The organism is Arthrobacter rhizosphaerae (genome assembly GCF_023062595.1).
In the GTDB taxonomy this organism is placed as follows: Bacteria; Actinomycetota; Actinomycetes; order Actinomycetales; family Micrococcaceae; genus Arthrobacter; species Arthrobacter rhizosphaerae.
The window spans coordinates 1-57671 of sequence record NZ_JALLAN010000011.1; the positions used below are offsets into that span (position 1 = coordinate 1).

44 protein-coding genes, 4 tRNA genes and 1 pseudogene are annotated in these 57671 nt (G+C 62.4%); 26 read left to right on the forward strand and 23 right to left on the reverse strand.

What is annotated here, in order from left to right; translation table 11 throughout:
- The first annotated feature begins 425 nt into the window (after nt 1-425).
- The 5 genes from tmk to MU551_RS14980 all read left to right on the forward strand — a co-directional run bounded on the left by tmk (nt 426) and on the right by MU551_RS14980 (nt 5761).
- Nucleotides 426-1082: a dTMP kinase gene (gene tmk, locus MU551_RS14960; RefSeq protein WP_247045953.1), complete on the forward strand. Its 657-nt coding sequence runs from the start codon at nt 426-428 to the stop codon at nt 1080-1082.
- Nucleotides 1079-2221, forward strand: a complete 1143-nt coding sequence (locus MU551_RS14965; RefSeq protein ID WP_247045955.1) for a DNA polymerase III subunit delta' — start codon at nt 1079-1081, stop codon at nt 2219-2221. The genes tmk and MU551_RS14965 overlap by 4 nt, the downstream gene beginning before the upstream one ends.
- Nucleotides 2222-2315: 94 nt before the next feature.
- A complete protein-coding gene (locus MU551_RS14970; RefSeq protein WP_247045957.1) occupies nt 2316-3887 on the forward strand; it encodes an alpha/beta hydrolase in 1572 nt (523 codons plus the stop codon).
- 249 nt (nt 3888-4136) lie between these two features.
- Nucleotides 4137-4209 (forward strand) — tRNA-Thr (locus MU551_RS14975).
- Between the two features lie 703 nt (nt 4210-4912).
- Nucleotides 4913-5761, forward strand: a complete 849-nt coding sequence (locus MU551_RS14980; RefSeq protein WP_247045959.1) for a class I SAM-dependent methyltransferase — start codon at nt 4913-4915, stop codon at nt 5759-5761.
- Between the two features lie 14 nt (nt 5762-5775).
- On the opposite strand, the gene MU551_RS14985 is transcribed toward MU551_RS14980, so the two are convergent.
- Nucleotides 5776-6339 (reverse strand): YceI family protein, encoded by a 564-nt coding sequence (locus tag MU551_RS14985; RefSeq protein ID WP_247045962.1) that lies wholly within the window; start codon nt 6337-6339, stop codon nt 5776-5778.
- 249 nt (nt 6340-6588) lie between these two features.
- Here MU551_RS14985 and cysE point away from each other — a divergent pair, with 249 nt between their 5' ends.
- From cysE to MU551_RS15005, 4 genes are all read left to right on the forward strand, one after another.
- Nucleotides 6589-7164 carry a serine O-acetyltransferase gene (cysE, locus tag MU551_RS14990; RefSeq protein ID WP_247045964.1) on the forward strand — a complete coding sequence of 192 codons (576 nt, stop codon included), beginning with the start codon at nt 6589-6591 and terminating at the stop codon, nt 7162-7164.
- Between the two features lie 30 nt (nt 7165-7194).
- Complete coding sequence (locus MU551_RS14995; protein ID WP_281507215.1) at nt 7195-7941, forward strand: SOS response-associated peptidase; 747 nt, start codon at nt 7195-7197, stop codon at nt 7939-7941.
- Nucleotides 7942-8353: 412 nt separating this feature from the next.
- Nucleotides 8354-9418 (forward strand): hypothetical protein, encoded by a 1065-nt coding sequence (locus MU551_RS15000; protein WP_247045966.1) that lies wholly within the window; start codon nt 8354-8356, stop codon nt 9416-9418.
- 39 nt (nt 9419-9457) lie between these two features.
- Nucleotides 9458-9709, forward strand: a complete 252-nt coding sequence (locus MU551_RS15005; protein ID WP_308198311.1) for a hypothetical protein — start codon at nt 9458-9460, stop codon at nt 9707-9709.
- A gap of 126 nt (nt 9710-9835) precedes the next feature.
- Here the strand turns inward: MU551_RS15005 and MU551_RS15010 are convergent, their stop codons facing one another.
- The 7 genes from MU551_RS15010 to MU551_RS15040 all read right to left on the reverse strand — a co-directional run bounded on the left by MU551_RS15010 (nt 9836) and on the right by MU551_RS15040 (nt 16373).
- Nucleotides 9836-10681 carry an aldo/keto reductase gene (locus MU551_RS15010; RefSeq protein ID WP_247045968.1) on the reverse strand — a complete coding sequence of 282 codons (846 nt, stop codon included), beginning with the start codon at nt 10679-10681 and terminating at the stop codon, nt 9836-9838.
- A gap of 116 nt (nt 10682-10797) precedes the next feature.
- Nucleotides 10798-11253 carry a hypothetical protein gene (locus MU551_RS15015; RefSeq protein ID WP_247045970.1) on the reverse strand — a complete coding sequence of 152 codons (456 nt, stop codon included), beginning with the start codon at nt 11251-11253 and terminating at the stop codon, nt 10798-10800.
- Nucleotides 11254-11261: 8 nt separating this feature from the next.
- Nucleotides 11262-11891 (reverse strand): bacterial proteasome activator family protein, encoded by a 630-nt coding sequence (locus MU551_RS15020; RefSeq protein ID WP_247045972.1) that lies wholly within the window; start codon nt 11889-11891, stop codon nt 11262-11264.
- A gap of 87 nt (nt 11892-11978) precedes the next feature.
- Complete coding sequence (locus MU551_RS15025) at nt 11979-12170, reverse strand: YbdD/YjiX family protein (protein WP_247045974.1); 192 nt, start codon at nt 12168-12170, stop codon at nt 11979-11981.
- On the reverse strand, nt 12170-14467 hold the full coding sequence (locus MU551_RS15030; protein WP_308198312.1) for a carbon starvation CstA family protein: 2298 nt from the start codon (nt 14465-14467) through the stop codon (nt 12170-12172). Before MU551_RS15030 ends, MU551_RS15025 begins: the two co-directional genes overlap by 1 nt.
- Before the next feature lie 164 nt (nt 14468-14631).
- A complete protein-coding gene (locus tag MU551_RS15035) occupies nt 14632-15261 on the reverse strand; it encodes a PadR family transcriptional regulator (protein ID WP_247045976.1) in 630 nt (209 codons plus the stop codon).
- A gap of 128 nt (nt 15262-15389) precedes the next feature.
- Nucleotides 15390-16373 carry an NAD(P)H-quinone oxidoreductase gene (locus MU551_RS15040; RefSeq protein WP_247045978.1) on the reverse strand — a complete coding sequence of 328 codons (984 nt, stop codon included), beginning with the start codon at nt 16371-16373 and terminating at the stop codon, nt 15390-15392.
- A gap of 145 nt (nt 16374-16518) precedes the next feature.
- Here MU551_RS15040 and MU551_RS15045 point away from each other — a divergent pair.
- The 3 genes from MU551_RS15045 (at nt 16519) to MU551_RS15055 (ending at nt 22465) form a co-directional block, all read left to right on the forward strand.
- Nucleotides 16519-16606 (forward strand) — tRNA-Ser (locus tag MU551_RS15045).
- Between the two features lie 178 nt (nt 16607-16784).
- Nucleotides 16785-17588 (forward strand): VOC family protein, encoded by an 804-nt coding sequence (locus tag MU551_RS15050; RefSeq protein WP_247045980.1) that lies wholly within the window; start codon nt 16785-16787, stop codon nt 17586-17588.
- A gap of 317 nt (nt 17589-17905) precedes the next feature.
- Nucleotides 17906-22465: an ExeM/NucH family extracellular endonuclease gene (locus MU551_RS15055; protein ID WP_247045982.1), complete on the forward strand. Its 4560-nt coding sequence runs from the start codon at nt 17906-17908 to the stop codon at nt 22463-22465.
- Nucleotides 22466-22557: 92 nt separating this feature from the next.
- On the opposite strand, the gene MU551_RS15060 is transcribed toward MU551_RS15055, so the two are convergent.
- Nucleotides 22558-24549 (reverse strand): FAD/NAD(P)-binding protein, encoded by a 1992-nt coding sequence (locus MU551_RS15060; protein ID WP_247045984.1) that lies wholly within the window; start codon nt 24547-24549, stop codon nt 22558-22560.
- A 74-nt stretch (nt 24550-24623) separates the two neighbouring features.
- Here MU551_RS15060 and MU551_RS15065 point away from each other — a divergent pair, with 74 nt between their 5' ends.
- The 4 genes from MU551_RS15065 (at nt 24624) to MU551_RS15080 (ending at nt 29071) form a co-directional block, all read left to right on the forward strand.
- Nucleotides 24624-26870 (forward strand): prolyl oligopeptidase family serine peptidase, encoded by a 2247-nt coding sequence (locus MU551_RS15065; RefSeq protein WP_247045987.1) that lies wholly within the window; start codon nt 24624-24626, stop codon nt 26868-26870.
- Nucleotides 26871-26938: 68 nt separating this feature from the next.
- Complete coding sequence (locus MU551_RS15070) at nt 26939-27367, forward strand: GNAT family N-acetyltransferase (protein WP_247045989.1); 429 nt, start codon at nt 26939-26941, stop codon at nt 27365-27367.
- Between the two features lie 99 nt (nt 27368-27466).
- Nucleotides 27467-27554, forward strand: a tRNA-Ser gene (locus MU551_RS15075).
- An 86-nt stretch (nt 27555-27640) separates the two neighbouring features.
- A complete protein-coding gene (locus MU551_RS15080) occupies nt 27641-29071 on the forward strand; it encodes an MFS transporter (protein ID WP_247045991.1) in 1431 nt (476 codons plus the stop codon).
- 58 nt (nt 29072-29129) lie between these two features.
- Here the strand turns inward: MU551_RS15080 and MU551_RS15085 are convergent, their stop codons facing one another.
- Entirely contained in the window at nt 29130-31361 is a 2232-nt protein-coding gene (locus MU551_RS15085) for a RecQ family ATP-dependent DNA helicase (protein ID WP_247045993.1), read from the reverse strand.
- Nucleotides 31362-31484: 123 nt separating this feature from the next.
- Between MU551_RS15085 and MU551_RS15090 the strand changes: the two genes are divergently transcribed.
- Nucleotides 31485-32903 (forward strand): phosphomannomutase/phosphoglucomutase, encoded by a 1419-nt coding sequence (locus MU551_RS15090; RefSeq protein ID WP_247045995.1) that lies wholly within the window; start codon nt 31485-31487, stop codon nt 32901-32903.
- Nucleotides 32904-32916: 13 nt separating this feature from the next.
- Nucleotides 32917-33468: a hypothetical protein gene (locus MU551_RS15095; protein WP_247045997.1), complete on the forward strand. Its 552-nt coding sequence runs from the start codon at nt 32917-32919 to the stop codon at nt 33466-33468.
- Between the two features lie 38 nt (nt 33469-33506).
- On the opposite strand, the gene MU551_RS15100 is transcribed toward MU551_RS15095, so the two are convergent.
- The 3 genes from MU551_RS15100 to MU551_RS15110 form a co-directional block, all read right to left on the reverse strand.
- Nucleotides 33507-34790, reverse strand: coding sequence for an SAM-dependent methyltransferase (locus MU551_RS15100; RefSeq protein WP_247045999.1), 1284 nt, complete (start codon nt 34788-34790; stop codon nt 33507-33509).
- A gap of 114 nt (nt 34791-34904) precedes the next feature.
- Nucleotides 34905-35711 carry an alpha/beta fold hydrolase gene (locus tag MU551_RS15105; protein ID WP_247046000.1) on the reverse strand — a complete coding sequence of 269 codons (807 nt, stop codon included), beginning with the start codon at nt 35709-35711 and terminating at the stop codon, nt 34905-34907.
- Nucleotides 35708-36232 carry a PadR family transcriptional regulator gene (locus MU551_RS15110; RefSeq protein WP_247046002.1) on the reverse strand — a complete coding sequence of 175 codons (525 nt, stop codon included), beginning with the start codon at nt 36230-36232 and terminating at the stop codon, nt 35708-35710. The genes MU551_RS15105 and MU551_RS15110 overlap by 4 nt, the downstream gene beginning before the upstream one ends.
- Before the next feature lie 137 nt (nt 36233-36369).
- On the opposite strand from MU551_RS15110, the gene MU551_RS15115 reads away from it, so the two are divergent.
- A complete protein-coding gene (locus MU551_RS15115) occupies nt 36370-36864 on the forward strand; it encodes a hypothetical protein (protein WP_247046004.1) in 495 nt (164 codons plus the stop codon).
- A 110-nt stretch (nt 36865-36974) separates the two neighbouring features.
- Here MU551_RS15115 and MU551_RS15120 read toward each other — a convergent pair whose 3' ends face one another.
- Nucleotides 36975-38801 carry a phosphoenolpyruvate carboxykinase (GTP) gene (locus MU551_RS15120; protein WP_247046006.1) on the reverse strand — a complete coding sequence of 609 codons (1827 nt, stop codon included), beginning with the start codon at nt 38799-38801 and terminating at the stop codon, nt 36975-36977.
- A gap of 279 nt (nt 38802-39080) precedes the next feature.
- Here MU551_RS15120 and MU551_RS15125 point away from each other — a divergent pair.
- Both MU551_RS15125 and MU551_RS15130 read left to right on the forward strand, forming a co-directional pair.
- Nucleotides 39081-39154, forward strand: a tRNA-Arg gene (locus tag MU551_RS15125).
- Nucleotides 39155-39561: 407 nt separating this feature from the next.
- Nucleotides 39562-41022 (forward strand): dihydrolipoyl dehydrogenase family protein, encoded by a 1461-nt coding sequence (locus tag MU551_RS15130; RefSeq protein ID WP_247046008.1) that lies wholly within the window; start codon nt 39562-39564, stop codon nt 41020-41022.
- Between the two features lie 10 nt (nt 41023-41032).
- Here the strand turns inward: MU551_RS15130 and MU551_RS15135 are convergent, their stop codons facing one another.
- From MU551_RS15135 to MU551_RS15150, 4 genes are all read right to left on the reverse strand, one after another.
- Entirely contained in the window at nt 41033-41716 is a 684-nt protein-coding gene (locus MU551_RS15135) for an ArsR/SmtB family transcription factor (RefSeq protein ID WP_247046010.1), read from the reverse strand.
- Complete coding sequence (locus MU551_RS15140) at nt 41713-42087, reverse strand: hypothetical protein (protein ID WP_247046013.1); 375 nt, start codon at nt 42085-42087, stop codon at nt 41713-41715. The genes MU551_RS15135 and MU551_RS15140 overlap by 4 nt, the downstream gene beginning before the upstream one ends.
- Nucleotides 42087-42533: an OsmC family protein gene (locus MU551_RS15145; protein ID WP_247046014.1), complete on the reverse strand. Its 447-nt coding sequence runs from the start codon at nt 42531-42533 to the stop codon at nt 42087-42089. Before MU551_RS15145 ends, MU551_RS15140 begins: the two co-directional genes overlap by 1 nt.
- 76 nt (nt 42534-42609) lie before the next feature.
- Nucleotides 42610-43011, reverse strand: a complete 402-nt coding sequence (locus MU551_RS15150; protein WP_247046016.1) for a hypothetical protein — start codon at nt 43009-43011, stop codon at nt 42610-42612.
- A gap of 131 nt (nt 43012-43142) precedes the next feature.
- On the opposite strand from MU551_RS15150, the gene MU551_RS15155 reads away from it, so the two are divergent.
- Both MU551_RS15155 and MU551_RS15160 read left to right on the forward strand, forming a co-directional pair.
- Nucleotides 43143-43364 carry a hypothetical protein gene (locus MU551_RS15155; protein ID WP_247046018.1) on the forward strand — a complete coding sequence of 74 codons (222 nt, stop codon included), beginning with the start codon at nt 43143-43145 and terminating at the stop codon, nt 43362-43364.
- Nucleotides 43295-43525: pseudogene (locus MU551_RS15160) on the forward strand (recombinase family protein); the annotation flags it as partial. The gene MU551_RS15155 and the pseudogene MU551_RS15160, both read left to right, overlap by 70 nt.
- Nucleotides 43526-43818: 293 nt before the next feature.
- On the opposite strand, the gene MU551_RS15165 reads toward MU551_RS15160, so the two are convergent.
- From MU551_RS15165 to MU551_RS15185, 5 genes are all read right to left on the reverse strand, one after another.
- Nucleotides 43819-44172 (reverse strand): hypothetical protein, encoded by a 354-nt coding sequence (locus MU551_RS15165; RefSeq protein ID WP_247046020.1) that lies wholly within the window; start codon nt 44170-44172, stop codon nt 43819-43821.
- 98 nt (nt 44173-44270) lie between these two features.
- Nucleotides 44271-50972: an RHS repeat-associated core domain-containing protein gene (locus MU551_RS15170; protein ID WP_247046022.1), complete on the reverse strand. Its 6702-nt coding sequence runs from the start codon at nt 50970-50972 to the stop codon at nt 44271-44273.
- Nucleotides 50969-51796, reverse strand: coding sequence for an LPXTG cell wall anchor domain-containing protein (locus MU551_RS15175; protein WP_247046024.1), 828 nt, complete (start codon nt 51794-51796; stop codon nt 50969-50971). Before MU551_RS15175 ends, MU551_RS15170 begins: the two co-directional genes overlap by 4 nt.
- Nucleotides 51797-52068: 272 nt before the next feature.
- Nucleotides 52069-52449: a hypothetical protein gene (locus tag MU551_RS15180; protein WP_247046026.1), complete on the reverse strand. Its 381-nt coding sequence runs from the start codon at nt 52447-52449 to the stop codon at nt 52069-52071.
- A 444-nt stretch (nt 52450-52893) separates the two neighbouring features.
- Nucleotides 52894-53700: a hypothetical protein gene (locus MU551_RS15185; protein ID WP_247046028.1), complete on the reverse strand. Its 807-nt coding sequence runs from the start codon at nt 53698-53700 to the stop codon at nt 52894-52896.
- Between the two features lie 168 nt (nt 53701-53868).
- On the opposite strand from MU551_RS15185, the gene MU551_RS15190 reads away from it, so the two are divergent.
- The 3 genes from MU551_RS15190 to MU551_RS15200 are packed head-to-tail and all read left to right on the forward strand — an operon-like array spanning nt 53869 to nt 57160.
- Nucleotides 53869-54513, forward strand: a complete 645-nt coding sequence (locus MU551_RS15190) for a sugar ABC transporter ATP-binding protein (protein WP_247046030.1) — start codon at nt 53869-53871, stop codon at nt 54511-54513.
- The gene (locus tag MU551_RS15195; RefSeq protein ID WP_247046032.1) at nt 54510-56546 is read left to right on the forward strand and encodes a YhgE/Pip family protein; all 2037 of its coding nucleotides are present in this window, start codon (nt 54510-54512) and stop codon (nt 56544-56546) included. Before MU551_RS15190 ends, MU551_RS15195 begins: the two co-directional genes overlap by 4 nt.
- Nucleotides 56543-57160, forward strand: coding sequence for a TetR/AcrR family transcriptional regulator (locus MU551_RS15200; RefSeq protein ID WP_247046034.1), 618 nt, complete (start codon nt 56543-56545; stop codon nt 57158-57160). The genes MU551_RS15195 and MU551_RS15200 overlap by 4 nt, the downstream gene beginning before the upstream one ends.
- Nucleotides 57161-57671: the final 511 nt, after the last annotated feature.

Genomic DNA, 57671 nt, shown 5'->3' on the forward strand with positions numbered 1-57671 from the left:
GCCAAGCCGGTCCCGGTGACAACACCCCCCGGATCATTCATGACTGGGGGCAGAAACCATGCCGGGACCGACCGGCCAACACCCCTTATCCTGCAACAGGACCGGGGCTACGAAAAAGGTAACGGGGGGCGGGATGAGCAGGCACCGTTTGCTGCAATTGCGCTACAAGGCGCTGTGGCGTGCACCTGGGTGCCAACCGCCCTAACAGGCAGCCCTGACATGTCCGGACACCCCGCCCCGGCTTGCTTGACCCCGTTATCCCAGGCTTGTTAGACCGGGGCACGTGATCCGTATTCCCTTAGACCGGATGCATATCCGTTGATATAGATTTCATAGCACCCTACCCATAATCTGACAAGAGTCCACGCGGTTCGCCTCTCTTGTCGGAGGCGGATTATGTCGCGGGATATCGGTAGGCTAGTGAAGTGACTACCCAGAGCCCCGGACTGTTCATTGCCTTTGAGGGCGGCGACGGCGCCGGCAAGTCAACCCAGGCGGCTGAGCTTGCCCGCACACTGGAGGCAAGGGGCATGACCGTCTTACGCACCCGTGAACCAGGCGGAACACCGATTGGCGAAAAACTGCGCTCCCTGGTGCTTGATCACGGGCACGGCCACATTGACGCCCATACTGAAGCCCTCATTTTTGCAGCCTCCCGCGCGGCTCATGCCAGCCAAGTCATTCGGCCTGCCCTGGGGCGGGGCGAAACAGTTCTCACCGACCGGTACATCGACTCCTCGGTGGCGTACCAGGGTGCAGGGCGGTCCCTTGGTGCTGACGCTGTCCGCAGCATTAATGAATGGGCCACCTCCGGTCTGCTGCCGGACCTGACCGTACTGCTCGACGTCGATCCCGCCGTCGGGCGTCAACGCCGTACCGCGGAGGACGCGGCGGAAGACCGGCTGGAATCCGAAGCTGACGACTTTCACGCGCGCATCCGGGAAGCATTCCTGAATCTCGCCGCTGCCCGCCCCGAACGCTACCTGGTCCTTCCCGCGCATCTGCCTGTCACAGAACTGGCGGCCAGGATCCTGGCCAGCGTGGACGCCCTGCTGGCAGCCTCACCGCGGAGTCCGGCATGAGTGTCTGGGATGACCTGCGGGGCCAGAGTGCGGTGGTCGACCAACTGCGCCAGGCCGCCGAGGGTGACGGCCTGACTCACGCATGGCTTTTCACCGGACCGCCCGGGTCCGGCCGCTCCAACGCCGCGAAGGCGTTCGCAGCCGCCCTGAACTGCGACCAGGAAGATGTCACCAAGCGTGGCTGCGGCACGTGCGCAGCCTGCCGGACAATCCTGGGCGAGACACACTCGGACGTAACTTTCGTCCGCACCGACAAAGTCACCATCACCATCCAGGAGTCGCGCGAACTGGTGGCCAAGGCCGGCAACAGGCCCTCCTCCGCCCGGTGGCGGGTCATCGTCGTCGAAGATGCAGACCGCATGGCGGAACGCACCACCAATGTCCTTCTGAAGGCGATCGAGGAGCCCACGCCCCGCACCATTTGGATGCTGTGTGCCCCCTCCCCCGCCGATGTACTGGTCACTATCCGCTCCCGTTGCCGCCCGGTGGCGTTGCGCCTCCCGCCTGCGGCGGATGTCGCAGCCCTGCTGGTGAAGCGCGACGGCGTCGAGCCGGCACTCGCCGAAAGAGCAGCCCGGGCGGCCCAGAGCCATGTGGGAATCGCGAGGCGGCTTGCCCGGGATCCACAGGCAAGGGAGCGGCGGCTGGAGACCGTTCGCTTCCCCCTGGGCCTGCGTGGAATAACTGCTGCAATCCTTATGGCCGAGAAACTTGTCAAGATCGCCACGGAGGAAGCCAACAGCTCCAACGAGGAACGCGACGCTGCGGAAAAAGCCGCCCTCCTGGCGACGCTCGGCGCACCCGAAACCGGAACCCTGCCCCCGGCAATGAGAAGCCAGGTCAAGCAGCTTGAGGACGACCAAAAGCGGCGTGCCAAGCGGTCCATTACTGATTCCCTTGACCGGACGCTCACTGATCTGCTGTCCTTCTACCGGGACGTGCTCATTATCCAGATGGGGAACGCCGTGGAACTGGTGAACGTTGAGTTGAGGAGTGAGCTGGAGGAATTCGCGGCCCGCTCCAGCGCCGAAGCAACCCTCACGAGGATGGAAGCCATCAACAAGGCCCGCAATCGTATAACCACCACGAACGCAGCGCCTCTCCTGGCAGTCGAGTCCATGGCCGCCAGCCTCATCTGATTCAGCCAGCCGTCCGCCCACAGCGGAGCGTACACTGAGCCTTCCCGTTCGGCACGGCCGATTCGGGCAGGCCGATATTTTGAAGGAGAACCGCATGAAGCCTGCACGACGCCTGCCCGCACCACCCAGATCGGTGGTGACCGGAGCGCGGACTGCCGGCGCGATGGCGCTGGTTCTTCTGCTGGCATCGTGCAGCTTTCTTGGACAGCCCAAGGATTCGAAGCCCGAAGACGCAACCGGGCAGGCAGACCCCTCCATCACCGATGCTGCCCCCGCGGAACTGCGTTCGTACTACGGGCAAAGCGTCTCGTGGACGTCATGCGAGGAGCAGTTCCAGTGCGCCAAGGTGAAGGTGCCCTTGGACTACGACAAGCCGGAAGGCGACAGCATTGAGATCGCGGCCTTGCGACTGCCCGCCAAGGGCAACAAGAAGGGCAGCCTTCTGGTGAACCCGGGCGGCCCTGGAGCTTCAGGCTACGACTTCGTCAAGAATGCCGGCCCCACCCACATCTCTGACCGCGTCCGGTCCAACTATGACCTTGTCGGCTTTGATCCCCGCGGAGTGAAACGCTCCGCTCCTGTCACCTGCCTGACTGACCAGGAACGTGACGCCGCCGCGCAGGAAAACTACAACTACGATCTCGACGCCGACCTGCAGGCCTACCTCGAGAGCACCAAGGCAAGCATTGCAAAATGCGTTGAAAAAACAGGACCCGTCCTGGCCCATGTCGACACCATCAGCGCAGTCAAGGACATGGATATCCTCCGGGCTGTGGTTAATGACGCCAAGCTCAATTACCTCGGATACTCGTACGGCACCCTGCTAGGGTCCACCTATGCCTCCCTTTTCCCGGACAACGTTGGCCGCCTGGTGCTCGACGGCGCCCTTGACCCGTCTCTGAGCAGTGCGGAAATTACCCGCGGACAGGCACGCGCTTTCGAGAAGGCCATCCGCGCTTACGTTACAAGCTGTCTTCAACAACAGGACTGCCCTGTCACTGGAACGGTGGATAGCGCCGTGCAGCAGATTCGTGATCTCATCCAAAGCGTTGCCGCCAATCCCCGGCCTGCAAAGGACGGGCGAATGGTCACGGGCGCGACTTTTGTGAGCGGCTTTATCGTGACCTTCTACGATGACGGAAACTGGCCACTGCTGACAAAAGCACTGGATGATGCCTTGAAGGGCGACGCCTCGACCATGCAGCAACTCGCGGATTTCAGTGCTGACAGAGGTCCCGATGGCACTTATTCCTCGAACAGCGGCTTTGCCTTCACAGCCATCAACTGCCTTGACTACCCGATGGTCACAGACACCGAGGGCATGCGCGCGGAGGAAGAGTTACTGAAACAGGATTCACCTACCTTGGGCTACTTCTTCGCCTACGGCGGCACAAGCTGTAAGGACTGGCCGTACAAGAACGTTCGCACGCCCGCACCGGTGGAATACTCGGGTTCCGCGCCCATCGTCGTCATCGGCACCACCGGTGACCCTGCCACACCGGTGGAATGGGCCGAAGCCCTGCGCAAGCAACTCGGAAATGCCTCACTGGTGACGTGGAAGGGCGAAGGCCACACGGCCTACGGACGATCCAACAGCTGCGTCGAGGATGCCGTGGACCTCTACCTCATCGACGGCAAATCCCCGGTGGACAACACCGTCTGCTAAAAGTTCCAAAACCCCCGTCACGTTCCGCCCTGCAGATGCTCTTACTAGTTAGACGGCCTTCAAACCGTCTGTAATGGGAGCTGTTTTGCGGCTGGGGCGGCCTAAACATGGGGGGCCGCTTTAATCGTGGAAGGTCCGGAGCCAGGTAATCAGGCTCCGGGCCTGCTTCATTTTGACCCGGAACGTTGAACTCGATTACAGTTGTTTCTTGCATGATCCGGCCGGTTCCACCGGTGGAGTTCGTGCGGTGCTTCCTTAGCTCAGTCGGTAGAGCGTTTCACTCGTAATGAAAAGGTCATCAGTTCGATTCTGATAGGAAGCTCGGGAAAAACCCCGTATTGTCGTTAATTTCGACGATAGTACGGGGTTTTTTGCTGGTTAAGCGGGACCGCTGGGTGGCTCTCAGAGCGCAGGCAAAAGGTCTGAGCTTCCGTCGTATTCAATGGTGACGTCGCTTGAAGTGTCTATCTCCGCCGGTGTTCTGATCACATAGGTTCGTGGCGCCAGGTCTGCGGTGCAATTTGGACCGCCCCTTGTGCTGACACCGATTTTCATCCTGTGCTTGTCTACAACCTCAATCGAAGAGGGGAAGGAAGGGCAGCTTGAACTTCCGGCAAGAACTATGGCGATCCTGTTCCCGTTGTTGAGCCACCCCGCCGAGGGAAACGGATACGCCTGATGCTGGGATGGTTGGCTGGGTGACGAGATAACGGCATCACGTGGGAGCCCGCCCTCGTGCTCGCTTTCTGCTATCGAACCCGGTGATGGCGAGCATGCCGCCAGTGAAACCAGAATCCCCAATATCGCCAGCCTGGCAAGCATCCCCATGTACTGAACCTAGCGGTCCTCCGGAAAAGGGGCCACTTATCGCCCGGATTTCGTCCAGGCGTTGGCGGATTCGCGTGCTCAAGTTGGCGGACACCTTTACATCCCTGCGACTCCTCGCCCACAATGAGTCGCATCAGCCTCCACTGGGCCAGCAGCGCGCTGTCACTCAATACATGCCACATCAAAGGGGCGATGACATGGATGACAACACAGATCTTCAAGAGGCGGACCGGGCGTTAAAGCAAAAGCACCGGGCCATGTGGGCCCAGGGCGATTACCCGGCCCTGGCCAGTGAACTGATTCCGGATCTCGGCGCCATCCTCGTCGATACCTGCGGAATCAAACCGGGTCAACGAGTCCTGGACGTTGCCGCGGGAGCAGGCAACGCGGCTATCCCCGCCGCCATGATGGGCGCCAGGGTGGTGGCCAGCGACCTTACTCCGGAAATGTTCGACGCCGGACGCCACCTGGCTGCCGATCGCGGCGTTGAGCTGGAATGGAAGGAAGGCGACGCCGAGTCCCTGCCCTTCCCCGATAGCGAGTTCGACGTGGTGATGTCGTGTCTGGGGGTAATGTTCGCACCACACCATCAGGCCGGCGCTGACGAGCTGGTCCGGGTATGCAAGCCTGGTGGGACCATCGGACTGTTGAGCTGGACGCCCGAGGGATTCATCGGGAAGATGTTCGCAACCATGAAGCCGTTCTCTCCCCCGCCCCCGCCCGGCGCCCAACCGCCGCCACTTTGGGGCAGCGAAGACCACGTGCGGGATCTCTTCGGCGACAGAATCACGGACGTTCAGACCGGCAAACAGACCGTGACCATCCGGAGCTTCCACAGGCCGGAGGACTTCCTTCACTACTTCAAGTCCCACTACGGACCCACAATTTCCGTCTACAAGTTCCTCGGCGAAGACGAAGCGAAGGTCAACGCATTGGACAAGGCCCTCACGGAACTGGCCGAGGCTTTCAGCGATACGCACGGCGATTCGCCGTCGCAAATGGAATGGGAGTATCTGCTGCTCACCGCTAAGAAAACCCGTACCTGAGGCTCAGGCGGGAGCTATGCCGCCGGTTCCTCGACCTTCACGGCGGAGATCTCGAACTCCAGGGTGATTTTGTCCGAGATCAGGACTCCGCCTGAGTCCAGCGCCGCGTTCCAGGTCAGGCCGAAGTCCTGCCGGTCAATCCGGCGTGACCCTTCAAAGCCTGCGCGCAGATTGCCCATGGGGTCGCGCTCCACTCCCATGAAGTCCAGCGGGATCGCGATGTCCTTGGTCACGCCGCGGATGGTGACGTCACCGCCCACGATGAAGTGGCCGTCGTCGACCTGGTCCACGCGGTTGCTGGAGAACGTGATCTCCGGAAACTGCGGCGCATCAAAAAATTCGTTGGTGCGCAGGTGCTGGTCCCGATCCGCATTGCGTGTGTCGATGCTGCCCACCTGAATGGTCATGCGTGCAGAGGAACGCTCAGGGTTTTCGCCGTCGACATTGATGACGCCCTCAAAATCGTTGAACGCCCCACGGACTTTGGTGACCATTGCGTGGCGGGTGGAAAACCCGATGCGGGTGTGCGTGGGGTCAAAGCGCCACGTGCCCGAAAAGGTCGATGAGATCTCAGCCATTGGAATGCCTCCTGTGCAGGCGTGCCGGCACAGGAACTGTGCTGTGGAAAGGTGTAGCAACAGTAACAGACCGGCGAACACACTCCTGTTGGACGAAGGCTTGTACGACGGCACTGCCGCCAAAAGTTACGCCCGGGAGTCGCTGCAAGGGGCCCAACACCGGCACCTGACTAAAGCCCGGAAATATCCTGCGACCCGGACGGGTTGGACCGTTTGAGTGCGCCACGGCCTCAAACGGAATCGAGACACATGAAGTTGTTTTCACTGCTCAGGGAGGATCTGCTGGCGGCCCGTTCCCAGGACCCCGCTGCAACCAGCACGGCAGAAGTGGCCCTGCTTTATTCAGGCGTGCATGCCTTGTGGATGTACCGGCTGACGCATGTCCTTTGGCAGAGGCCCGGGACAAAGGGAATTGCGCGGCTGCTTTCGCAGGTTACACGTACTTTCACGGGCATCGGGATACATCCAGGCGCCTCCATCGGGCATCGTCTCTTCATTGACCATGGGACTGGCGTGGTGGTGGGTGAGACAGCAGTCATCGGTGACGACGTCGTCATCTATCAGGGTGTGACTCTCGGCGGGAAGGCAACAAACGAAAAGATGCGGCACCCATCTATTGGCAACAGGGTCATGCTGGGTTCAGGTGCAAAAGTGCTCGGCCCGGTGACAATCGGAAGCGATTCGGCAGTTGGCGCCAATGCTGTTGTTGTTACCGACATACCCGGGGGTGCGATCGCTGTGGGTATTCCGGCTCACTGGCGATTTCGTGGTGCAAAAGAAGCCGTTCCCCGGGACGTCTTCATTGATCCGGTGCTGCTGACGTGATCGGGTGCCGCCTGGTCCGAGCGTTTCAATATGACTACCCACGGCTTTGGGTTCATAAGGCAGAATGAATCCATGTGCGGCCGCTACGTGATGTCCCGAGCCACCGGCGATCTCCTCGGATATTTCGATGCCGAGGAGGCTGAAGGGCGGGCAGGCCCGCCCAGCTGGAACGTGGCGCCGACCAATGACGTTCCCATCATCACTGAGAAACCAACCGAGGACGCACCCAGGCGCCGTCTGCTCATTGCCAAGTGGGGTCTGGTGCCCTCATGGGCCAAGGACACGAAGATCGGCTCGAAGCTCATCAATGCCAGAAGCGAAACCATCTTGGATAAGCCTGCGTTCAGGAAAGCAGCTATCAAACGCAGAGCCCTGATTCCCGCCGAAGGTTACTACGAGTGGGAAAAGACGGAGGACGGGAAGAAGATCCCGAATTACCTGTACTCCGAGGAAGATGAACTCCTGGCCTTCGCGGGACTCTACGAATTCTGGCCCGATCCTTCCTTGCCCGAGGACGACCCCCACCGCTGGCTTCTTACCTTCACGGTCCTCACCACCACCGCTCAGGATTCCCTGGGCCACGTCCATGACAGGTCGCCCGTGATCGTTCCTCGGGAGAAGTTTGCCGACTGGCTCAACCCGGAATTGAGTGACAAGGAAGACGTGCAGCAATTGCTGGATTCCATGCCTGAGCCGGTCCTCACTCCGCGGATTGTGAGCGACCGGGTGAACAGCGTGCGCAACAATGGTCCGGAGCTTATCGAGCCTGCCGAATAAGACCTGCCTGGGCTGAACTGACCATTGGCCCTCACATGCCCGCGCAACCGGTCTACGGCGATGGCTGCGGGACCTCGCAATTGATCTGAGGGTTCGCGCCGAGATAATTCAACGGCCCGGCTACGATAGTCACCGCGATGGTTCCTGCTTCTGCGCAGGTTGCGGGTGAGCCCGCGAAATACCCCCGCTGAGCACACGCTGCCACCCCTATTGCCAACCACAGTACGAGCAAGATCCCGACAATACGCATGTTGTCCTCCAATCCCGGACGGTACCGTCACTTCGAATTATCCTCCCGAATGGAAAAAAGCCGTAGGGAATACCGCGAACTCCGGTGCGACGAGCGGGGTGGATCAGTCCCTTTCATCCGCTACATCGGAACCTGAGGCCGGAATGAACCTATGATGCTCGCATGGGAGAGATGCAGCTGATGGACCGGCGGCTGGCCGAGATAGCCCAAGAACTTTATGGCCTGCCTCTGGAGGAGTTTGTGGCTGCGCGCACGGCTTCTGCCAAGTCTGCTGCAGAAGAGGACCGGGAGTTGGCAGCGGCTGTCCGAGGCCTTCCCAAGCCCTCGTCAGCGGCCTGGGCTGTAAATATGTTCGCTCGGCACGATCCGGATTCTGTCCGCCAGCTCAGCGAATTGGGTCAGTCCATGCGCGCCGCCCAGGACAATCTTGACGCAGCCGCCATGCGCGAATTGGGCCAGGAACGCCGGCGTTTGCTGTCCGAAGTAATGGAAATCGTGCACAGCGTCGCCAAACAACGGGGCAGGAAAATCAGCGGTGCGGTTGCCACGGAAGTTGAAGGGACTCTGCGGGCAGCCACGGCTGACAGCGGAGCCGCCGCTGCAGTCCGAAGCGGCCAATTGCTGAAGGTTCTGTCATCCGACGGCGTCGATCAGGTGGACCTCGACGGCGCAGTTGCCGTTCCACAGATGCTTGCCGATGCACTCCAAAATGAGACACGAAAGGAGGGCACCGACCGACGTCGGCGGGAACCTGAAAAGACAACCGACGCAGGACAACGATCGGATAAGCCAAGCATCAAGGATCGCGCTCAGGAAAGCGGCAGGGAAAGCCAGAAAGGAAACGCTAAGCGGGCAGCTGGACAAACGGATAAACCTCGTCTGCAGGCCGTTGAGCCGATGCGGCGGCCAGCCTTGCCTTCCGCCCTTGAGAAAGCCCTCGCCTCCCTCGCCGAAGCCGAGGCTGTGACGCGGGCGGCAGATAAGGACGCCGCCGCAACGGAAAACCGCCTGGAGGAGCTAGAGGCGGAAGTGGGCAGGCTGGCCGAACGGTCACGGAAGCTCAGGGAGGAGCTAAAAAACCTCGATCGCGAGCTGGATAGGGTCCGCAAGGAACGTGAAACGGCAGCGATCGAAGCCCAGCAGGCCAGCCGGGCAGCGGACAAGGGACGGCGGACAGAGGAGTTGGCACGCCAGCGGGTACTACGGCTCCGCAACACGCAGAACTGAAATCTCTAAATTGTCGGAGCCCCGCTTCACACTGGATTCATGAACAGGAAACAGATCAACAGCATCGGACTCAACGGCGCGGAACTGCCGGTTGCCGCAAACGCTGGCGACGCCACGGGCGGGCAGGAATTCCATGTCACCTTCTATAATTCCGATCACGGCCGCGTCAGCACCGAGATTTTCGACGACGCCGCCAGTGCCGAGCGCTTCGCGAACCGGATGATCTGCGACGAGGACGATTGGGCAATCGTCGATGCCGTCCCGCTGCAGCAGAACCGGATTGCCGCGTAACAATACGCCGCTAGGGCGACTTGATCACGGCATGAAAGCAGCATGACAAAGGTCCCGTGCAGCTACGCACGGGACCCTCTCGAGTCAGATGGACTCAGGTCACTACAGGTCCCAGGACGCCAAAAATTAAGCGAAGTCCGAGACTGCCGGATCCGGGCCGATCCGTCCGCCGCCTTCAGCCGTCCGGTCCAGGGTGTTGATGGCCTGGATATCCTCGGGGTCGAGCGTCACATCCAAGGCTGCATAATTCTCCTGGATACGGGATTCGGTGACGGACTTCGGAATGACAACGTTTCCAAGTGCCAGATGCCAGGCGATGACAACCTGTGCGGGACTGGCCTCGTGCTTCTCAGCAATCGCGGTGATCACCGGGTGCTCCAGAAGCTCCCCGCCCTGACCCAACGGAGACCATGCCTGGGTCAGGACGCCCAACGAGTTATTAAAGGCGCGCAGCTCGGCCTGGTTGAAGAACGGATGTAGCTCGATCTGATTGATCACGGGCACAACCCCGGTCTCATCGATCAGCCGCTGCAGCCCCTCTGTGGTGAAGTTCGAGACGCCGATGGACTTAACCCGCCCGCGCTTCTGCAGTTCGATGAGCGCTTTCCATGTGTCGACGTACTTATCCTGCTTGGGCTGCTCCCAGTGGATCAGGTACAGATCCAGTGAGTCCAAGCCAAGGCTTTCCAAGGAGTCCTCGAAGGCCTTCAACGTTGATTCATAGCCCTGATCGGAGTTCCACAGCTTGGTGGTGACAAAAATATCCTCAGGCGTGAGACCCGAACGCTCAATCGCCCTTCCCACACCTGCCTCGTTGCCGTAGATCTTCGCGGTATCAATGTGGCGGAAGCCGGCTTCAAACGCCTGAACCACTACCTTCTCAGCTACATCGTCTTCAACCTGCCAGACCCCGTAGCCGAGCTGGGGAATGGTGTTGCCGTCGTGAAAGGTCAGTACGGGTGAAGTAGTCATGCGTTTCATCCTGCCAATAAGCAGGAGGACCCGGCCAGCGCACGCGCCGGGATCAGCTACCCGCGTAACCGGGAATAAGCACCCGTCCGGGTTATGACTGGGGTAATGCCTCCGGGTTATGACTCCGGAAGAGAATCCATCAAACGGTGCTCGGCGTCGGCAATCTGCTCAAACACGGCTTCCGCCCGTCGGCGTACGGAGGCCGCTCCGACGGGCACTGGCCCGACGGCGAGGCGCAGCATGGCGGCAGCCTCCGCGGTGGTGGCCAGCGAGTTGCCCGCCTTGGACAGTGAACGGTGGACACCCGCCAGGGCACCGGGAATATCAAGACCATCGCTTGGTGAGCGCCGCTGGGCTTCAACGCAGACCAGCCTGACGCGCGGTGACAGAGCAGCGAGTTCATTGGCGATGTCCACGAGTTCTTCGTACAGCTGCGGGTCTTCCACGCCTTCCAGAACCTGGTGGTAACGATCCAGGCCACGGTGGAAACGGTCGTGGGCGCGACGCCATAGACCCGTGCCGAGTTCAGCGTCGTCTTTCCGCCCTTGCCGCGCGGAGGTGAAAAAGCCCAAACGAAGCCCTAAAGGTACTGACCGGGACCGTGGTCCGGGTCCTCCGGCCTGCCGGGGACGGGAGCGCCCTGCCCCGGACGGGCCGCGGGTGCACGTTGGGGCTGGCCATTGTCGCCTATGACAACCCCTGGGGCGATGACAGTACCTGGCGGCAGCTGACGCAATTGCATCTGGGCCATGGAATGCTCACGGGCAGCATGCTGGGCGGCAATCGCCGTCTGGATCCCGTGGAAGAGCCCCTCAAGCCAGCCGACCAGCTGCGCCTGGGCAATGCGAAGTTCGGCGTCAGAGGGAGTGGCATCGTCCGAGAACGGAAGATTGATCCGCTGCAGTTCGTCAACGAGTTCCGGGGCCAGCCCGTCCTCGAGTTCCTTGATGGAGCGTTCATGGATTGCAGCGAGCCGGCCGCGCGCGGCGTCGTCCAGGGGAGCGGACTTCACTTCATCCAGGAGTTGTTTGATCATGGTGCCGATTCGCATAACTTTGGCCGGCTCATCCACCAGATCCTGGACGGCGTTCCTCGGTTTGGAATCCGGCCCGGCTGCCGCTACCTCCACGGAGGGCTGACTGCCGTCATCGATGGGTGTCCCCTCAACCGGGGTCTCTTCAACTGACTGAGTGTCTGCGGGATCGCTCATGGGTTCATACTCTCATGACCGGCGGATACGTTACGCCTGTCCGGTGAGGGATGAACGACCGGGGTTGTTCATCCCTCACCGGTTACTTCAACAGCATCGTCCTTGCGGATTGTTGTCCTGACGGTCGGTCCTGTCGCGCCAGAAATCCCGCTCGCTCAGTATCGGGCCGTCATGGCCGGACGCCACGTGATGCTCCAGGTATTTCCGGTAGGCGTCGGCACCGACCAGGGCGCCAAGATACTGGGCGAAGCCGCGGAACCCGGCTTTGACTCCGTTCATCAGTGATGCCCGGATTTCTCAAGCCGCTTGTCCGCAGGAAGGTTGTTCCATTCCGCCATCAGCGCCCGTTCCGAAGGAGTTGGAATCAGGCCAGCCGGTGCGTAGACCCGGGATGCGCTCGCCTGGTCCTCATGGTCCTTGTTGCGAGTGCCCGAGGCTGCGTTCCTGAAGGCCTTCACAGTGGCCAGCACTGCGGTGACAATGACGACGATGCTCAACGTCACGAAAATCACCGACAACCAACCCTGCACCGTGGTGTTTCGGACAACGGCTTCCATCGCTGTCACTGTCTTGGCCGTACCGAATGAGGTCTTGCCGTCCTCCAATGCCTTCGAGAACGCGGCGTTATTCGCGAAGTAGCCCACCGCGGGGACCGGGGAGAAGATCTTGTGGAAGCTCGCCGTAATGGTGACCACGGCAGCGAATGCCAGCGGTGCCGCCACAATCCAGATGTACTTGAAGGACCCGCGCTTGGCGGCAATAGCCATGCACACCGCCAAGGCAATGGCGGCCAGCAATTGGTTTGCGATTCCGAACAGAGGGAACAGGGTATTGATGCCGCCGAGCGGATCGGTGACCCCCATCAGGAGAACCGCGCCCCATGCCCCGACCATCACCGCTGTGCACAGCCATGCCCCGGGACGCCATGACGCTTCCTTGAACTTGGGAACAAAGTTTCCGATGGAATCCTGAAGCATGAACCGCGCAACGCGGGTTCCGGCGTCGACCGCTGTGAGGATGAAGAGCGCCTCAAACATGATGGCGAAGTGGTACCAGAAGGCCATCATCGAAGTGCCGCCGATGAACTGCTGCATGATGTGCGCAAGTCCAACGGCCAGCGTTGGAGCCCCGCCCGTCCGGGAAACTATGCTCTCTTCGCCGACGTTGGCTGCAGTCTGCGTCAAGAAGTCCGGCGTAAGGTTCACGCCGGACAACCCCAGGCTGTTCACCCAGGTCGCGGCGGTCTCCACGGTTCCGCCGGTCAGGGCGGCGGGAGAGTTCATGGCGAAATACAGGCCGCGGTCGATGGAAATGGCGGCTACGAGGGCCATGATGGCAACGAATGACTCCATCAGCATGCCGCCGTAGCCGATAAGGCGGGTCTGTCGCTCTTTTTCAATGAGCTTCGGGGTGGTGCCTGAAGCGATGAGGGCGTGGAACCCCGAGAGCGCCCCACAGGCGATCGTGACGAACAGGAACGGGAACAAGGCGCCGGAAAACACCGGGCCGTTGTCTCGGCTGGCAAATTCGCTGAAAGCGGGGACCGTGATTTCCGGGCGGACCACAATGATGGCCAGGGCCAGCATCACAATCACGCCGATCTTCATAAACGTGGAGAGGTAATCACGCGGGGCCAGGAGCAACCAGACTGGCAGGATCGCGGCGATGAAGCCGTACACAATGAGGCCCCAGGCGATAGTGACCTTATCCAGGTGGAAGAAGGCCGCACCCCATTCTGTGCCGGCCACAGCACCGCCGCCGATGATCGCAGCCATCAGCAGCACGAAACCGATGATCGATACTTCCAGGACCTTGCCCGGACGGATGAAGCGCAGGTACACGCCCATAAAGAGGGCAATCGGGATGGTCATGCCCACCGAGAAAACGCCCCACGGGCTCTCGCCCAGCGCATTTACGACGACGAGCGCCAGGATTGCGACGATGATCACCATAATGAGCAGCGTGGCAACGAGCGCGGCAGTGCCCCCGATCACGCCAAGTTCTTCACGGGCCATCTGCCCCAAGGAACGGCCGCCGCGACGCATGGAAAAGAACAGGACAAGGTAGTCCTGGACAGCCCCGGCAAGAACGACGCCGATGATGATCCAGATAGTGCCGGGAAGGTAGCCCATCTGGGCCGCGATGACTGGGCCGACGAGGGGGCCGGCGCCTGCAATGGCGGCAAAGTGGTGGCCGAACAGGACGTTGCGGTCAGTGCGGACATAGTCTTTTCCGTCAGCCTTGTATTCAGCCGGTGTAGCTCGACGGTCATCCGGCTTGGTGATGTAGCGTTCGATCACCTTCGAGTAAAAGCGGTATCCGATCAAGTACGTGCAGACCGAGGCAAAGACAAACCAGATGGCGTTGACCGTTTCGCCCCTGACGATGGCGAGCATGAACCAGGCCACGCCGCCCAAAAGTGCAATTGCTACCCACAGCCCGATCTTGGCCGGGGTCCATTTAGCGTCTTCAGCTTCCCTGGCCTCATTCACCGCGGTAGCGGGAAGGGCCGGATCGGCTTCTAAAAGATCCTCCGACAATGTGTTCGGCGACTCTTCTTTGTACGTTTTTCCCACGTCTCCTCCTTGAGAACCCGGTAGAGCGTTGTGCTCGTTTCCGCCGGGCAGAGCCCCACCTCCCCCGACGCAGTGCTCACAGTACTTCACGTCACGGCTGGCCGAAACATCATTACAAAGCCGTCAAATTGCGTGACAAAGAGCAGCTCTGGGTTGGCGCCGGCTCAGGGGGCAGGCCTGGGGATCGAGGGAGGCCCCCCATTGGTCTGGCTGAGGCTGCTCTGGCCCAGGCCGCTCTGGGCAGCGTTTCCGGCGCTCCCGTTGGAGTTCTGCGAGAGCTGGATCATGCGGGCCTCACAGAGGTCCAGCCACCGGACCTCAGCCTCTGTCTGGAAAATGAGCGAATCCAGCACGAGCAGCGCGGCCGTGTCCACGGTGCGCTGGTTCGCGGCTGTGTCCCTGCGGGCTCTGGTGTATTCCTGGAGTGCAGCCATGGACGCCGTCCGCTGGAGCTGAATGATTGCACCCACATCCACTCCCGGCAGAGTAACCGCCAGGGCGAGTTTGATGGCGAGTTCGTTCCGTGGCGGACTGCCCCGCTCCACGGGCGCGGCGAACCAGCTCTGAACCTGCGCCCGGCCGGCCTCGGTGATGCTGTAGATGACGTGACCCGCGCCGTCGTCGCCGTCTTTTTGCACGAAACCGTCGCGCTCCAGACGGTCCAGCGTGGTGTAGACCTGGCCGATATTCAGGGGCCAGGTGGCCCCGGTCCGATCCTGGAATTCGACCCGCAGCTGGTAACCGTAGCGCGGCTGGTCCTGCAGTAGGGCCAAAAGGCTGTGACGAACGGACATTCGGCTCCCCCTGATAGCCGGACACCGGTACGCACGCGCCCCCAAGCTAGACGCGTGCATACCGCGTATAGATCCACCCTAGCGTCGAGGGACAAGCGCGCAAAAACCCCACGCCGAAAATATCGGATTTAGATGACCAGCAGTACTTTTCCCATGTGTTCGCCTGAGTCAAAGTACTCATGTGCGGCGCGCACCTGGTCCAACGGGAAGGTCTTGGCTACCAGAATCCTTATCGTGCCGTCTGAGACCAGGGGCCAGACTGACTCCCGGACGGCGTTCATGATGACGGCCTTTTCCTCCGACGGACGAGGACGCAAGGCGGTCCCGACGATCGCTGCCCGTTTACCCAGCAGTTTTCCGAGGTCCAGCTCCCCTTTGGTTCCGCCCTGAAGCCCAATCACGATCAGCCGCCCGTAGTCAGCGAGTGCGTCCACATTCTGCTTCAGGTACTTGGCCACGACGACGTCGAGAATCACGTCCGCGCCCCGTCCGCCGTTCTGCGCACGGAGGCTCTCGTCGAAATCTTCCTCGGCGTAGTTGATGGCAATATCCGCGCCCAGGAAAGCTGTTGCGGTGCTGACCTTCTCCGCAGTCCCGGCAGTTGTGGCAACTTTGGCCCCGAAGGCCTTCGCCAACTGGACGGCCATGGTTCCGATGCCCCCGGTGGCTCCATGGATCAGCACAGTCTCCCCCGGCTGCAGTTGCGCCGTCATGATGAGGTTGGAGTAGACAGTAGCCGCCACCTCAGGCAACGCGGCCGCAGTGACCAGATCCACGCCGTCGGGAATCCTCAAGACCTGCCCGGCGGGCACTGCCACCTGCTCGGCGTATCCCCCGCCTCCGAGCAGCGCCACCACTTTGTCCCCCACGCTGAACGGCTTCGCAACGTCTGGCCCAAAGCCGGCGATCCGTCCTGACACCTCCAGCCCGGGGACTTCCGAGGCACCCGCAGGGGGCGGGTAGTAACCCTTCCGCTGCTGGACATCCGCTCTGTTAAGGCCTGCGGCGACGACGTCGATAAGCACCTCGCCGGGGCCGGGAACCGGTGCGGGGACATTGCGGATTTCCAGGGCCTCGGGCCCTCCGGGCTGCGAGATGTAGACGGCCTTCATTGAAAACTCCCCGTTACCTAGCGGACTCCTGCACCCGGACGGTGGTCCGGCTCACTTTTTCCATTGTTACTGAAAGGCTTGCCGGAAGTGTTTCAGCAACGCTGTTTTTGTCGCAGCCAACTGCCTATGAAACACTACTGTTACTGGAAGGTTGTCCGAGCGGCCGAAGGAGCTAGTCTTGAAAACTAGTGTGCGGTAACCCCGTACCAAGAGTTCGAATCTCTTACCTTCCGCGAACGAGTGCCCCAGGTTCTGAATTTTCATCAGAACCTGGGGCACTTTTCGCTTAAGTGCCATTGAAACGGTCGGACCCCCGGCATAGTGTCTGTCCTGTCGCCACTGCCCCAACAACCATGTAGTGGCCAAACCATGCTGTTGATGCACTCAACACTGACCTCACTAGGAGCAATCATGCCCACTCCTGATATCCAATCAGGCGATCCCTGCTGGATCGACCTCATGACCTCGGACACGGAAAAAGCGAAGTCCTTCTATGGCGAACTCTTCGGCTGGACCTTTGAAACGGGCGACCAGGAGATGTACGGCGGCTACATTTCGGCAGCCAAGAACGGCAGGGCAGTAGCGGGCATTATGCCCAAGCAGGAAGATCAGGCCGGCATGCCCGACGCGTGGTCCACTTACCTGGCCGCGGAGGACGCCGCGGCTACCGCCACCGCCGTCGCCGAAAACGGCGGCCAGGTCTACGTGGAGCCCATGGATGTTCCCGAGCAGGGACAAATGGCGTTATTCGCGGACCCGGCTGGCGCCGCCTTCGGTGTGTGGCAGCGCCGTGAGCACCAGGGGTTCCAGATTGCTGCCGAACCCGGGGCCCCGGTTTGGCACGAACTCCATGCGAAGGACTACCCTGCCGCGGTCAGGTTCTACGAGGATGTTTTCGGCTGGGAGACGGAGGTCATGAGTGATGCTCCGGATTTCAAATACACCACCCTTGGAGCCGGGGATGCCGCCAGGGCCGGAATTATTGACGCTTCGCTGTTCCTGCCAGAGCAGATTCCATCCCACTGGCAGGTGTATTTCGGGGTTGAGGATACGGATGCGGCTGTCGCCAAAGCACTTTCCATGGGTGCCTCCGTTCTGGAACCTGCCCAGGACAGCCAGTTTGGCCGGGTAGCTACCCTCGCCGACCCGACCGGCGCCACGTTCAAAATAATTGAGGCCCTTGCCCAGGGCGCTCAGGTGGATCAGGAGGCCTAAGCAGCCCAGGAGGGCAGGCAGGGCCAAGTCCCACGCCTTCGTTGCCTTTCAGCAATTTGCTGTAAAAAGTACCGGCCGGGAGCTTCCCTCGAAGCTACTGGCCGGTATTGTTTTGGCTTGTCAGGGGTGACACGTTTCGCTGGGGGACGTTTAACCGAATGCACGCCCAAGTCATCCTGCGTTCATTCACCGCTGTTTTGATGTGCCGGAAACTACTTGACCAGGAGTAAAGGCCGGTCCTGGCGTCCGTTGGTACAACCCGGATGCCTTCAATGAGGTCCCTCACCCAGGGACACCCCTAATGAGAGTCAGAGCGAATGCACCGTACATCTTGGAAAATCGCGCTGGGCACAGCGCTGGCAGCGGGGCTCATCACGCCGCTGGCAGCCGTCCCGGCCGTTGCGGCGGAGGTCTCACCTGCCGCAGGCACTTCACCAGTAGTCATCAACGAGGCCTACCTGAGCGGCGGAAGCGCGGGTGCCGCCTATAAGAACAAGTTCGTTGAGCTTTACAACGGCTCAGAAGTACCAGTGCCCCTGGACGGCTGGTCACTCCAGTACAGGGCCGGTGGCGGTACAGGACTGCCGAACAATGTCACGGCCCTTAGCGGCAGCATCCCTGCCAAGGGCCACTACCTGATCAAGGGCGCCACCAACAGCGCCACATCCACCGCAGCCGAACTGCCCACCGCAGATGTTGTGGCCACTGGCTTCAACCCATCGGGAGCTACCGGAACAATCGTCCTGGCCAGGCAGGCAACCGCCATCGACCCGTTGCCTACAGGCTCAGTGGTTGAAGCGGCGAACATCGCTGACCTGTTGGGTTATGGGACCTCCAACACCTTCGAGACCCAGGCAGCCACAGCCCCTGCGGGAAACACAGACGTTAAGAGCCTCAACCGCACCGGCGGGACGGACAGCAACAGCAATTCGGCCGACTTCGCCCTCAGTGCCTCGATTACCCCGGCAGCCGCTGGCGGAACAGGAAACCCGGACCCCGTAGATCCCGGCCCCACGCCGGCGCCAACGGTGAAAACGATCGCCGAAATCCAAGGCACCGGCCCCGCCAGTCCTCTTGCCGGCACCACAGTCACCACCAGGGGCAAGATCACGGCAGCCTTCCCCACCGGCGGATTCGCCGGTTTCTACCTTCAGACGGCGGGCACGGGTGGAGATCTCACTCCCGCCAACCACTCGGCGTCGGACGCTGTGTTTGTCTACTCGCCCTCAGCCGTGGGATCAGTCCAGATCGGCGACTTCGTGGAGGTTACCGGCGCGGTCAGCGAATTCTTCGGGATGACGCAGCTGACAGTGGCTGACGCCAGCCGGGTGAGCAAACTGACTGAACCTGCCGCCGAGGTGAAAGCCACCGGGTTCAGCCTTCCCGCAGAGGAAAATTTCAGGGAGTCCCTTGAGGGCATGCTTCTCGCCCCGCAGGGTCCCGTCACTGTCACGGACAACTACTCGCTCAACCAATATGGCGAGATCGGTCTGGCCGGGGGCACTACCCCGCTGGTCCAGCCAACCGCAGTGGCCCCTTACGGATCCACTGAGTACAACGCAACCGTGGCCGCCAACGCTGCGCGCGGCATCAAGCTCGACGACGGCGCCACCACCAATTTCGTCAAGGATGCGGCCACGAAAGCCCAGGTCCTGCCATACCTGACTACTGCTGATCCTGTTCGCGTTGGCGCTCCCGTCACGTTCACCACCAACGTGGTGCTGGGCTACGCAAACAACGCGTGGAAGCTCCAGCCGCTGACCGCTATGAGCGCCGGTAACGCTGCCTCTGCCCAGCCCGCAACCTTCGGTGGAACCAGGACAGAGGCCCCCGCCGCCGTCGGAGGAAATCTAAAAATTGCCTCCTTCAACGTGCTGAACTACTTCCCCACCACGGGCGACCAGGTTGCCGGCTGCAATTTCTACACCGACCGCGACGGTAACCCCATCACGGTCAAGGACGGCTGTAACGTCCGCGGGGCGGCCAACGCCGAGAACCTGAAGCGCCAACAGGACAAGATCGTGGCCGCTATCAGCAAAGCCGGTGCCGACGTCGTTTCGCTGATGGAGGTGGAGAACTCAGCCCAGTTCGGCAAGGACAGGGATGACGCCCTGGCAAAGCTGGTTGAGGCCCTCAACATCCAAACTCCTGGGGTGTGGGACTACGTCCGCAGTCCGGCCAACGCGCCACCGCTGGCCGACGAGGACATGATCAGGACAGCTTTTATCTATAAGAAAGCCACGGCCGTACCAGTGGGCGAATCCATCATCCACAACGACACCATTGCTTTTGCGAGTGCCCGCAAGCCGCTGGCGCAGGCGTTCAAACCGGCAGGCGCGGCTGATGACAAGAAATTCATCGCCATCGCCAACCACTTCAAGTCCAAGGGCTCTCCTCCCCCCGCAGATCCGACGGACACCGACAAGGGCCAGGGCAACTCCAACCTGGCACGCACGGAGCAAGCCAAATCCCTCCTGGCCTTCTCCAACGAGCTCCAGACCTCGCAGGGCACTGACAAGGTGTTCCTGATGGGAGATTTCAACGCCTACGCACAGGAAGATCCACTCAATGTGTTCCGGGCGGCCGGTTATGTCAACCAGGACGAAAAGGCACGCAACACGGACGGCTCAGCCAAACACTCCTACCTCTTTGGCGGAATGGTGGGTTCCCTTGACCACGTGCTGGCCTCCCCCGGCGCCAATCCTGTTGTCACCGGCGCTGATATCTGGAACATCAACTCCGTGGAGTCAGTGGCTCTGGAGTACAGCAGGTACAACAACAATGTGACCAACTACTACGCTCCCGACCAGTTCCGCGCCAGTGACCACGATCCCGTGGTGGTGGGCCTGGACCTGAAAACCGAAACCCCCGCGAGCGCCGAACTGAATTTCCTGGGCATCAACGATTTCCACGGCAGGATCGACAGCAACACGGTCCTCTTTGCCGCAACCATCGAGAAGCTGCGTGCCGCTGCACCGGGTCCCACCGCCTTTATCTCTGCCGGCGACAACATCGGTGCTTCACTGTTCGCCTCGGCTGTCGCCAAGGACCAGCCCACTATTGATGTCCTGAATGCCCTCGACCTGAAGGCCTCGGCAGTGGGAAACCATGAGTTCGACGGCGGTTTCGCCGATCTCCGGGACCGCGTCATCGCCGGGGGTGCCAACGCAAAGTTCCCGCACCTTGGGGCGAATGTGTACAAGAAGGGCACCACGGAGCCGGCACTGCCCGAATACACGGTGCTGGCCATGAACGGCGTCAGGGTAGCTGTGATCGGAACCGTCACACAGGAAGTTCCGTCGCTGGTCACTCCTGGAGGCATCACCGAACTGGACTTCGGCGATCCCGTCGACGCCATCAACCGCGTCGCGGCACGCATCACCGCTGAAAACCTGGCCGACATCATCATCGTGGAAAACCACGACGGCGCCGGTTCAGGAGTCCCTGAAGGCGCCACCCTGGAGCAGGAAGTGGCAGCAGGCGGTCCCTTCGCGCGGCTGGTCAATGAGACATCCGCCGATGTGGATGCCATTTTCAACGGGCACACGCACAAGGAGTACTCCTGGGACGCGCCCGTCCCCGGGGTAGAGGGCAAGACACGCCCCATCGTCCAGACCGGCAACTACGGCGAGAACATTGGCCAGATCCAGCTCACGGTGGACACGGCCACCATGGCAGTGACCGGGTACAAGGCCGGCAACGTCAAGCGGTTCGTGCCCACGGCCACTGAGACGGCGGCGGATTTGATCGCCAAATACCCGCGCGTCGCGGCCGTAAAAGCCATCGTGGACAAGGCCATCGCTGACGCCGCAGTGATCGGCAACCAGCCGGTCGGCAAGGTCACCGCGGACATCACCACGGCATTCAGCCCGGATCCTGCCGGCGGTCCTGCGAAGCGGGATGACCGTGCCAGCGAGTCCACTTTGGGTAACCTCGTGGCTGATTCGCTCGCGGCCAGCCTGGGAAGTCCGGAACTCGGCGGAGCAGAAATCGGCGTCGTGAATCCCGGCGGGCTGCGGAACGAGCTGTACTTTGCCCCTGACGGAACCATCACCTATGCCGAGGCCAATGCGGTGCTTCCGTTCGTGAACAACCTGTGGACGACGTCGCTGACCGGGGCCCAGTTCAAGACGCTGCTGGAGCAGCAGTGGCAGACGAACGCTGACGGCACTGTTCCCAGCCGCGCCTACCAGCAACTGGGGCTTTCCCGGAACGTCAATTACACCTACGACGCCGCCCGGCCAGCGGGTGACCGGATCACCTCCATCCGAGTGGGCGGGGCCCTCATCGATCCGGCGAAGTCCTACCGGATCGGGACGTTCAGCTTCCTCGCTACAGGTGGTGACAACTTCCGGATCTTCAAGGAAGGGGCCAACACCAAGGATTCGGGGATGGTGGACAGGGATGCCTGGATCAAGTATCTGCAGGAACACAATCCTGTGTCCCCCGATTTCGCCCGGCGCACCGTGGCCGTGGTGAACACGACGGCCGCTGAGGTCAAAGCCGGCGAATCGATCTCACTGGCTGTTTCCAAGGTGGATCTCACCTCACTGGGCAGCCCGGTGAACACTTCACTGAAGGCCGTCTTTGTTGACGCTGCCGGTGTGTCCACCGAGGTGGGCAGCATCGGAGTCTCCGGCGGCGCAGCCGCTGTGGACGTCAAGGTACCGGCTGGCGCAGCGGTGGGAACGGCAACGCTTGTCCTGACCGCTGCGGAATCCGGGACAGTGATCAAGACGGATGCCCGTGTGGTGTCAAGCGGACCGGTTCCGCCTGTCTGCACCGCACCGGTTCCGCCTGCCAAGTGGTACGACATCGGCGGTTGGATCAGGTACGCCATCGCCCTCATTGAGTACCGGAAGTGCCTGAAGGGCTGACCTGAACAGGCAAAGGGGCATGCTTTCCTGGAATGGAAGGCATGCCCCTTTTTCGTGCCCTGAAGCATCAGGAAGAGCGAGGCCACAGGCTATTAAGCAGGGTGCTGGAAATCCAGAATGCCGCGGGCGATCTCGTCGGCGTCGCGCAGGGTCCGTTGCCCGCTCGGGTAGACCGGTCCTTCTTGCGGACGGGCCTCTGCTGCAATCGCGGTTCCCCATTGCGTTGCCGATAATTGCAGGCCAAGAACATACAGGCCGTTTGTGACGGAGCCGTTCGCGGCTACAGCCCGGTACGGGTGGGGTTGGACATCCAGTCCGGAGGTCTCCACCGGAGTACCCTCCGCAGTCATCATCAGCCGTGGCCTGACGAGACCGTCGGCCAACAACTGCTCCAGCAGCGGAGACTTGTTTCTTGCCACCCTGTTGGCCGGGGCAAGGGCTTCAATGAGCGTGCTGGCCTTGACACTTCCGGCCCTGACCCACGGCGACGCGGCGGTGAACTGCCCGGCCGTCCTGTCGAGGCCGAACTTGGGATCGGGGCCCACAAAACTGACCACTCCAGCACGGGCGAGCGCCGCCAATTGCTCGGAGCGCAGGGCAGGTGGACCACTGGCAAGCCCTTCCACGAACGACTCAAACCAGCCCCGCAGTCCGCCAACCCAGGACTCATCGGTGATCCCGCCGTCAGCCACTGCCGATTTCAGCACCGCCCGCCCGTGATGCAGGGCGCCGATGGTCATTTTGACGGGATCGTCTTCGCCGAGGGCTGAGCGGTGGGCGTCGTCCTGCAGATAATCCACGACGGCGGCGTCGAGGTCGCTGCGGGACGCGAAGGATCTGCCCGACAAAGGTGCCGCAAGCCCGAGAAGGTCAAGCCTCCCGGAAGGCACCACGTGAGCCGAGACCACCCGGTCCACTTCGTTTTCCCACTTGACAGTGCTGTGCGCGTGGGGACGCAGAACGTCCTCAAGCGCCTCCAGGAAAAGTGCCGGTTCGTTCACCGCGACGGGGCTGGTCCTTACCAGCGTGGTGTAGTAGGCCCAAAGAGCATCACGGTGCAGCAACGGCCACAAATCATGGTCGAACGAGGGGACGATCCCTGCGGCGGCAAACCTCGCCAAGGCAGACTTCGTCAGATACCGCAGACTCACCGCACCCGGGTAGTAGCCCGCCAGGGTTGCCTTGGCGCGGTACGGTGTCCCGCGCCGGGAAGCCGCGATAATCCTTGGCTCCTGGCCCGAGGGCAGGTACTCCAGCCCGAAACGGCCGGAAGATCCGGGAGCACCGTGACTCACAGCGTCCACATACTTCCCGCCGCGGCCCTCGGTTAGCTGGCCCATCACATCAAAGAAGTTCAGGCCCATCCCACGGACCAGCACAGGCTCCCCTGCCGGGACAACGGACCAATCCACGTCCGCTGGTGCCGCGGGCGGCAGGTAAAGCAGCCCAAACTGGCGGGCACCGGACTGCAGGGCGCGCTGCTCTGCGTTGAGCCTTGACTCCAGGTGCCCCAGGGCCAGCACCACTGACTGAACGGCGAGGGAGCCGCCGTCGTCGAGCCCGACGTCGAACATTCCGCTCGCGGTGCGCCGAACCGAAACGGCCGATGTTTCGTGGAACTGCACGGTGACGCCGTCGGGAAGACGGCCGAGCAATTCCTCAAGAGCGGTCCGCAGGTAGCGGCCATACAGGGCACGGCTCGGAAAATCTCCGGCTGCCAGGGTGGCGAGTTCGGCGCGTTCCTCGGCGGACAGGGACTGCGCGGGTTGCTGCTGCCGGTCCAGCCGCCACCGGTCAAAGGTGCTACCTGCCAAAGGTGGGGCCAGCAGCGGATCTTCAGGGATCAGCGTGGGGTAAAAGGACTGGGTGTTCATGAGGTAGAGCCTGGATTGACCGGGCTGCCACACATGTCCCGGGCCGGCCGGATAGGGGTCCACAACGTCAATGTGGAGGCTTCCGGCATCAGGATTGCCCTTTTCGGAGGCAGGGCGGGCTGCCCAGTTGGCCAGCAGGCGTTCCAATACGCTGGTACCCCTGGGTCCGGCGCCTATCAGTGCCGTCCGGATCCTTTGAGATATGCCCACGGCATCCAGCGTATCCGCATGTGGCATACCCGCTTGACTTGCTAGCGGTGTACCGATGTTGCTTGGATGGGCCAATGACCACCACTGAAGCTGACCAACAGCCCACGTCCGACCACCCCTCGGCTCTGGCGGCAGCCCCCGAACCCATCGACGAGAACATCTGGCTGGAGAAGATTTACGGCGAGGAGCAGCTGGCCTGGGTCCGCGAACAGAACGCCCGCACTGAGGACCTGCTTGGGGACTCGGACTATGCCGAGTTGGAAGAACGTGTCCTCGAAGTTCTTGATTCCACGGACAAGATTCCCATGGTGGGCAAGCACGGCAGCTGGTACTACAACTTCTGGAAGGACGGCAAGAACCCCAAAGGCCTGTGGCGGCGTACATCCTGGGACAGCTACCGCAGCGGCTCCCCCGAGTGGGATGTGCTCCTTGACGTAGACGCGCTGGCGGCCCAAGAAGGAGAGGAATGGGTCTTCCACGGGGCTGACTTCCTGAGGCCGCCCGAAGGCGAGCCTCACCGGCTGGCGCTCCTGGCCCTCTCTCCCGACGGCGGTGATGCCAACCGTTACCGCGAGTTCGACGTCGTCAGCCGCACCTTTGTTGAGGCCGCCGACGGCGGCTTCGACCTGCCGACGGCGAAGGGCAACGTTTCCTGGCTGGACGCGGACACGCTCCTGGTGGCCTCCACTGCGGAGGACCTGCCGAAGACGGCCTCCTCCTACGCACGCACCGGCGTGATCCTGCGGCGAGGCAGCACGCTGGCCTCCGCGGAGCGGCTCTTCGAAATACCCGAGGCTCACATGATGGCGCTCATCTCCCACGACTCCACGCCGGGGTTCGAGCGCACCTTCGCCGTTGACTGGATCGATTTCTTCAACAGGCAGACATCGGTTCTCCGCGATGGTTCCTGGCGGCAGATTGACGTCCCCACCGACGTCAATCTCAGCCTTCACCGCGAATGGCTGCTCTTCAGGCCGCAAGGCGACTGGACAGTCAACAGCACCACCTATCCTGCCGGTTCGCTGCTGGCCGCCGACTTTGAGAATTACCTGTCTGGCGGGCGGGAACTGGTGGTTCTGTTCGCTCCTGACTCCAGCACGTCCCTTCAGTCCTGGAGCTGGACCCGCAACTTCCTCCTGCTGAATCTGCTCAAGGACGTTTCCTCCGAGATCCGCGTCCTTGATCCGTCACAGCCTGTGGAGGGAGGAGACTCAGCCTGGGCTTCCTCCGTGCTGGACGCGTGCCCGCCCCTTCACGACGTCACGGCCTACGCCGTGGACGATGAGGACGAGGATCCCGGCTCCGCAGACGACTTCTGGCTCATTGCCACCGGCTTCACCACTCCCAGTACCCTCACCCGCGGAACGCTGAAGCGCGAGGGCAACACAGTGGGCAGCACCCATGAGGTGATCAGGTCCTCACCGTCGTTCTTTGACGACTCGGCTTATGAGGTTCAGCAGCATTTTGCTGTCTCCGAGGACGGCACCAGGGTGCCGTACTTCCAGGTGGCATCAAGGGACCTGGTTCTCGATGGGCAAAACCCCACCCAGCTCTCCGGTTACGGCGGCTTTGAAATTTCCCGGACCCCCGCGTACAGCGGAACCATCGGACGGGCCTGGCTGGAGCGGCGCACCGGCGCGGCCGCGGGTACCGAGGGTGACGGTTCCGGCGGTGCCGGTTCACATATTGGCGGAGTTCACTCCCGTGGCGGGGTTTTCGTGGTGGCGAACATCCGTGGCGGAGGGGAATACGGCCCCTCGTGGCACCGTGCGGCACTCAAGGAAAAGAGGCATCGTGCCTACGAAGACTTTGCCGCTGTGGCCAGGCATCTGATCTCCAGGGGTGTGACGTCGCGGGAACGTCTGGGCTGTGTAGGCGGTTCGAACGGCGGCCTGCTGGTAGGGAACATGCTCACGCAGTACCCGGAATTGTTTGGTGCCGTGTCCTGCGGGGTGCCCCTCCTTGATATGCGGCGATACACAAAACTGTCCGCCGGCCACTCTTGGATTGCCGAGTACGGTGACCCCGATGATCCTGACGACTGGCATTTCATCAGGACCTTTTCGCCGTACCACCTCCTCAGGGATGGAGTCGACTATCCCGAAACATTCATCTGGACGGCAACCTCCGATGACCGTGTTGGCCCGGTCCAGGCGCGGAAAATGGCGGCCCGTATGCAGGCCATGGGGATTCCCAACGTCTGGTATCACGAAGCCTTGGAAGGAGGCCATGCAGGCGCTTCGGACAACCGTCAGGCAGCAGCCCTCCAAAGCCGCAGCCAGCACTTCCTGTGGCGGGCCCTTGCCGGACGGGCCGGATGATCCAAGGCGGAGCGGGCCCGCTGTCCGTCCGACAGTCTCGACCTCAGGATGCAGACGAGCTCTCCCGTGTGCACGTCCAATCCTGGAAGGAGACCTACTCGGGCGTGCTCTCGGACGGCTTCCTCGCCGGTTTGGACCGCACGGCCAGGCACGAAATGTGGAAGCGGGTCCTCGAAGGCCCACGCGTTGCTGACCATTGGGTGGCTTGCGACGACGACAGAATTGTCGGCTTTGCAGGCCGCGAACACCCGGAGCAGCAACACCCGGGGCAGCCAATACTGCTCTGGGGCCTCTATGTGCTGCAGTCGCATCAGGGGCTTGGCGTTGGCCGAAAGTTGCTCGAAGCCGCCCTGGGCGATGGACCTGCCAGCCTCTGGGTTGCGGCCCAAAACGAACAGGCCATCGCGTTCTACAGGCGCTTTGGATTTCAGCCGGACGGAGCGGAGGAGGTCATTGCGGAATGGGAAAACCTGAAAACGATCCGCATGGTGCGCTGACTCCCAGACCCCGTCCGTTACTGCCCGCCACGCGTTCCGGAACCGTTTTGCACTGAATGGCCCGTTCTGCGTATCCTTGGTGGGCTAGTAATAGCGATTGGAGACGTGCCAGAGCGGCCGAATGGGCTTCACTGCTAATGAAGTGTGGGGCACAACTCCACCGGGGGTTCAAATCCCCCCGTCTCCGCGTTGGGTCCCGGTCATCGACCGGGACCTTTTGCGTAGGATGACAAGCTGACGCAGCCCTCCAAAAGACCGTGTGAGGATAGGCGGATGGCAAACAACAGCAGTGTGGCGGCAGCCTCCTGGAGCCCCCGGCTTGCCTTGCTTGTGGCGGCCACCTTCTTTATGGAATTCCTCGACGGCACCGTGCTGGTCACCGCCATTCCGAGTATCGCCACAGATTTCGCCGTTGCACCGACCGACGTCAACGTCACAATGACGGCCTACCTCATGACAGTGGCCATGGGGATTCCCATCAGCGGCTGGCTGGCGGAAAGGCTCGGGGCCAGGAACGTCTTCTGTGTCGCCATCGCCACCTTTACGGCTGCTTCCCTGCTCTGCGCCCTCAGCCAGGACCTGACCATGCTGACCTTGAGCCGGATCCTGCAGGGCGCAGGCGGCGCGATGATGGTCCCGGTAGGAACACTGGTGGTGCTCCGGGGGACACCCAAGCAGGACCTGCTGCGCGCTACCGCCTACCTCGTCTGGCCCGGGCTTCTGGCACCGGTGTTGGCTCCCGTCATCGGCGGGGCGCTGACCAGCTACCTGTCGTGGCAGTGGATCTTCCTGATCAACATTCCCCTGGGGCTTGGCGCCTTCCTGGTTGCGCTGCGGCTGGTTCCGCAAGGAGCGGGCAATCGGGACCGCCGCCTTGACTGGCCCGGACTGGCCCTCACAACGTTGGGCGTGGGGTCCGTAGTGGTGGGGCTGGAGTTCGCAGGCCATCATCCTTCTGATGTCCTCCCCTGGGCTGTCGTCGGATTCGGATTGGCGCTCCTCGCTGCTGCTGCCGGCTGGATGCGCCGCAGCGGACATCCCCTCTTCGATCTGGAAGTTTTTTCCACAAGGACATTCCGCGCAACGGCCACCGGAGGCTTCATCTACCGGCTCACCATCAGCGCCGTGCCGTTTTTGCTTCCCCTGATGTTCCAGGACGCTTTCGGATGGGATCCTTTGCATGCCGGAGCGATGGTCGCCGCCGTATTCGCCGGAAACATCGGCATCAAGCCAGCCACCACCCCGCTGATCCGGCGTTTCGGCTTCAAGCCTGTGCTGGTGTTTGCCTCCTTTGCCTCGGCCATTACCTTCGTTTTATGTTCAATGCTCGACGCCGCCACCCCAGAAGCGCTGATTGCTGTGCTTCTGGTGGTGAGCGGAGCAGCCCGTTCCATTGGCTTCTCGGCTTACGCGTCTGTGCAATATGCCGACATCGTCCCGGCGCAGCTGCCGTCGGCCAACGTGGTGTCCGCGACCCTGGTGCAGTTGGCCGCCGGCTCGGGCATAGCCTTGGGTGCACTTTTCCTGCGCATTTTTGAAAGCACAGGCGCACTGGGCGTGGATGACACCGCACCATACCGCGGTGCCTTCCTGGCGATGGCTGCCCTGATGCTCCTCAGCACTTGGGACAGCCTGTCCCTGCAACGCCACGCTGGCGCCGAAGTCAGCCGGGGGCGGCAGACCGAACGGAAGCCGGCGTCTTAGGCCTGCCACCGCTTCGTCCGACCGCTCTTCGTCCGACTCCGCTTAGATCGTCAGCGCCTTAGCCCGCCTGCGCCAGCACCAGCGGCAAAACAGCCCCGGCGCCTGCTCGCCGGAGCGCGCGGGCAGCAACCGTGACGGTCCAGCGGCTGTCTGTGAGATCGTCCACAAGCATGATGCTTTGGCCGGAGAGTGGTTCGAGGGCAGCAGCGAGGTCCGGTCCTACGACCAGCCGGTCCCAGACACCGGCGAGCCGGTAAGCGCTGTTTCCTCCTCTGCCTCCCGTAGGACCTCCGTGCTCGAGCTGGAGTTGTCCGAGATACGGGATGCGGCCTATCCCTGAAATGCCTTCGGCCAAGGATTCCACCAAGGCCGGCTTGCTCCGGGAGGGAATACTGACGATTCCAGCCGGCCGGCCAGCCCCGCTCCAGCCCGGCACACGCTCGCTGCCCGTACCCCATTCCCGAAGAACCTGGACGCACGCCTGAAGCATCGCCGGATCGATCTCCCGGTCAGGTGCACCGGATGCGAAGATCTCGCGCAAGGACCCGCCCCAGCCAAGGTCTGTGAGCCTTGCAAGAACACGTCCCTCAGCCACATTCTCATCTGCTTTGATTTTGCCCTTCACCGGCACACCCAACCGGTCCATCCCGGTGGGCCACTGAAGACGGGGTTCCAAGGCCAGGCCTGCCCGGCTAAGCGTGGCCCCCGCTGCCTCAGTTGCGGAGGCGTTGATGTCGGTAGGGAACCAGCGCCCCGCGCAGTTGTCGCAGCGTCCGCAAGCACGCGCCGTCGCATCATCGAGGACGGAGGTGATGTACTCCATCCTGCATCCGGCGGTGTCCTGGTAGATGACCATGGAGTCCTGTTCGTCCACCCGTGCTTCAGCGATACGGCTGTAGCGTTCCGAGTCATAGACCCAGGGCAACCCCGTTGCGCGCCAGCCTCCGCCTACCCTCTCCACTGCTCCATCCACGGCCAGAACTTTCAGCAGCAGCTCCAGCGGCGTCCGGCGCAGGTCCACGCGTGCTTCCAAGGCTACGGTGGACACAGCGGCTCCGGCGTCGGCCAGCGCAGTGAGGACGGCAGCAGCCTTTTCTTCGGAAGGCATGGACGCCGTGGCAAAGTACTGCCAGATATCCCGGTCCTCGGATCCGGGCAGAAGAAGTACGTCAGCGTTGGCTGCCCCGCGACCGGCACGGCCAACCTGCTGGTAGTACGCCACGGGCGAAGACGGGGCTCCAAGGTGCACAACGAACCCCAGATCCGGCTTGTCAAAACCCATGCCCAGGGCGGAGGTGGCAACCAAGGCTTTGACCTGGTTGTCCTTAAGCTGCTGTTCGGCCCGTTCCCGATCCGCGGGGTCCGTTCGCCCCGAATAGGCCAGGACCTTGTGACCGGCTTCAGCCAGCAGCCGCGCGGTATCCTCTGCAGCGGAGACGGTAAGCGTGTAAATGATGCCGCTTCCTGGCAAGTCCGAAAGATGCGTCAGCAACCACCCCAGCCTGTCGCGGGAATCGCGCAGGTTGAGCACCCCCAGCCGCAGGGACTCCCGGCCCAGGGCGCCACGAATAGTCAGAACATCCGTGCCGAGCTGTTCTTCAATGTCGTGGACCACCCTGGAGTTGGCGGTGGCCGTGGTGGCCAGAACCGGCACAGTAGATGGGAGTTCGGTAATCAGGTCCGCAATGCGTCGGTAGTCGGGTCGGAAATCGTGCCCCCAGTCCGAAATGCAGTGGGCTTCGTCAATGACAAGCAGGCCGGTCCGCCGGATCAGCTCCGGCAACTGATTCTCCCGGAACGAGGGATTCGTGAGCCTCTCGGGTGACACCAGCAGCACGTCCACCTCGTCCGCCGCCAGCTGCTCCCGGACGGTATCCCACTCGAGCTGGTTGGCCGAGTTGATGGCGACAGCCCTGACTCCGGCCCGTGCTGCGGCGGCCACCTGGTCCCGCATGAGTGCAAGCAGCGGGGACACGATGAGGGTGGGGCCGGCACCGCGACGGCGGAGCAGGAGCGATGCCACAAAATACACGGCGCTTTTCCCCCAACCGGTTCGCTGGACCACGAGCGCCCTGCGCCCATCGCCAACGAGTGCCTCGATAGCCTCAAACTGGCCATCGTGGAAGTCCGCACCGGGATGGCCAACAAGCTCCCGCAACACGTCAAGCGCCTCGCCGTAAATCGCAGAGGCGGATGACGACACAGATCCGGTATCGGCAACAGTGTCATGAAGAGCAGTGTCTTGGAGAGCAGTGTCTTGGAAAGCAGGGGCATCTCGGTTGCTGAGCATTGCTTCAGTATCCCAGCCACCTCTGACAGCCCAAAGAATACCCTCCGTCCATGTGGATAACGGGACAGGCCTGCCCCGGAATAGGGAACAGGGTGTTTCCCGCTTCAACGTAAGATGGGACGCGTGACTAGCGACCAGACAAAGACTTTTGACCTCTCGGCTGCCTTCAAGGCCTATGACGTTCGTGGCATCGTGGGCGAATCAATCACCGCGGAAATCGTCGAAGCCGTGGGGGCAGCCTTCGTTGACATCCTGGCCCTTGAAGGCCAGACGGTCCTTGTGGGCGGAGACATGAGGCCCTCTTCCCCGGAGTTCAGCAAAGCCTTTGCCAACGGCGCAGCCACCCGCGGAGCCGATGTGCAGCTCCTGGACCTTATTTCCACCGACGAGCTCTACTACGCTTGTGGCGCCCTCAACGCGGCAGGAGCCACGTTTACGGCCAGTCACAATCCGGCAGCCTATAACGGCATCAAAATGGCCAAGGCCGGAGCCGTTCCCATCTCCTCGGAAACCGGGCTGAAAGAGATCCAGGCTCTGGCGGAGGAGTACCTCGCAGCGGGCACGATACCTGCCGCCCCCAGCCGCGGCCAGATCGGCGTCCATGACGTTCTCAGGGACTACTCCACATACCTTCGCAGCCTGGTGGACCTCACAGGTTCCCGCCCTCTTAAAGTCGTTGTGGATGCGGGCAACGGCATGGCCGGCCTCACCACTCCTGCTGTCCTGGGCGACACCCTGCTGCCGAAACTTCCCCTCGAGATCGTTCCCCTCTATTTCGAGCTGGACGGTTCCTTCCCGAACCACCCGGCCAACCCCCTGGAACCGGAAAACCTCCGGGACCTGCAGGCCGCCGTCGTCGAGCATGGGGCAGATATCGGCCTGGCTTTCGATGGCGACGCCGACCGCTGCTTTGTGATCGACGAAAAAGGCGAGCCGGTGTCGCCGTCGGCTATTACCGGCATGGTGGCTCGGCGCGAGATTGCCCGTGCCAAGGCGCTGGGCGAGGAAACGCCCACCATCATCCACAACCTCCTGACATCAAAGGCAGTGGCAGAACTCGTGGAGCACGACGGCGGCCGCGCCGTCCGCACACGAGTGGGCCATTCCTTCATCAAGGCAGTCATGGCCGAGGAAGGCGCCGTCTTTGGAGGCGAGCACTCGGCACACTTCTATTTCCGCGACTTCTGGAACGCGGACACCGGCATGCTCGCCGCCATGCACGTGCTGGCCGCTCTGGGTGAACAGCAGGGTCCCCTGTCCGAACTCGGCCGCGAATACGAGCCCTACGTGTCCTCCGGGGAAATCAACTCCGAAATCGAGGACAAAGCTGCGGCAGTAGAACGGGTCCGCACCAACTTCGAGAATGAAGATGTTGAGATCGACCACATGGACGGCAGCACCTTCACCGCCAGGGACGGCAGTTGGTGGTTCAACCTTCGCCCCTCCAACACCGAGCCGTTCCTCCGGCTCAACGCTGAAGCCAAGGACAGGGCCACCATGGAAAGCCTGCGCGACCGGGTCCTCGCCCTGGTCCGGAGCTAGCCCGCCGTTTGCCATGACTGATGCATCCCCCAACACCAGTACGTCCGGCGACGCCGCTTTGCACGGAACATCCCGGCCTGAAGCCTCCGAGCATGGCACTGCCGAGTCGGAAACCTCCTGGCGCAGCTCCGTTGCCCCGTCCACAGCGACGGATCTGGAAAACCTGCTGGGCACCGGCGTCGGCGCCGCCCAGGAACAACTCGGACGGAACGGCGGGTTCCTGCCGTTTGCGCTCGTTGTGGAGAACGACGGCGAGGTCCGCCTGGTGGCGGTCACGCCGTCGGACGCTCCGGCCGGGTCCGACGCCGACTTTGACGCCGATTCGATGATCAGCGACCTCCGGGAGCTGCTCAAGCAGAACCGGGACGATTTCCGGGCAGCGGCAGTGGTCTGTGACATCACCTTGCTTGAAGATGACACCGACGCCATCCACGTGGCGACAGAGCACCGGGACGGGGCAGTGTTTTCCGCCGTTCTTCCCTACACGATGGATACCGACTCGGGCGAGCTGATTTTCGGACAGCTCGCAGCCGACTCGGATGAACCAACAGTCTGGGTGGACTAGCCACCCCTGGACTGGGTCCAGGACGTACGCCCCAAAACTTAGGTCCAGGCCGTACGCCGCAGGGGCGGCTCGTCCCCTCCGGTCTTCTGAACCAGGATCTGGTTGACGCCCGTGGTGCCGTCTTCAAAGCCGAGGGCACTAGCGGCCATGTACAGCCGCCATACCCGTGCGCGTCCTGCACCGCCGGCCTCTACAGCTTCGTCCCAGTGATCTTCCAGATTCCGCACCCAGGCCCGGAGCGTCAGCGCATAGTGCCGGCGTAGGGCTTCAACGTCCAGCACTTCCAAGCGCGCCGCCTCAAGGGCCGTGACCATTTCGCCCAAGCTGAGCATCTCGCCGTCGGGGAAAACATACCGGGGGATGAAGGAGTCCGGGTCCGGATCCGTGGGCCCTGCGTTCCATGAAATTGCGTGGTTGAGAAGCCTGCCGCCGGGACGCAACAGGTCGCGGAGCTGGGACGTGTACCGTGGCATCTGCTCGCTGCCGACATGCTCGGACATTCCAATGGAACTGATGGCGTCAAAGGGACCGTCGTTGACATCGCGGTAGTCCTGGATCCTGATTTCCACCCTGTCGGTCAGCCCGGCTTCGGCCACCCGCTTGCTGGCCAATGCCGCCTGTTCTGCCGAAAGGGTTACCCCGACGACGTCGACGCCGTAGCGCCGGGCGGCATGGAGGGCAAAGCTGCCCCAGCCGCAACCAACGTCCAGCACCCGCATGCCGGGCTGCAGGCCGAGTTTGCGGCAGACAAGATCGAGTTTGGCCTCCTGGGCTGCGTCAAGGCCGGTCTGCTCGTTCTCCCATACGGCGCACGAGTAGACCAGCGACGGACCGAGCACCAACGCGTAGAAGTCATTGCCGACGTCGTAGTGGTGGGAAATCGCCGCGGCATCCCTTTTCTTGGAGTGCCGCCGGCCGTGGCGGCCGACATTCGCTTCTTCCGGGGGCGGCGCCGGATTTGGCCCTAGTGCACCCAGCCGGACCGCCGTCCTGACCAGCTTCAGGACTTCACGAACCTTCAATGAGCGGGCAGGGGCACCCTCGGCAAACTTCGCAATGGAATTCAATGCGGCAAAAGTCTCAAAGATGTCACCCGGAGCATCGATGTCGCCTGAAACATACGCCCGGCTCAGTCCAAGCTGCCCCGGTGACCACAGTATCCGCCGCAGAGCCCGCCTGGATCGGAACAAGACCAGAGGAGCGTCCGGTGGGCCAGCCTCAGAACCGTCCCAAGCCTGTACCCGAACGGGAATGTCCTCGGCTCCCAGCACAATAGCCAGCGCTTGCGCGAGCCGTGGTGCCACACCCGTGGTTTTCGTCATCTGCGTTGCCTCTCTCCCCATGCCATGGACTGAACTCCAACCTACTCCTCGGAAGGTTCAACGTCAGGTGACCGGGGCGGAAGACACGCCCCGGTCACCGCGTGCCAAAAGCATCTAGAGGGATGGCGCGGCCGGGAGCAAACCAGTGTGCACCTCGCCCTCCGCCCAACGGCGGACCATGGCGCTGAACAGTTCTCCGTTTTCCACATTCCAGACATGATGCATTCCGGGGGCCAGCCTGAACTCTGCGTCAGGAAGCAGAGATCCCAAGCTTGCGAACGAAGCAGAGACAATAGCTGGCTCCTTCTCCCCTGCCACGGCCAGGAAACGGCCAGGGAATGACGCCAGATTCTCAGGGACTGCGCCCGCATACACCTCCCGGAGCATCCGTTCAGCGTTGGAACGCCGAACCGACAATCCATGGCGGACGTACAACTCCACGGAATCCTTCGGCAGCCGGAACGCCTTGGCTTGCCCTCGCCAGAACCACGCCCTCTCCCAAAAGGCGAACTGCAGGGCCGAGAGCAATCGCGTGACTCCCCCGACTTCAGAAACGACCGCTCCGCTAACCAGCACGGAAGACGCAATTCCGGGGTGCCTGGCGATGAGGTGAAGTGCGACGACGGCGCCCATGGATAGGCCCACGACATGAATCGGACCCGGTTCCGCATGCTCGGCAATAAAGGTGGCCACAGCATCCGCTGTCCCGGCCAGGTCTGTCCATTCCTCCGCCACCCTGCCACCAAAACCGGGCATATCGGGGGTGAGGATCCGATAGTCACGAAGTGCTTTGACCTGCGGGTCCCACATCCAGTTGGCGACGTTTCCGCCGTGCAGGAACACAATCGTCCCTCCTGCAGCAGCGCCGACATCCGCTGACCTGGGATGGACCTCGGGGTAAGCGTCTGCGTGCGTACTCATACCAGTTCCTTTTCGATGTCCGCCAGCCATTCGAGTTCCGCTTTCACATGCCGGATCCCGTTCCTCAAAGTTGCCAGCTGAAAGAAGAGCGCCTCCCCCGGATTCGCCGCAGGGCTTGCAGCCAACTGCTCCTGCAGCGAGGCAAGATAATTGCGCGCAGTCTCCCTCCGGCGGTCAAACAGCTTGTGCAGCTGCTCCTTATCGAGCTGGCCTGCGAAAAACACCCGCCCAAGGAAGGCATTGCGTTCCGCGTCAGGAGACGACTCGGTTTCCAGCCACTCGAGGAGCGCCGCCCTCCCGTGCTCGGTAATCCGATGCACCTGTTTCGATGGAAGACCATCTTGTTGCACGGTTTCGGCGACGCAGAACCCGTCCTTGACCAGCGCTGCCAGGGTCCGGTAAATCTGCGCCTTATCGGCTGACCAGAAGTGGTTTACTGTCGCGTCAAAGTGCTTCTTGAGTTCGTAACCCGTCATGGGTGCGAGGCTGAGCAGGCCCAGAATCAGGCGGGAAAGTGTCATGTCTCATGGTGACATATCTACTAGTGGACTTGTCAACTAGTAGATATGTGGCAGGGGCAGCAGGGTTCTCTTGACTTGTCCGCCTTCGGGAGCATGCTATTCAGATAGCTACCTGTAGTGGAAAGGGTGTGGTGGCCATGCCTGCCGTCCAAACTCCCCAAGGGAAACAGTCCCGCCTCCAGGCCGGATCCACCCTTATGACATTGGCAGGACTGGCCCTCGTGGGGTACGCCGCGGTCTTCCTGACGCTCAACTTCACGGGCACGTTCCTTGAGCTGGGCATTGGGCCCGAACAAGTGGATAAGGGGAAGGCGGAGGTCGAGGCGTTTAGCCCGGAGCTGTATCACTACATCAGCCATCTGCACATCGCGCTCAGCGGCTTCATCGCGGCGACCGGCCTGGCCCTCGCAGGCCTGTCCTGGTACGGCGTCCGCCGCGGAGAGCGGTGGGCATTCGCCACAGCCGTTATCGTCACCGTCGTCGGACTCGTGATTGCCCTCCCCGCCCACTATCCCTGGGGGCTTGCGACGCTTGGACACCTCGGCCCGGTCTACCTCGCCGTCCTCATTTTCTTTGCAGGGGTGGCAGCGGCCTACAGCGGGATGCGGACACCGGCCGACCCGGACAGGTGATCCCTCTTCTGATCCCCCCAAAGCAGCTTAAATGCAGCGGCTCCGCACCTTTCCGAGGAAAAGTGCGGAGCCGCTGTCGTAACCGGGCCTCCACCTAAGGCGGTGGCGATTTAGCTGAGGCGGGCCTTCAGGCGGGCCAGTTCGGCCTGGAGTGCATCGGGCAGCGAGCCGCCGAAGTTCGCGTACCAATCCTCGATAGAGGCCAGCTCGGTGGCCCACTCCTGCGGGTCCACGCGGACGGCCTCTTCCACCTGGGCAGGGGTCATGTCCAGGCCAGTCAGGTCAATCGAATCCCCGGTGGGAACGAACCCGATGGGTGTTTCGACGGCGGCCGCCTTGCCCTCGAGGCGCTCCATGGCCCATTTGAGGACGCGGGCGTTGTCGCCGAAACCAGGCCAGGCGAATCCGCCTTCCGGCGTGCGGCGGAACCAGTTGACCAGGAAGATCTTGGGCAGCCGCGCCGGGTTTGCCTTGGCCGAAAGGTTCACCCAGTGGTTGAGGTAGTCACCGGCGTCGTACCCGATGAACGGAAGCATGGCCATCGGGTCACGCCGCACAACGCCTACAGCACCCGCCGCTGCCGCGGTGGTTTCCGAGGAGAGGGTGGAGCCCATGAAAATTCCGTTGGACCAGTCAAACGACTGGGTAACCAGGGGGATGGTGGTCTTGCGGCGTCCGCCGAACAGGATCGCCGAAAGCTCGACGCCGTCCGGGTTGTTGTACTCCTCGGCCAGCATGTCGATCTGGTCAATAGGGGTGCAGAAACGCGAGTTGGGGTGAGCCGCGGGCGCGTCCGAGTCGGGCGTCCACGAGTTCCCCTGCCAGTCCGTGAGGTGGGCAGGAACTTCATCGGTCATGCCCTCCCACCAGACTCCGCCATCGTCGGTCAATGCGACGTTGGTGAAGATGCTGTTGCCCTTGGCGATGGCGCGCATGGCGTTGGGGTTGGTGCCCCAGCCGGTTCCGGGAGCTACGCCGAAAAGGCCGGCTTCCGGGTTGACGGCGCGCAGTTCGCCTTCCTTGCCGAACCGCATCCAGGTGATGTCATCACCGAGCGTTTCGACTTTCCAGCCATCGATGGTGGGGTCCAGGAGGGCAAGATTCGTTTTGCCACAGGCGGACGGGAAGGCCGCCGAGACGTAGTACGTTTTCTGCTCAGGTGAGGTGAGCTTGAGGATGAGCATGTGCTCGGCCAGCCAGCCCTCATCGCGGGCCATGACTGAAGCGATACGCAGGGCGTAGCACTTTTTGCCCAGCAGGGCGTTTCCGCCGTAGCCGGAACCGAACGACCAGATGGAGCGCTCTTCGGGGAAGTGCACAATCCACTTGTCCGGGTTGCAGGGCCAGGCGACGTCGGCCTCGCCGGGGGCGAGAGGTGCACCAAGGGAGTGGAGTGCCGGAACGTAGAAGGCGTTGGTTGCCGTGATACGGTCCAGGACCTCGGTGCCGATGCGGGCCATGATGCGCATCGAGGCAACAACGTAGGCGCTGTCGGTAATCTCGACGCCGAACTTGGGATCCTCCGCGTCGAGGTGTCCCATGACGAAGGGAATGACGTACATGGTGCGGCCACGCATGGAACCGGCGAAGAGACCGCGGAGCTTCTCCTTCATCTCATCCGGGGCCATCCAGTTATTGGTGAACCCGGCGTCGCGCTTGTTCTGCGAGCAAATGAAGGTCTGCTCCTCGACGCGGGCAACGTCCGCGGGGTCGGAGAAAGCCGCAAAGGAGTTGGGGAACAATTCCTGGTTGAGGCGGGTCAGGGTGCCGGCAGCGACGAGTTCGTCGGTGAGCCTGGTATTTTCCTCTTCGGAGCCGTCCACCCAGTGGATGCGGGCAGGCTGGGTAAGTTCAGCAACCTCCTCGACCCACGCCAGCAGGCCGGCATGTGTGGTTGGTGCTTTCTCAAGCAGCGGCAGTCGCGCCAGATCGCCCATTGCGGTTCCCTTCCTCGGGTTCAGTGGTGTGTCCTAAATGCTAGGTGCCCAAACGCCTGTGAATTTCGGCCTTAACGCAGGGCGGGACACAAGGGTGAATGGAAAAACCGCGTGAATTCAAGGAAGAGCGCTATCAAAATTCAGGTTTTTTGTGAGTAAGCTCACATAGACCGGTCTAGTTGTGCAGATTACATATGTTTCGATTTGGAACTACGGCCGCTTCTCGCGTAAAGTAATTCGAGGTTCGGCAGAGAGCGAAGTTCTCCAAGAGCCGCGAATGCGCCCATAGCTCAGCTGGATAGAGCGTCTGTCTACGGAACAGAAGGTCAGGGGTTCGAATCCCTTTGGGCGCACAGTACACGAAATCCGCACCGGCCTGCCGGTGCGGATTTTCTTGTCAGGCGAGTCAGGAGCCCCGCGGCAAATCCGGGGGCGCGGTGACATCCGCAAACCCAGGGCTTCGCCCAATATCGCCCCATTACCCCTCAAACTTGCAGCCCCGGCCACAAGGTGTCCCCTTGTTCTCGCGCCTGATATGGCGCCTGTTATGGCGCCCGGAGCGCAATTCCAGCAATGCGACAGGCATCTGGCACAGCACTCCATGCAATTCAGCACCTGGAGGCGTGTCATCGGGCTGCCTCCAAAGCCAGGAGGACTATATACCGGTCTAGGTGTTCAGGGTGCCGCCGTGTCAGGATCCCCCTGCCGACAGATGTCGCGGCCGTCGGGTGCATCCTCCGCCCGGGCGTAGTCTGGAGCCATGATGGCGCAAAACGTCCGGGAATTCGATGTCATTGTGATCGGGGCCGGGGCGGCTGGAGAAAACGTTGCGGACCGTGCCGTACAAGGCGGGCTCACCACCGTCCTGGTCGAAGCCGAACTCGTGGGTGGCGAATGCTCCTATTGGGCATGCATGCCCTCCAAGGCCTTGATCCGCTCCGGAACAGCGCTTCATGGCGCCCAGACGGTGCCAGGCGCCGAAGAGGCGGTAACCAGAACCCTCGACGCCGCGGCTGTCCTCAAACGGAGGGACTACTTCACCAGCAACTGGCAGGACGGCAGGGAGGTCAAATGGGTGGACGATTCGGGTATCGAACTCATTCGCGGCCACGGCTGGATCACAGGTCCACGCACCGTTGAGGTAGCAGGACTCGACGGCGTCAGCCACCTGCTCACGGCTCGCGAGGCGGTCGTCCTCGCCACAGGTTCCTCGCCGCACACTCCTGCGCTGGAAGGCCTGGCCGACCTGGATTACTGGACCACTCGGGAAGCTACCTCCGCCCAGGCCATACCGAAATCGCTGGGGATCCTTGGGGGCGGGGTATCCGGGACTGAACTCGCGCAGGCCTTCGCCCGGCTGGGATCTTCGGTCACTGTGGTTGCCCGTGGAGCGTTGCTGGGCAGCTTCCCACCGGAAGCCGCGGAACTGGCCGCTTCCGGCCTCCGGGCTGACGGCGTCGAGCTTCGCCTCCATACGAAGACCGTCAGCGTAACCGGCAACGACGACGGTTCCGTGACCCTTCTCCTTGACGACGGCGCCACCACTACTGTGGAAAAGCTTCTCGTAGCGACCGGCCGCCGCCCTGCGCTCGAGGGACTGGGGCTTGAAAGCATCGGGCTCAAGCCGGACGGACATGGGACTCTGCGGCTCAGCACTGATGCCAGCGGACTGGTGGAGCACCTGACGAATACTGACGGATTTGGCCCTTGGCTGTATGCCGTTGGTGATGCCGCAGGTGCCGTAATGCTGACGCATCAAGGCAAGTACGAGGCCAGGGCAACCGGCGATGCCATCGCCGCCCGCGCCAAGGGAGAGCTGGAAGGAACTCCGGCACCTTGGAGCCGTTTTGCCCAGACCGCGAACGAGCACGCGGTCCCAAACGTGGTGTTCACGGACCCCGAACTGGCATCGGTGGGTAGGTCCCTGGCCAATGCGGAAAGGGATGGATACAGGGTCTCCTCAGTAGAGCTACCGATTCAGGTTGCGGGGTCTGCCCTCCATTCAGAACGCTATGAGGGATGGGCCCAGCTGGTGATCGATGAGGATCGGCAAGTCGTCCTCGGCGCCACATTCGCGGGACCGGATGTTTCCGAGCTACTCCACGCCGCCACCATCGCCATTGTCGGTGAGGTTCCCTTGGACCGTCTCTGGCATGCCGTCCCGTCCTACCCCACAGTCAGCGAGGTCTGGTTGCGTCTGCTGGAAAAGTACGGGCTGTGAAACGCGGCTTCTAGCTCTCAAGCTCCTGCAGAAGGTGTTCACCGGTCGCCGTGAGCTGCACGGCGCGGGTATCGGGACGTGGAGTGATCCATCCGTTGGTTCGGAAAGCCGCGAGCACCTGCGCGCCAACCTGACCGGCTGCGTGGGGCCGCCGCCCGGTCCAGTCCAGGCATCCACGGGTCCAGGGGCGTCGACTCCCGTCAGGTTCGCGAAGTCCTAAAGCCCTGACGATGTGATCATCGGGAAATGGTTCCGGCGCTTGTCCGACACTTCCCACAACAAGCTCGTCAATGATCCCCCCTTGATGCAGAAGGTCTGTAAGCCTCAGCCCCAGGTCTCCGGCCAGATGGTCGTAGCATGTGCGGGCCTCCCGCATCTCCCGGGATGCGCGGTGCTGTCGAAGCGAGCTGATCCGGGCAAGAGGGGCGATCGCTTGCAGCGACTCGATGGCGCGAGCCACGTCACTGTTGGCGAGCCTGTAGAACCGATGCCTGCCTTGGTTATCGACAAGCACCAGGCCTGCCTCAGCGAGGACGTGCAGGTGCTCGCTGGTACTCGAAGGAGACAGCCGTGCGATGCGGCCCAGTTCTCCTGAGGACAGGGCGCGTTCCCCGAGAAGGGCGCTGAGCATCCGGGCACGTGCTGGATCTCCCATGGCTCTCGCCGGGACGGCGATTTCCGGCTCACCGCTCATTGGTCCGCGGTCTCGCCAAGCACCGCTCGTGCCTTTTTGGGATCGTCCACCACCAGGATTTTCCGGTTGTCGTGATCGCTGTACTGAGCCTTCAGCTGCACTCCGGCCTCGGCCAGCCGCATCATGAGGAGTCCAAGGGCGCCCGGCACATCCGCCTCGAGTTCGGCGATTACGACAGGCTGCACCATAACGGGACCATATCCTGCACTGTCCAGAGCACTGACGGCGGCAGCAGCATTGCCAACGAGGTAGTGCGAGGTGCCGGACCACATTCCGCCACCTTCCAGGCCGACGCCGGCAGCTCCGAGGACCTGGCCTATACCAGCAAGAGAGCGTGCCCCGTCGGGCACCGGAAGGCTGATATCAAACATCAGATGACCTCAACGGTTGGCTCGAGTGCGACCTCACTTATCAGACTGTTGGCGATGTAGCACTGCTGGTGCGCCTTATGCAGCAGCCGTTCCACCCGCTCGGGATCTCCACCGCGCACCACCACGTGCGGCCGCAACGTTATCCTGGTAACCCGCATCGGCGAATCATTCACCGGCATCTGACCTTCCGCATCATCCAGGTACTTCAACACGTCGACGCCGGAGCGGGCAGCAACTGCGAGGAACGACAGCAGCTGGCAAGAGCTCGCAGCCGCAACCAGCATCTGTTCCGGATTCGCCAATTCCGAGTCCCCCAGGAAAGCCTCATCTGCACTTAATCGCAGTGGAGCAGGCCCGATCTTCACATCATGGCCGCGGCCGTAGCCCTCGTATGTCTTGGTGCTCCCGGACCAGGTCAATGCCGTCCGATACCTATGCATTGTCATGACCCCAACGCTATGCCCGAATCGTTTCGGGATGGCCCGAACTATGCAAGCCTGCCTCACAGTTTCTTCTCCGACGTTATCCACTGGCGGGCTTCAGCGCCGACCGCACGAGGATGAGACTGGACCCGTGCCTTGCGTCCACTTCTTTTTGAAGGGCGCCGTCGTCGTGGAAGACATCGAGGATGAGGTACCCATTCCTGATCTCGGAAATCAGGATGGTGCCGCCATGGGAAGAGTGAACCTCGTCTCGAATCAGTTCGAGCTGCGCCTCAGTCCCTGCTCCTGCCGGCCCCTCCCCCAACCCGGGAGCGGTAGGACGTGGCGGGTCAAAAAGAGACAGGGGGATCGGGTCTCGTGTTTGCGTGAACTCAGTGCCGTCCCACGTCCCGGCAACCGCGTAGGCGCCCCATGTAACGGCCTTGTCCCAGGAGTTCTCCATGCGGCCAAGCGGAGGATGCAGGGGTGCCTGTGGTGTCATTTTCCCAAGCTGACTGCACAGAAGCTCCCGTGGTTATAGGAGTTGTGCAGAGGACTCTAGAGCACTGGTCGGTCGGTAGTCCTCTGCAATATGGTGCTTTTGTTCGCTACTCCTGTTCAAAGGAGGAAGGCATGGAACCGGATCAGGGTCGGATCGCTGAGGATGGGCAGTTGACGATGTCGGACGCCTCATGGGAGCAGGCGAGGAACCGTGCTTCTGTAATCTATTCGTCGGCGAATCGAAGCATCGCACACGTCAGTGACGTTGACCGGGCAGCCGAAGAGAGCGCACCATTGCCGGCCTTGCTGCCGCCAGGGCCCGTGGCCGCAACGGCGGACGTCCGTACAAAATGACCCCCGCCAGACTCCGGCTCGCGGCGTCCTCCATGGGTAAACCCGGAACCCAAGTCGGAGAACTTTGCACCGAACTCGGCATCACCCGACCAACCCTCTACCGGCACGTCTCACCCACCGGGGAACTGCGTCCCGACGGCGAAAAGCTCCTGACCCGGTAGGCCACCAGTCGCGCCGTCGACGTTTGAAACGCTGCTACGGCTTGGCATGCGAGCGTATGAGTATTCGGTACCGGCCCGATACTCACGAACATGTCGTGAGCCGCCAAGTTGATGAGCACTGGGCATTGGTTTGTTGCTGAATTGAGGTGACGTGTGTTTCTGCTCAGATCACCGCAGCAGATCGAACCGCCGGGACGCGGTGCCCGGATCTTGTTCGCAGTGCGATCTCAGCGAGTTGCTCAACTGCCAGGAATGCCTGCTTTCTAAGCCCCAAGTAGCACCGATCCTTGCCTTCACAGCCCGAGTTGGTCCCTCACATCGCTAAGCCGGTCCGCCCAGTCTGATCCTCGGCGATATTCGTCCTCAACAGCGAGTTCGATGCCCTGATTCGTTCCGACTGCAAAGACTTGCCTGGCCACATCTTCCGTCAGAATGTGGTTGAAGTCGAAGGACCCATCGAAGGCGAACCACGCGAGCTCGGCACCGGCTGCGATAACAGATTTGATCCAGGAGACCAGCACTGAGTCAAGATCAGAGGGAACCCGGTCAAAGATCAGATCGTACTCGTGACACTGACGGCCATGGATGAGACCGTCGATATCCTCCAAGAAGTAGGCGCGAACTGCCTCCGGCTCGGTGACATTCATGGGCCTTCGGTACGAGGGCTTCGTATGCTCAGGGAACACGACAAAGAGAATAAGGGCGACGTTGCTGCCGGACCACGAAATAGCATCGGTGAGCCCGCTCATGGCGCACCCCACTGCAGCATCTGACCAGCGTCAGGAACAACCGCGGAGAGCACACGGCCGTCGTAGGCGCCTTCTTTTGCTACGAAGACTACGACGGTGCGGCCCCCCGCTTGGCCCATGAAGGCGCGAGTCATTGTATCGCCGAGCCTCCAATCGAATGTCTTGGCAGGGGTGCGAAGAATAGGTGACGTCAACCTCTCGAACTCAGCAACCTGAGAGGCGAGGCTCCCGGAATTGACAATGAGCCCTTCATCCCGGAGGTGCCGGATGGCGTGTCCTCCCTGGGACCGCATTCCTTGGTACGCCGAGCCTACAGCATTGTCTGCGAAACCGGTTGCTATGTGTGTGGCTGCTACTTTCCCGCCGGGTTGCGCTACCCCAGCGAGTAGCCTTTCTGCTGGCGATAAAACCCTGCCCACGGGTAGGAACGAGCCCCAGTAGCCGACGGTTACTTGCAAGCGCGTGTTGTAGTCGGTGTTCATTGGTCCGCCGGTGACGGAGTTGTTGCTATACGCGGTCCCGGTGCTGTCCACCTCTGACCACTCTTGCGGGGGTGCGGCCATCGGACCGGTGGGAGTTTGGATCATCTTGGGCGCGGGAGTGGGACTCCAGAAGGGAAGCTTAGCGATGCCCTCGCTGAGTCCATTGCTCCAGTCCATGAAGCCCTGCACAGCGCCACCCACGAAGTTGACGACATTGTTGAAAGTGTCGCCGATTCCGCGGCCGATGGCGCCAAAGTCGATACCCCAGTAGCCGTGGTAGTCGGTGAGGGTGGTGGGGTTGTTGGTGACGTAGTTGTAGCGGTTGAGGGTTTGGGGTTGGGTGAGGAGTCCGCGCCATTTGTCTTGTCCGGTCCAGGTTCCGGTGGCGGGGTCGAGGGTTCTGGAGTGGAAGCGGTGGGTTGTGTGGGTGGTGTTGGTGGGTTGCCCAGTGTAGTTGGGGTCTGAGTCCCAGCCGGTGGTGGCGTATTCCTGGACGCCGTAGTCGGTGTACTCACTGAGTTCTGTGATCGCTCCGGGGCCGCCATCGGTGGTGGTGGTTGCCTGGGCGATGGTGGAGCCGAGTTTGTCCAGGAGCGCCCATCTGTCTTCGGTGGTGGTGCCGGTTTGGAGGGCGGTGCGGCCGAGGTTGTCGGGGATGAGGTTCGCGGTGCCGTGGGTGTCGGTGTTCTGGATGGGTTCGAGCCCGTTGAACGCGGTGGACGTTTCGTGGGTGCCATGTTCGGTGGTGTCGGTGGTGGTGAGGTTCCGGCCGAGCCCGTCGTAGGCGTAGCTGCTTGTCAGTCCTGGTCGGGTGATGGTGGCTGTCTGGTTTTCGGGGGTGTAGGTGTAGCCGGTGGATGGGCCGCCTGCTGCGGTGGTGTTGGTGCGGTTCCCGTTCCGGTCATACGCGTACGAGGTTGTGGAGGGGCCGGACCCGGTGCGGGTCTCGGTGGTGAGCTGGTCAACGTTGTTGTAGCTGGCTGCGACGTTGAGGGCGTCCCCTGCGGTGGTGGTGGACGGGTTGTCCGTGGTGCTCCAGTTGGTCCGGTTGCCGTTGGCGTCGTAGGCGTACGTGCTTGCCACCCCGGTGCTGGATGTGGTGCCGGTGAGCCGGTTGAGGGGGTCGTAGGCGTAGGTCCGGGCGTCGGTGGTCCCGGCGAGGGCCCCGGTGGCCGGGTTCGAGGGCCCTGCGTTCGGAACCTTCACCGTGGCCCCGCCGACCCCAACTGGAGCTGTGGCGGTGGTTGCTGGGGTGGTGCCGTTGGTGCGGGTGCGGGATGCGACGTTGCCGTTGGGGTCGTAGGTGTAGTCCAGGGTCAGCGCTTCACCGGGGGTGATCCCCGCCTGTGTGGTGGGGAGGGTGCGGCGGTTGAGGTAGTCGGCTGTTTTGATGCAGTTGGTGCCGGTCGCCCCGGTTTCGGGCAGGGTCCGTGCTTTGAGGTAGGAGGAGGCGGTGGTGCAGGCCTTCGCCTCCTTCGACACAGGTGCCTTGGGTGCAGGAACGGCCGCGGCAGCTGCTGCTGCTTTCTCCGGTCCAGCAGCTGCTCCCGCCGCAGCGCTAGCGGGTTTTTGGGTGGTGTGGGTGATGTTCTGGACCCGGTTGGCGGGGGTGTAGGTGTTGGTGGTGGTGACTCCGTTGGACCTTGTGATGGTGTCTGTCCGGCCGGCTTTGGTGTAGGTGTAGTCCAGGGACCCCCACGGGGAGTTCTGTTCGGCGATACGACCGGCGAGGTCGTAGCTGTAGCCGATCCCGACGGCCGTGTCCGCGGTTGGTTGACCGGCTATTGGCCCGGTGGTCGCGGGGCTGGTGTTCCCGGCGGGGAGGGTCAGGGTGGTGAGCTGCCCGGCGGCGTCGTAGTCGTAGAAGAGCTTCTTCCCCAACGCGTCGGTCTGGGATGTCAATCCACCCCTGGCATCGTATTCCCAGGCGGATGCGCCGATGGAATCCGCCATGGTGATGAGGTGCTGTTCGGGGTCATACCCGTAACTGACCGTCGCGCCTACCGCGTTGGTGGTGGTGGCGAGGTCCCCGGTCGGGGTGTAGGTGCTGGTAGTGCTGTTTCCGTTAGCGTCCTGCTGCTTGGTGAGCAGGCCGCGTCCGTCGTAGTCGTAGGTCCAGGTGTTCCCGGCCGGGTTCGTTTCCCCGATGGTCCGGCCTGCCTGATCGTGGGCGAAGGTGGTGGTGTTCCCGTTCGGGGTCTTCACCGTCGCAAGGTGCCCGGCAGGTGTGTAGGAGTAGCTGGTCGTGACGTTCGTGTCGTTGCCCGGGTCTGCGCCGGAGACCTGGTTTTCGGTGACGGCGGTCAGCTGCTGCGCGGGGTCCCAGGTGTAGGCGGTCGTGGTGCCCTTCGCATCGGTCATGCCGGTCTGGTTCCCTGCCTTGTCCCACGCGTAGGTGGTGGTGACGCCGTCGGGGTCCGTGGTTTCGGCGAGCCTGCCCGCGATGTCATAGGCGTTCGCCCAGGCATCCCCTTCACCGTCCGTGGATGCGGTGACCCGCCCGAGCGGATCGTAGCTCGTGGCGGTGGCTTCCCCGGCGGGGTTCGTGACGGTCACGGGCCGGTTGAGGGCGTCGTAGGCGGCGGTGGTGGTCCGGCCGAGCGGGTCCGTCCCCGTCACCGGGTTCCCGTTCCTGTCGTAGGAGTAGGTGCTGGTGGCGCCGGTCGGGTCGGTTGTGGTGGTGAGCTGCCCGGCCGCATCAAAAGCACTCAGCCATTCCTGGCGGCGCCGATCGGTGGAGGTGACGGGGTTCCCCACGGCGTCATAGGTCACGGTCGCGGAGTTCCCTGAGGCGTCGGTGGTGCGGATGACCCGGTCCATGACGTCGTATTCGACGGTGGTGGTTCCGCCTTCGGGGTCGGTGACCGTGGTGGTCCGCCCGACGGTGTCGTAGGCCGTGGTGGTGACGGCCCCTGTCGGGTCCGTAGAGGTGATGAGCCGGTTTTGTTGGTCGTAGGTGTTGGTGGTGGTCCCGTTTTCGGGGTCTGTGCTGGTCAGGAGGTTCCCGGCCCGGTCGTAGGTCCTCGCCCAGGCGCCGCCGAGCGGGTCGGTGGCTTTGGTGACCCGGTAGAGCGGGTCGAGGTCGAACCCGGTCACGGCCCCGAGCGGGTTGGTCACCTTCGTCAGTTCGTCTTCACGGTTATAGGCGTATTCGGTCCTGCCGCCGTCGGGGGCTGTCACAGCCGTGACGCGCCATAGGGCATCCCACTCATACGTGGTGACGGCCCCGAGGGGGTCGGTGGAGGAGACGAGGTGGTTGTTCCCGTCATAACCCAGGGTCGTGACGCCGCCGGCGGCGTCCGTCTGGGTGGTAAGCCGGTCAGCGGTATCCCAGGCGTAGGCGGTGGTGTTCCCGTTCGGGTCCGTGACCGAAGTCGCCCGGTTCGCCGCGTCATACGCCCACGCCGTCACCCTGCCGAGTGGATCGGTGGCCGTGGTGAGGTTGCCTCGGGAGTCGTAGGTGTAGGTGGTGGTGTTCCCCGCCTGATCTGTTGAGCTGGCGAGGTTCCCGGCCGCATCGAAGGTGTTGGTGGTGGTGGTCCCGTCCGGGTGGTGCACGGTCACCGGCAGGCCCCGGGGGTCGTAGTCCAGGGTCGTGGTCCGGGTCGCACCATCTGGGCCGCCGAGGTCGGTGGAGGTCGCGAGGTCCCCGGCCGGGGTGTAGGTAAAGGACCGGGTATCACCCTCCCGCGCCACGGTCTGGGTGAGGTGCCCTGCCCCGTCGTAGGCGTATGCGGTGGTGACACCGTTCTGGTCGGTGTAGGAGGTGACCTGGTTGTTGGTGTCGTAACTGAAGTCCTGCGTACTGCCGGCGGCGTCGAGGATCTTCGTCACCCGGTACGTATCGTCGCGGGTGTAGACGGTTTTGTTGCCCTCGTTATCGACATAGGTGGTGGTCTTCGCCGCGTCGTCGTAGATAAAGCTGCGTTCGGTGCCTTCGGCGTCCCACTGCTTGGCGACCCGGCCGGCGGCGTCGTATTCGTTCCTCAAATACAGGATCCCGAGCGCGTCGGTGGCGGTGAGCAGCTGATGCGCACCGTCATAGGTGAAAACGCGGGTGCGGCCGTCCGGTTCGGTGATGGAGGCCAGGTTCCCCGCGGCGTCGTAGGCGAGTCCCCAGATCCGGCCGTCGGGGTGGGTGAAGGACGTGATCCTGCCCAACGCATCGGAGCCGACAGTCACTGTCTGACCGGCGGCGTCCGTGATCGAGGCAAGCGGCAGGAACTGTTGGGTGTCGTTAGGGCCGCCGTAGGTCAGGGTGGTGGTGTTTCCTTGCCGGTCGGTGTGCCTGGTGAGCTCCCCGATGCCCTCAACATCACTGGTGTCAAAGAGCCAGGTTTCCCCGTCGGGGGAGGCCAGCTGCAACGGACCCCCGGCTGCCTCGGTCAATGTGTTGAGGGTTCCTGCCTCGGCGGTGTAGCCGCCGGCGCCGTTGCCGGTGAACACGTAGGAGGCGCCGTCGCCGCGGACGGCAAGGACTGACCCGTCGGAAAAGCGTTGGACCCGGGCACCGGCCCCGAAGGACACGCCTGCCCCGGCCCGGGAGAGCCGGCCGTCCTGGGAGTTATAGACCAAAGACAGGTCAAGTGCCTGGTTCCCGGGGCCGGTGAGGGTGAAGAGGGTGTGTTTTTCGATCAGGTTCCCGGTGGTGAAGGACACCGGGTCAGCCCCATACGCCTGGAAGTTATGGAAACCCAGGTTCTTCCACTTCGCCAGCTCCGCCGCCGAAGGCTTCGCAGGCCACCCGCCTGTGACAGGGTTCAGGCAGTTGAAGCCCTTCGTCTGCAGATACTGACCCAGCCCGGTGAACACACCGTTGGTGATCGAGGCGAACCCGTTATCAATCACGGGACGGTCATAGTTATGGTCAATGTAGAGGGTTTCCAGGTGCGTCAACGCACCAGGCAACGACGACAACCCCGGGTAAGGCAGCCCGGCTTGGGACGCGGGTTTCGCCGGACGGCCCGTGTAACCGGGCATCACAGACACCAGCGAACCCGTGACGGCGTTATCCTCAGCCCCGCCGCGGGAATAAACCTTCGTCCCGCCATCAACCTCAACACCCCACGGCCGCGCGTTCAACGCATCAAAGGCGATAGTGACGGTCAGGACCGGGTTATGCGCGGCAGCAATAGCAGCCCGCGTCTCAGGGGAGACAAACCTCAACGAGGCATCCCTCGTGATCGCGACATCCGCCTTGCAGACATCCGTCAGCATGGTCTTCAGGTCGTTCGCGAGCCGCATATTCTGCGGCAGTTCGGTCATAGCCCCGTTCGGGCCGACGGTGTTGGCGACGTCATCGTCAGGGTCCAGGACGATCTTTGGGCCGGCGGGGGGAACGAAGGGTGTTCCGATGACCACGAACTGGGACAGGTGGTCCGACTCGCCCTTCACTTTGCCGGTGGCCTTGTCGTAGTAGGAGGGCAGCTCCACCCAGGCCTCGCCAGGTGTTTCCCGGGTCATGATCCGGATCGACGCCGGATCAATCTTCCCCACAGTCGTGCCAAGCCTGGACTCGTCGATCGCCAGCTCCAGCGCAACACCAGGGTCCACAGCAGTCACAACGTCGGGGCCGTCAGGGGTCTCGAGGATGGTCGGATCCGCCGGGAAGGAGGTGACGTCTTTCCCGTCCGGGTTGGTGGCGGTGATCTCCACCGCACTGTTCAACGCCACCCCGCCGGTCTCGGCCGCGGCAGTCCGGCCCGCCCCGTCCTGGAGTTCCTTGACCTCGACTTTCAGGTCTTTGTCGATCTCGTGGCCGGAGAAGGTCACGTGCGCGCCGACGTCTTCGGCTGTGATCTCGCTTTCCTGCCCGGGCTTGATTTCCCCGTCCCCGACGGGTTCCTGATCCTTGACCGGGCCCTGCCCGTCCAACACGGTAGGTGCCACAAACGGGACCTTCAGAGTCGCGGCCCGGGCAGCCTCCTGCGCTGCGGCCAGCGTCCCGGCCCGCAACACCGCAGCCGTATTCACCGGCGCCGCGTATACAGGAGTCAGGGTCGAGGCGACCAACGCACACGACACCCCAACCCCGACAGCACCCGAAGCGAGCACCCAACCCAACCCCGACAACTTCGCGACCTTGGTGAGGTTACCGAGCCGCGTCAGCTGCAGGACCCCCAAGGACCCTGCAGACCCGCCGTCGGCTCCGGAAGCCTTGGCATTGGGGGAGCGCGTTTTGGTGGTTTTATGGCGTGCGGTGTGGCGGGGGCTCATACCTGACCGCCCGCCACCAGACCCGGCACCAGAGGCGAAGCATCGTTGTCGTCAGATCCGCCGTCGTTTGTGTTGTTGTTTTTGTTGCGTTTGCGGATCATCAGCAAAGCCCCACCGCTAAGCAGCACGAGCCCTGCGAGGAGGAACAGGCCCAGCTGGAAACCTGTGGAGGCCAGGAACCCCTGATCCTTCACGCACGCTGCGAGCTCCGCGGCATCGGAAACACCGTTCCCGTCAAAATCTTCCTCACCCGTTGCGCAACCGGTGGACCCGCAGATCACGTAGTCGATCCAGTCAGCAACACCGTTCCCATCAGCGTCTTCACGCCCGTTCGAGCATGTTCCGGACCCGCAGACCAGCTTCTCCGCATAATCCGGCACCCCGTCAGCATCAGAGTCCACGGTGGGGTCGGCGCAGGTGGTTGTTCCGCAGGAGGTGACCTCGGTCCAGTCCGGCACCCCGTCAGTGTCGGTGTCCTCCCGGCCGGTCGCGCAGGTCCCGGACCCGCACACCACGACCTCGACAGTGTCAGGAATCGCATCCCCGTCAGCGTCACAGGCCGACGCGTCAGCCTCCCCGGCACAGGGACCCCCGGCTTCCGCAGGGGCAGCCAGCACCGCCGTCGAAAGGGAGGTGGAAGCAAGGGCCGCGGAGGATGCGGAGGCTGCGGGGGCGAACACCAAAGAGACCAGCATAAGAGCCAGGACTGGCATCACCATCAGTGCCGCCCGGGCTGGAACCAGCAGCATCCGAAACCGGGCAAGGGGCCGGCGGGCAGAGGATGTCGGTGCGGCCAAGGGTGAGCCGGGAACGTGCTGGAACATGACGGGGGAAACCTTTCGGCGGGGCGGGCAATACAGCAACCCACCCCCGGACCGGGAACCGACTGCACCCCCTCAACCACCCCGGCACAGAATCATGACGGGATTGCTCCAAACGATTACCAAAAGCGAAAAGTTGGTGGCTGCCACAAACGCAGTTCCCGCCCCAGCAGAAGGGGGGGCAGGCTTATTCCGGGACCAACGACACTCTTATCACCCAGTACCGGCGATGGCTAGACGAACAAGCGCCGGCGACAGGTTGAGGAGTCACCCCCTTAAGCCTGGGTAGTCAAAGCCTTGCGGGCGAGTTCGGTAAATTGCTCCATCTTCCGGTGCCATTCCTCTTTAAATACAGGGTTGGTTTCTGCATCCAGATACCAGCCCAGCCGATCATAGGCGTGGCCCTTTGCGATGCTGCCCGTTGTGGTCTCTTCAAAATTGACTGTCATTCCAACCGGGACACTCCGACGTCCCCAAGGAAGCATTGTTCCCCACATACGGACGAAAAAGTTCCAGCCGGTGCATACGGTCACACCAATGCTTTCATGTCGCGGCCTGTAGCCCTCGGCCTTCAAGTTTTGCACAAGAATTTGGAGTGCCTCCGCTGAGGTCAATGGAACGGGAAACGATTCGCGTGTCTCGTAGATGGTCCCCATTCAAGATCCTCTTTTTCTCTTTTTTGGCAGCACGAAACCGCTACATCATGCAGTGATGATCGTACGGCGAATCGTACCCTTGAATTCACGTAGAGGACTTAGAACGGCCCAATCCATGGGCGGCCAAGGGCGATATTATTCTGTAACCCGGGGGCGAACTGCCAGACCGACGGGCTCTAACGGGAATCAGTTTTTGCCGTCGAATTGATCCTGCGGCGACGTCGTTGAGAAACCGCCGGGTCGTTGGACGTCCTTCAGCGGTTCACCCAGCGCGGTAAGGGATCGGGCACAAATTCGCAGTGCAGAGGACTTCTGACATTAGTGCAGTCACCTTCTGAAAATGACATATGGGGCCCCACTCGAAGTGGAAGGAGTGGCGCATCCGGTCAGCACGAGTGCCCCCAGAGCAAGAGTGCCCCCACCTCCGGAGCCAAGGCATGTGGCTCATGAGTATCTGACGCTCATCAGCAGCGCTTTGAGCTGGGCGTATTGTTCTGTGCCCATCCAGGCTTTTGCGGCCTCCCGGCTGGAGAAGGCCGGCTGTGGCGGCTCGTTGAAGATCACATGTGCAAAAGCGCCTCCGTTTGCCATCACAAGCAACCCGCAGCCGGACGATACTTCCCCCTCGTCGAAGTTGCTGGAATTCCTGACCGACATGCTGTACCAATCCGCACCTCCGCTGTTTTCCACTGCGAACCCGAACCAAGGCGTGGTGCCGTCAGTGGCAGGCATTAAGGGAACGGCTGCTTTGTCCAGCACTGTGCGGTTGGTGGGCCCAGCTGCACACCCCACGCCGTCAGCGCCGCTCGAGACAGCGAGCAGATCATTGCCGGTCCAATCAGAAACGATCGCTTCAAGAGGCTGCCACGGCGGCCCATCCCGCCCTGGTCCGCGCTGGGTTCTGACGGTCCAGCCAGCCGGGTAGGAGAAGGAGATGTGCCCGTCGGGGAATGTGAAGGATTGCAATGCGGGCTGGGCCGGTTCCGCCGGCGCCACCGGCTCCACAGGAGCGGGCGCTTCGGTAGCCGGGGCTGCCGGAGGTGCAGCGGACAGCAAGGGTGGTTCAGATGTTGGGGTGGCGGTGGCTGACACCGTCTGCTCAGCGGCTGCAGTGGAGGCCGCGCCGGGAGGCGCATCTCCCGCGTCTGCAATTTCCACCCCCGTCTGTGGACCACAAGCCGAAAGGGTAAAGCTGATGGCCAGACCGGCCACAGCCACTGCTCCAAGAAAGCCGAAGCGGTTAGATGTCATTTTATGGATCCCCCAAGATGCGCACTGACAGCGGAGTGGCTTGCCCCGCTTGACCATTCAGTTTCCGGCTCAGGCTCATTCGTTACAAGCCGGGTCATTTTCAGCTTATTTGTACTGACTGGTCAGTTCGGTTAGGCTTGGAGCAGATTCCGTCCTTGAAAGGTCCCCATGCTCTCCGTAGAAAACCTCCGTATCCAGGGCCGCAGGGAGGATCTTCTGCCCGCCACTTCCCTTCAGGGCCGGCGAGGTGAACTCCTGCTCGTCACTGGGGAGCGTCAGGACCAGCGGACAGCTTTGGCCCTTAGCCTGAGCGCCCGAATGAAGGCAACGACGGGTTCCGTCAGCTGGGACGGCGTCACCAAAACGAAGAAACTCCGGATCACGAGCGCCCTCGTGGACTCCCCCGGTGTCAACGAACCTGAACAGCACCTGACGGTGCGTGATCTCGTTACCGAAGATCTGGCCCTGATTCCGCGCCGATACCGCGGGGCCTTACTCAGCAAGCCCTGGTTGAAGATCAACCGCTTCGACGACATCGCCGAATTGTGGACGGAGCAGCTTCAGCCGCTGCGGCGCGTTGAACTGCTCACCGCCCTGGCCCTCGCCAACCCCGACACGGACCTTTTGGTGGTCGACTCCCCGGACCGCCACAGTGCAGACGCGGGAGGCTGGCTTTCAAGGCTGGAGGAACTGGCGTACGACGGCGGGCGGCCACTCGCCGTCGTCGTCACTGTCAGCGCCCTCCCGGACGGCTGGACGGGACCGTCGGCGGTCATCGGTAACAATATTCTCGAGAAGGAGAACTCCAAGTGACTGTGCTGCGGCTGGCCCGCTCGGAACTCAAACGCATGACCGGAGGGCTGCTGCCGAAACTCACCCTCCTCGCCCTGATCATGGTGCCCTTGCTCTATGGCGCGGTCTACCTCTACGCGAACTGGGATCCCTACAGCAATCTTGACCGGATCGATGCTGCCCTGGTGGTGGAGGACACCGGAGCGACGTCAAGCAACGGCACAGAGCTGCAGGCGGGGAAGGAAGTGGCCGAAAGCCTGGTCAAGGGTCATGTCTTCAACTGGCAAAAAGTCAGCAGCAGCGATGAAGCCGAACAGGGCGTCGCCAGCGGCAGGTACGCGTTCGCCCTGAAGATCCCGAAGGACTTCTCGGCGAACCTCACATCCCCCGGCAGCTTTGACACCGCCAATCAGGCCATGCTGAACGTGACCACCAACGATGCCAATAACTATCTCCTCAGCACCATCGTGGACAAACTGACCACCGCCGTTCACGCCTCGGTTGCCCAGGAAGTGGGCGAAGAAACCGCCAATCAGCTCCTCACCGGCTTCGGTACCATCCACAACCAGATCACCAAGGCAGCAACGGGAGCCGGACAACTCTCCGGCGGAGTGAACCAGCTCCGCGACGGGACGGTGACGCTCCATACGGGGACGAGCCAGCTCAGTCAGGGGGCAGCCGAGCTCTACAACGGGCAGCTAAAACTCAGCGACGGCGCCAATCAGCTTGCGTCCGGAGCAGGACAGCTCGACGGCGGGCTGCAGCAGCTGAAGGAGAAGACAGCCACCTTGCCAGCAGATTCCCAACGTCTGGCCGATGGTGCGGCGCAGGTGGCCGCCGGAAATGCCGCCCTGAACACCAAAGTCCAGGACGTCGTCGGCCAGCTGAGTGCAGCGGATCAGAGTTTGCGGGAACGTGTGTCGGTTGCCAACACCAAATTGGTGGAGGCAGGTGTGCTCACCCCGGAACAGGCGGACAAGGTCCTGGCAGACTTCGATGCTGCCGCGGCTTCCGGCCCGGCAGCTGATGCCAAATCAAAGATTCAGGCGGATGCGGCGCAAATCCAGCAACTGGCGGACGGATCTGCCGCCGTCAGTGACGGGGCTGCCAAGCTTGCCGCCGCTGCCCCTGCTCTGACCGGCGGAATCACCCAGGCAGCAACAGGAGCCGATCAGCTGGCGTCCGGGTCAGCTGCCCTTGCGGCGGGACAGCAGACCGCGCTGGACGGATCAGCCCGAGTGTCAGCGGGAGCACAGGAGCTCGATTCCGGGGCCACCAAACTTGAAAGCGGCGCGGCAACAGCTGCTGAGGGTGCCGGCACCTTAACCAATGAGCTTGCTAAAGGTGCGGGGCAGATTCCCAATCCTGATGACTCCCAGAAAAGCAGCCTGTCCAAGGTCATTGCGGACCCGGTCGCAGTAAGCAACGTCTCCCAGGCCAAAGCCAACTCGTACGGTGCGGGCCTGGCTCCGTTCTTCCTCACCCTTGCTTTGTGGATCGGCATTTTTATGCTGGTCCAGGCAATGCGCCCCATCACCCAGCGGGCACTGGCCTCCAACGCCCCCGCGTGGAAAATCGCCGTCGGCGGCTGGTTGCCTTTCCTGGCGGTTTCCGTGCTGCAGGCGAGTTTGCTCACCCTGGTCGTGGACGTCGGGCTGGGCCTGAACCCTGCCCATCCGGTTCTGATGTGGCTGTTTATGCTGGCGGCCGCCATGGCGTTCAGCTCACTCATCCAGGGCATCGTGGCGTTGCTCGGCTCCCCGGGAAAGCTGGTGGTCCTCATCCTGCTGGTCCTTCAGCTGGTCTCGTCCGGCGGCACGTTCCCCTGGCAGACCACACCCCAGCCGCTCCATGTGGTGCATGACGTCTTGCCCATGGGTTACGTGGTGACCGGAATGCGCCACCTGATCTACGGGGCCGACCTCTCCCTGATCCTGCCCACGGTTATGGGCCTCCTTGGCTACACTGTGCTGGGAGCCGTACTGTCCACACTGGCGGTCCGCAAGCACAAGTTCTGGACCCTTAAGTCGCTGAAGCCGGAGATCGCAGTATGAGCACGCAGGAAGCCGGAGAGCGGAAGTTGCGCCCCGGCAGGACCAACGCCACCAAACAAAAGCTGTTCGAGGCTTCAATGGAACTGATCGGCGAGCGTGGTGCAGCCGGGGTGACGGTGGATGAGATAGCAGCCGCTGCCGGCGTTTCGAAAGGGACGGTCTACTACAACTTCGGCAGCAAGTCCGATCTCATCGCGCAGCTCCTGCGCCACGGCGTGGACATTCTGCTGGCACGGCTTCTTAGCGCCCAGGACAATTCGGCAGATCCGCTGGAAGCCATGGAACATATGATCGGCCAAGCTATGGATTTCATGGCAGAGTATCCTTCGTTTGCCCGGCTCTGGGTCAGTGAAAACTGGCGGACACCGAGTGTTTGGCAGAACACCTTCGCTGAACTCCGCACCCTCTTGCTGGAGGTCATCGGGGCGGCGATTGAAAGGGTGGCCGCTAAGCACTCTGTGGACACGTCAATTTCCCGCGGAAGCCTGGAAACCGCAATTTTCGGCGCCTGCTTTGTGGTGGGCCTGGATCGGCAGACGTACCACCCCGAGCGGACCAGGGAACAAAGCATTGCGGCGATCATGGCAATTATGCGTGGCTACGTCCTGAAATAACCCACCCTTCGGGGAAGATGGGCATCATGGGGACCAGCGGGAGGACAGCGATCGGCGCGGCCTTCGTGGCCGTTGGCCTGCTGATCCTGACTGCCATCACGCTCGAAGAAGTGGTCCTCTTCGCTTTCCTCGGAGCAGTGGCGCTGGGTTACCTGGCGTCCGTGGTCCAGGTCGTCACCCGCGGGCGAAACCTGGCGTTGCTGGCAGGAGGCATCGGCACGAGCCTCTTCATCGGCTTCGCGATCGCATTCCTGCGGATGTGGGGACTGGCCTTCAATCAGGATGCTGCGGCGTTTGGCACCGCCGTCACAACCCAGGATTCGGACATCTATTTCTACTTGGCTGTGGCATCCGGCTCGGGAACATTGCTGGTGCTCTTTGCCGGAGCAGTGTGGCCCTCAGGCAAGCGGCTTCCTTCCGCCCGCAAATCCTCGTCGGCCTCGCGCCGCAAGCCGGTTTCGGCGTCCCGGCGACCCGCCTCAGCGTCGGCCAAGCGACCTGCCTCGCCGTC

Excerpts from the sequence above, each read along its gene's own strand:
- MU551_RS14965 (WP_247045955.1), top strand. The coding sequence starts at position 1,079 with ATGAGTGTCTGGGATGACCTGCGGGGCCAGAGTGCGGTGGTCGACCAA.
- MU551_RS14970 (WP_247045957.1), top strand. The coding sequence starts at position 2,316 with ATGAAGCCTGCACGACGCCTGCCCGCACCACCCAGATCGGTGGTGACC.
- MU551_RS14980 (WP_247045959.1), top strand. The coding sequence starts at position 4,913 with ATGGATGACAACACAGATCTTCAAGAGGCGGACCGGGCGTTAAAGCAA.
- MU551_RS14985 (WP_247045962.1), bottom strand. The coding sequence starts at position 6,339 with ATGGCTGAGATCTCATCGACCTTTTCGGGCACGTGGCGCTTTGACCCC.
- cysE (WP_247045964.1), top strand. The coding sequence starts at position 6,589 with ATGAAGTTGTTTTCACTGCTCAGGGAGGATCTGCTGGCGGCCCGTTCC.
- MU551_RS14995 (WP_281507215.1), top strand. The coding sequence starts at position 7,195 with ATGACTACCCACGGCTTTGGGTTCATAAGGCAGAATGAATCCATGTGC.
- MU551_RS15000 (WP_247045966.1), top strand. The coding sequence starts at position 8,354 with ATGGGAGAGATGCAGCTGATGGACCGGCGGCTGGCCGAGATAGCCCAA.
- MU551_RS15005 (WP_308198311.1), top strand. The coding sequence starts at position 9,458 with ATGAACAGGAAACAGATCAACAGCATCGGACTCAACGGCGCGGAACTG.
- MU551_RS15010 (WP_247045968.1), bottom strand. The coding sequence starts at position 10,681 with ATGACTACTTCACCCGTACTGACCTTTCACGACGGCAACACCATTCCC.
- MU551_RS15020 (WP_247045972.1), bottom strand. The coding sequence starts at position 11,891 with ATGAGCGATCCCGCAGACACTCAGTCAGTTGAAGAGACCCCGGTTGAG.
- MU551_RS15025 (WP_247045974.1), bottom strand. The coding sequence starts at position 12,170 with ATGAACGGAGTCAAAGCCGGGTTCCGCGGCTTCGCCCAGTATCTTGGC.
- MU551_RS15035 (WP_247045976.1), bottom strand. The coding sequence starts at position 15,261 with ATGTCCGTTCGTCACAGCCTTTTGGCCCTACTGCAGGACCAGCCGCGC.
- MU551_RS15040 (WP_247045978.1), bottom strand. The coding sequence starts at position 16,373 with ATGAAGGCCGTCTACATCTCGCAGCCCGGAGGGCCCGAGGCCCTGGAA.
- MU551_RS15050 (WP_247045980.1), top strand. The coding sequence starts at position 16,785 with ATGCCCACTCCTGATATCCAATCAGGCGATCCCTGCTGGATCGACCTC.
- MU551_RS15055 (WP_247045982.1), top strand. The coding sequence starts at position 17,906 with ATGCACCGTACATCTTGGAAAATCGCGCTGGGCACAGCGCTGGCAGCG.
- MU551_RS15065 (WP_247045987.1), top strand. The coding sequence starts at position 24,624 with ATGACCACCACTGAAGCTGACCAACAGCCCACGTCCGACCACCCCTCG.
- MU551_RS15080 (WP_247045991.1), top strand. The coding sequence starts at position 27,641 with ATGGCAAACAACAGCAGTGTGGCGGCAGCCTCCTGGAGCCCCCGGCTT.
- MU551_RS15085 (WP_247045993.1), bottom strand. The coding sequence starts at position 31,361 with ATGCTCAGCAACCGAGATGCCCCTGCTTTCCAAGACACTGCTCTCCAA.
- MU551_RS15095 (WP_247045997.1), top strand. The coding sequence starts at position 32,917 with ATGACTGATGCATCCCCCAACACCAGTACGTCCGGCGACGCCGCTTTG.
- MU551_RS15100 (WP_247045999.1), bottom strand. The coding sequence starts at position 34,790 with ATGACGAAAACCACGGGTGTGGCACCACGGCTCGCGCAAGCGCTGGCT.
- MU551_RS15105 (WP_247046000.1), bottom strand. The coding sequence starts at position 35,711 with ATGAGTACGCACGCAGACGCTTACCCCGAGGTCCATCCCAGGTCAGCG.
- MU551_RS15110 (WP_247046002.1), bottom strand. The coding sequence starts at position 36,232 with ATGACACTTTCCCGCCTGATTCTGGGCCTGCTCAGCCTCGCACCCATG.
- MU551_RS15115 (WP_247046004.1), top strand. The coding sequence starts at position 36,370 with ATGCCTGCCGTCCAAACTCCCCAAGGGAAACAGTCCCGCCTCCAGGCC.
- MU551_RS15120 (WP_247046006.1), bottom strand. The coding sequence starts at position 38,801 with ATGGGCGATCTGGCGCGACTGCCGCTGCTTGAGAAAGCACCAACCACA.
- MU551_RS15130 (WP_247046008.1), top strand. The coding sequence starts at position 39,562 with ATGATGGCGCAAAACGTCCGGGAATTCGATGTCATTGTGATCGGGGCC.
- MU551_RS15135 (WP_247046010.1), bottom strand. The coding sequence starts at position 41,716 with ATGAGCGGTGAGCCGGAAATCGCCGTCCCGGCGAGAGCCATGGGAGAT.
- MU551_RS15140 (WP_247046013.1), bottom strand. The coding sequence starts at position 42,087 with ATGTTTGATATCAGCCTTCCGGTGCCCGACGGGGCACGCTCTCTTGCT.
- MU551_RS15145 (WP_247046014.1), bottom strand. The coding sequence starts at position 42,533 with ATGACAATGCATAGGTATCGGACGGCATTGACCTGGTCCGGGAGCACC.
- MU551_RS15150 (WP_247046016.1), bottom strand. The coding sequence starts at position 43,011 with ATGACACCACAGGCACCCCTGCATCCTCCGCTTGGCCGCATGGAGAAC.
- MU551_RS15155 (WP_247046018.1), top strand. The coding sequence starts at position 43,143 with ATGGAACCGGATCAGGGTCGGATCGCTGAGGATGGGCAGTTGACGATG.
- MU551_RS15165 (WP_247046020.1), bottom strand. The coding sequence starts at position 44,172 with ATGAATGTCACCGAGCCGGAGGCAGTTCGCGCCTACTTCTTGGAGGAT.
- MU551_RS15170 (WP_247046022.1), bottom strand. The coding sequence starts at position 50,972 with ATGAGCCCCCGCCACACCGCACGCCATAAAACCACCAAAACGCGCTCC.
- MU551_RS15175 (WP_247046024.1), bottom strand. The coding sequence starts at position 51,796 with ATGTTCCAGCACGTTCCCGGCTCACCCTTGGCCGCACCGACATCCTCT.
- MU551_RS15180 (WP_247046026.1), bottom strand. The coding sequence starts at position 52,449 with ATGGGGACCATCTACGAGACACGCGAATCGTTTCCCGTTCCATTGACC.
- MU551_RS15185 (WP_247046028.1), bottom strand. The coding sequence starts at position 53,700 with ATGACATCTAACCGCTTCGGCTTTCTTGGAGCAGTGGCTGTGGCCGGT.
- MU551_RS15190 (WP_247046030.1), top strand. The coding sequence starts at position 53,869 with ATGCTCTCCGTAGAAAACCTCCGTATCCAGGGCCGCAGGGAGGATCTT.
- MU551_RS15200 (WP_247046034.1), top strand. The coding sequence starts at position 56,543 with ATGAGCACGCAGGAAGCCGGAGAGCGGAAGTTGCGCCCCGGCAGGACC.